The following is a 57,671-nucleotide window of genomic DNA, read 5'->3' as shown; positions in this document are numbered from 1 at the left end:
ATCTATTTTAGTATAAAAAAATTTTTTACTTAATGATTTATTAATGTAATAATTAATTAATGGTTTTGTTTTTTTAACATATTCGTTTAAACGATTGATAATCGTTTTTTTATTATCATCTGTTCTCATAATTAAATTTTCTCCTGTTATATCATCTTTTCCTGATATTTTAGGTGGATTAAATATTATATGATATGTTCTTCCTGAAGATTCATGAATTCTACGACCAATTATTCTTTCTACAATTTTATTTTCTGGAATATGTAATTCTATTACTTTATCTATATTTATATTTTCTTTTTGTAATATATTAGCTTGTAGAATATTTCTTGGATAACCATCTAATAAAAATCCTTTTTTACAGTTTGAACTTAATATTTTTTTTTTAATAATTTCAATTATTATGTCATCAGGAAGCATTAATCCACAATTAATAAATTTTTTTATTTTTTTAGATAAAATAGAATTATTATTTATAATATAGTTACGTAATATATTACCTATACAAATATTTGATAAATTATATTTTTCTGATATAAATTTAGCATAAGTCCCTTTACCTGATCCTGGTGGACCTAATAAAATTATACGCATTATAAAGATTCTCAAATTTTTTTAAAAGAAATTAAAATAATTTTCTTCGAATATAGTTATTTGATTAATATATTTCATAGTTAAATCTATTTGATCTAAATCACTTATGATATAATCTTTTAAAGATTTATTAATTTTAAAATTAAAAGATTTTATACCAGAAATAATTTTTTTATACTGTAAATCTATAATAAAAGTCATACCAGGTTGCTTTTGTATTATAAAAAATAATTCATTAATAATATTAATATCTAATATTATTAATAATAATTTATTATTTATTGCATTATTATAAAATATATCTGCATAACTTGATGCAATAATTGTGCGAAACCCAAAATCTATTAATGACCATGGAGCATGTTCACGTGATGAACCACAACCAAAATTATCTCGAGTTAGTAAAATTGTAGCATTTCGAAATTGTTTTTTATTTAAAATAAAATTTGGATTAGGAATATTACCATCATTGTCCATATATCTCCAATTATGAAATAAATGATTTCCAAATCCTACTTTTTCGTTTTTTTGTAAAAATTGTTTTGGTATAATTACATCTGTATCAATATTTGACATATTAAATGGAGCAACAATACCACTATATTGTAAAGAATGATTTTTCATTTTAAAAATATCTTATATCTATAAAATGTCCACATATAGCTGCTGCTGCAGCCATAGTAGGACTGACTAAATGAGTGCGACTATTTCTACCTTGACGACCTTCAAAATTTCTATTACTTGTAGAAGCACAACGTTCTCCAGGAAATAAAATATCACCATTCATTCCTAAACACATAGAACATCCAGGAAATCTCCATTCGAATCCAGAGTTTATAAATATTTTATCTAATCCTTCTAATTCTGCTTGTTTTTTAACCATATTAGATCCTGGAACTACTATTGCTTCAACATTATTTGATACTTTATATCCATTGATTATCTGCGAAGCAGATCTTAAATCTTCAATTCTAGAATTTGTACAAGAACCAATAAATACTTTATTAATATAAACATTAGTTAATTTCATACCTTCTTGTAAATCCATATATTTTAAAGCTTTTTTTGCTGTTTTTTGTTTAGATAATTCTTTAAATGAATCAATTAAAGGAATAGATTTATTTATATCTATAGATTGTTCTGGATTAATACCCCAAGTAATTTGAGGAGCAATATTAGAAATATCAATAGTAACAATTTTATTAAAAATTGCATCATGATCACTATATAATGTTTTCCAAAAATTTATAGCTTCTTTCCATAAAATTCCTTTAGGAGCCAAATTTTTATTTTTTAAATAATCAAAAGTAATATTATCTGGAGCAATTAAACCTGATTTAGCACCCATTTCAATAGTCATATTACATATTGTCATTCTACTTTCCATACTTAATTTTTTTATAACATTACCTGAAAATTCTACAATATATCCATTACAACCACTAATTCCTATTTTTTTAATTACAAATAAAATAATATCTTTTGCAGTAATTTTTGTAGGTATTTTACCAATAATTTTTATTAACATACTATTAAAACGTTTTTGTTTTAAAGTTTGTGTCGCTAAAACATGTTCAACTTCTGATGTACCTATTCCAAAAGATAATGCACCAAATGCACCATGTGTTGAAGTATGTGAATCTCCACAAACAATAGTCATTCCTGGTAATGTAATACCTTGTTCTGGACCAATAACGTGAACTATTCCTTGAAAAGGATGATTTATGTCATATAATTCAATATTAAATTCTTGACAATTTTTGACTAATATTTCCATTTGTTTTTTTGCTATAATTCCAGAACCATTAATATCTTTTATTTTTGTAGATACATTATGATCCATTGTTGCAAATGTTTTATTAGGTCTATAAACTATTCTTTTTTTATCACGTAATGCTTGAAAAGCTTGTGGAGAAGTTACTTCATGAATGTAGTGTCTATCAATATATAATATTTTTATATTATCTTTTAATTTACAAATAACATGACGATCATATATTTTATCGTATAATGTTTTTCCCATAAAATTTCCTATAATATTATAGATTCAGTAATTAATGTTCCCATATCTTCTGTTGTTACTATTTTTTCATGTAATTGATTAGTACATAAATCTTTTGTTCTATATCCTTCATTTAAAACTTTTTTAATTGCATTTTCTATTGTTTTTGAAATCTGTTTGTTTTTTAAACTATATTCTATCATCATTGATAATGATAAGATTTGAGCAATAGGATTAGCAATATTTTTTCCTGCAATATCAGGAGCAGAACCACCAGCTGGTTCGTATAAACCAAAAAATTTATTATTTAAACTAGCAGAAGGCAAATTACCAATGGATCCCGTAATCATAGCACATTGATCAGAAATAATATCTCCAAATAAATTATTAGATAAAATTACATCAAATTGTGATGGATTTTTCATTAATTGCATTACAGCATTATCAATATACATAAATTTTAATTTAACTTTTGAATATTGGTAGGATATATTTTTTAAAATTTCACGCCACATAATAGATGTATTTAATATATTAGCTTTGTCAAAACAACATATCATCTTGTTTCTTTGTAAAGCAATATTAAAAGCCATATGAGCTATTCTTTCTATTTCAAATCTATAATATATTTCTGTATCAAATGAATATTCATTAATACCATGTCCTTTTCTTCCATTAGGTTGCCCAAAATATATACCTCCAGTTAGTTCTCTTATACAAAGTATATTAAATCCTTTATTAATAATATGATTTTTTAAAGGACTTAACATATGTAAATTATTATAAATATATGCAGGACGTAAATTAATAAAAAGATTAAAATATTTTCTCAATTTTAATAAAGAATTTTTTTCTGGTCTTTTATTTAATGGTAAATAATCCCATTTAGGTCCTCCAACTGATCCAAATAATATTGCATTAGATTTTTCACAACCTAATAATGTTTTTTTAGGTAAAGCATCTCCATATTTATCAATAGCAGATCCACCTACTAAATATTTATTAGTAATAATTTCTATATTTAAAAAATTTTTTATTTTATTCAATACTTTAATTGCTTGCTTCATTATTTCTGGACCAATACCATCTCCAGGTAAAATTGCAATTCTAAATATGTTAGACATAATAATTTTATCCAAAAAAATAACAAATTTATTTATATTTTTTAATATGTTTCTTTTTTATTTGATTGAATCTCCATATACTATTAATGATTTTAATCATAGCAGCAACTGAAGCTTCTATTATATTTTTAGAAAATTCTATTCCATTAAAAACTTTTCCTTTATATAATATTTTTATATTAACTTGATTAGTAATTTTTTTATTATAATGTTGAGTATTAAATTTATATTTAATTATATTAAAATTATAATTTGTAATTTTATTTATAACTTTACATGTTGCATTTATATGATTAGTATCTTTTGCTGATTCTAATTTTATTAAATTACCACATTTTAATTTTAGGTTTATAGTTGTAATAAAATTATGTTGAGATTGAATGTTAAAGTCTTGTAAAGAGTAATATTCAGTTGTATTTTCAAATTTATCATTAAATGCTAAAGATTCTAAATCATAATCAAATATTTGTCCTTTTTTTTCTGCTAATTTAACAAAATCATTATATAATTTATTTATATCGTAATTATTATCTTTATATCCCATTAATTGCATATGATATTTTATAGCAGCTCTTCCTGATTTAGAAGTTAAATTAAGTTCTGTTTTATTTAAACCTATTATTTTAGGATTTAGAATTTCATAGGTATATTTATTTTTTATTATTCCGTCTTGATGAATTCCTGAAGAGTGTGAAAAAGCATTTTTTCCTACAATAGCTTTATTAAAAGCTATTGGAATATTACATATTTTGCTAACAATTTTACTTGTATTATATATATTATGATAATTAATATTAGTAAAAAAATTTATATCTTTTTTATGAGTATATAATGCCATTATTACTTCTTCTAAAGAACAATTGCCAGCCCTTTCTCCTATTCCATTTATAGTACCTTCTATTTGTCTAGCTCCAGAATTAATAGCAGTAATAGCATTTCCCACAGCCATACCTAAATCATTATGTGTATGTACAGATATAATACATTGATCAATATTTGAAACATTATTTTTTAAATTATAAATTAAATTACTATATTCATTAGGAAAAGTATATCCAACTGTATCAGGTATATTAATTGTCGTTGCACCTGCTTTTATAGCGGATTTAACAACTAAACATAAATCTTTTATCGGAGTTCTTCCTGCATCTTCACAAGAAAATTCAATATCATTAGTATATTTTTTAGCATATTTTATCATAAAAACAATACGTTCTATTACTTTTTCCAAAGTACTTTTTAATTTTGTAATAATATGTATTGGTGAAGTTGCTAAAAAAATATGTATTCTAAAATTAGAGGATATTTTTAAAGCTTCATAAGCTACATCAATATCTTTTTCTTTACATCTAGCTAAACCACATATTTTACTATTTTTTATAATTTTTGCTATTGTTTGAAAAGATTTAAAATCTTCAGGAGAAGAAATAGGAAAACCAACTTCTATTATATCAATACCCATTGATTCTAATGCTAAAGCTATCTCTATTTTTTCTTGAGTATTCAAGCTTTTTTTTAAAGATTGTTCCCCATCTCTTAATGTTGTATCAAAAATAATAATTTTTTCTTTCATAAAAATATAAATCTCTTTTAAAAATTTTAGTTAAATATTTTATAAATTTATATTAATATTATTAATATAAATTAATTAACAATTTTAATTGTTTATTAATTATTAAAAATATTTTATATTAAATATATAAATTATATGATTTGTAATCATAAAGATATTTGATTTTATAAAATATGTATATTTATAAGTTATAAATTAAATAAATATATAATTAAATTTATTTTAAGCATATTTTTGATAAATTTAATAAATTTTTTTTCAAATTTATTAAATAATTTAAATATTTATAAAAGTTTTTTTAAATTTTTTTTAAGATATTAAATTTTATTATATAAATATTTTGTAAAGTGAATATTATAATGATAGATAAATTTTATATGAAATACGCAATTAAATTAGCAAAGTTAGGTATTTTTACAACTACTCCTAATCCTAATGTAGGTTGTGTAATAGTTAATAACAATAAGATTGTTGGTACTGGATATCATTTAAAATCAGGTCAACATCATGCAGAAATTCATGCATTAAATATGGCAGGAAAATATGCAAAAAATTCTACTGTTTATATAACATTAGAACCATGTAATTATTTTAATTTAACTCCTCCTTGTTGTACTGCTTTAATAAAAGCTAAAGTTAATCGTGTCGTAATAGCAACTAAAGATCCTAATCCTAAAATAAATGGTTATGGATTAAAATTATTAAAAAAATTCGGAATAAAAATTAAATACAATTTTATGTCTAAAGAAGCTGAAAAATTAAATTTAGGTTTTTTTAAAAGAATGCGTACAGGTTTTCCTTGGATACAATTAAAATTAGCAACATCTTTAGATGGTAAAATAGGTCTTTATAATGGAATAAGTAAATGGATCTCTTCTAGAGAATCCAGAATGGATGTTCAGAAACTTAGAGCACAAAGTTCTGCAATTTTAAGTACAAGTAGTACAGTTTTAAAAGATAATTCTACTTTATTAGTTCGTTGGAATGAATTAAATAATCATATAAAAAAAATATATCCAAAAAATTTATTACGACAACCAATAAGAATTATTTTAGATAGATGTAATCTAATAAAACCTACTGATAAATTTATATTATTTCCAGGAAAAATATTTTTAATAAGATTAAAATATACATTTGAAAAATGGCCTTATTATGTTAAACAAATAATTATTCCAGAAAAAAATGGTTTTTTAAATTTAAAATATTTATTTAAACAATTAGGAAACAAAGGAATAAATAATATTCTTATAGAGGCTGGAAGTATATTAGCAGGATCTTTACTAAAAAATAAACTAGTAGATGAATTAATAATTTATTTGTCACCTAAATTACTAGGAAATATTGCGTTGAACTTTTGTAATCTTGATGAATTTTATCATATGTATGATGTTTTAAAATTTGATTTTACTAATATAAAAAAAATAGGTAAGGATTTAAGATTAAAATTAAAACCTTTATAAATTTAATGTTATTTTTAGAGATCTTTTATGAAAATAATTAATGAAACATTAATAGTTTCAGAAAAAATATCTGTAGCAATTATTATTGCTAGATTTAATGACTTTATCAATAAAAATTTGTTATATGCTGCTATTGATACATTACAAAGAATAGGGATGATAAAAAAAAACAATATAACTGTTATATGGGTTCCTGGATCATATGAATTACCATTAATAACTAAATTAATAATAAAAAAAAATTTTTATGATGGTATTCTAACTATAGGAACAATTATTAAAGGAGATACTTTACATTTTAAATATTTATCTCAATCTGTATGTTCTCAATTATTACATTTATCTATAAAATATCAAATACCTATTTCATATGGGGTACTAACTACTAATAATATAGAACAAGCAATAGAAAGATCTGGTAGTAAAATAGGAAATCGAGGAACTGAATCAGCTTTAACATTATTAGAAATGATAAATATATCTAAAAAAATTAAATCTCTAAGTATAAAAAAGGAATTATAGTGAAATTTACAGATAGATATCAAGCTCGTAGATATGCTTTACAAGCAATTTATTCTTGGCAAATATCTAAAAATACTTTTAGTGATATTCAATATTATTTTTTGAATGAATCTATAAAAGATCTTGGAAATATTGATATTAATTATTTTAATGAGTTGATAAATGGAGTTATAGTAAATAGTGTATATTTAGATAATTTAATGAAACCTTTTTTATCACGTCAATTATTTGAATTAGGTCAAATTGAAAAAGCTATTTTAAGAATTTCTTTATATGAACTAATTAATCGTTTAGATGTTCCTTATAAAGTGATTATTAATGAAGGTATTTGTTTAGCAAAATGTTTTGGAGGAGTAGATAATAGTTATAAATTTATAAATGGTGTTTTAGATAAAATAGTCACTAAAATAAGAATTTAAATATTGATTTAATATAGATTTTTTATATATTAAAAAAATTTTATGTAAAAAATATTTAATAATTTTTATTAAAAAATTTTAAATATTTTATTAATAATAAAATTATTCTATAATTTAGAAGAAATATTTTTTGAAATATTTTCACCTAAAATAATACTAATTAATTTTAAATTAAATTCAATAGAATATTTAACACTCTGTGCTGTTAACAATTTATATTTATTATCCCAACATACTGGATCATTTGACCATTGTTCAGATGGAATTAAATTTTTAAATCCTAAGTATCCGGTCATTTTTGCTTTGGGAAAAATATTATTTGATACTATTGTAATAGCAGGAGTAGCACAAATTGCACCTATAATTTTTTGATCATCTTTAAATTTATAAATGTATTTTAATAATAAATTATTAGATTGAAAATGTTTGGCTGCTTGTAAACCTCCAGGAATAACCATAGCGATACAATCATCGTTGTTTTTTAAATCTTTTAAAAGAACATCACAAATTAAATTTGTACCATGAGCACAAGCAATATGATAATTATTAGTTGTGCTTACTACAGTGACATTCATATTACTTCTATTTAAAATATCAATAGATGAAACAGTTTCTATTTCTTCTACACCATCAGTAATACAAATTAAAACAGAATAACATTTTGACATTTATATTATATCCTTTTTAAAAAATTTTTTTTAATTTTATATACGGGAAAATTCATACATATTTCTAATATTTTTTCTTTAATATATAAAATATTTTCGTTCTGTTTATCAAGAATATCAGCAATAATATTTGATATTAATGATACTTCATATTCTTTAAAACCTCTTCTGGTAATTGCGGGAGTACCTATTCTTATACCTGATGTAATAAAAGGAGGTTCTAAATCATCTGGTATGCTATTTTTATTTACAATAATATTATACTTTGCTAATAATTTTTCAGCTTTAATTCCAGTCATATTTGTAATAGATAAATCTATTAAAAATAAATGATTATATGTATGATTTGAAATAATTTTATAGTTACGTTTTTTAAAAATTGAAACCATTAATTTAGCATTTTTTAAAACTTGTTTTTGATATATCAAAAATTCTGGTTTGGAAGCTTCTTTAAATGCTACAGCTTTAGCTGCAATAATATGCATTAAAGGTCCACCTTGAGTTCCTGGAAATACAGAAGAATCTAATTTATTAAAAAGGTTATTGATATTTTTTGAAGCTAAAATTAATCCACCTCTCGGTCCTGCTAAAGTTTTATGTGTTGTAGTAGTTACTACATGAGCGTATGGTATTGGATTAGGATATAATCCAGTTGCTACTAAACCTGCTACATGTGCCATATCAATAAGCAAATATGCTTTCACAAGATCAGCTATTTCTCTCATTTTTTTCCAATCACATATTCCAGAATAAGATGAAAAACCACCAATTATCATTTTAGGTTTATGTATTTTTGCTAATTTTAATAAATTATTATAGTCAATAATGCCTTTATTATTAACTTTATAAGATATATTTTTATAAATTTTTCCTGAAAAATTAACTGTGGATCCATGAGTTAAATGACCACCATGAGAACTTTCCAAACCCATTATTTTATCACCAGGATTTAATAATGCAGAATATACAGCAAAATTAGCTTGTGATCCTGAATGAGGTTGCACATTAGCATAACTTGCATTAAATAATTTTTTAGCTCTATTTATAGCTATTTTTTCTATTTTATCAATATATTTACATCCACCATAATATCTTTTATTAGGATATCCTTCTGCATATTTATTAGTTAATTGAGAACCTTGAACATACATTACATAAGGTGAAGCATAATTTTCAGAAGCAATTAATTCTATATGTTCTTCTTGACGTTTAATTTCTTTTTGAATTAATTTCCATATTTTAATATCATAATTTGAATAATCTATAATTTGATTCAAAATCAAATACCTCCCTCTAACTTCTAAAATTCATTATATTAATGTATTTTATTTTTTCTTTTTAAAGAAAAAAATTTTTTAATGGTATTAGTGCATTCATTAACTAATACTCCAGAATTAATTTTTATACAATAATTTATATTATAAATACTTAATAAGTCTATAAAAGATCCTATATTAGAATATTTATTATTACTAATACTATATACTAAACGATTAATTCTACTAATAATAATTGCACCAGAACACATTAAACATGGTTCTAATGTTACATACATAGTTGTATTTAATAATCTATAATTTTTTAAAAATTTACCGGCTTTTCTTAATGCTATAATTTCAGCATGTCCTGTAGGATCATTTTTTTTAATAGAATTATTTTTACCTTCTGATATAATTTTATTATTTTGTATGATTACAGCACCAACTGGTATTTCACCAGATTTAATTGCTAATTTTGCTAAATTTAAAGCATAATTCATCCAATAAATATCATTTTTCATTCAGAATTATAACCTTTTTATTAATATATTTGTTAAATATAAAAATAAATAAAACATGAAATTAAATAAAATTATATAACATATTTTAATTAATAAATCAATTTTAGTTAATTTTTTAAGTAAAAAAATACATATTAGGTATATATAAAAATATAGGATTAAGATTATTAATTTGTCAATATTATTAAAATTTTATTTATAATAAATTTATCTTATTATAAATAAATATTTATATATTATATAAATAATAAAAAATATAATGTAATTATTACTAATAAGAGATATTTAAATGATTAAAAATATTACTGCAGTTCATGGTATGCATGACTATTTTTTTCCAGATACTAAATTATGGGAATATATTGAAAATGTTATTAAACGTATATTAATTAATTATGGTTATAAAGAAATCAAAATTCCTATTTTAGAAAAAAGTATTTTATTTAAACAAGTAATAGGTGAAATGACAGATATTGTAGAAAAAGAAATGTATAATTTAAATGATAGAAATGGAGAAAGCCTTACCTTGAGACCAGAAGGTACTGCTGGTTGTATTAGAGCAGTAATAGAGCATAATGCTTTTAATTTCTTAAATCAAAGATTATGGTATAATGGTCCTATGTTTCGTTATGAAAGGCCACAAAGAGGAAGATACAGACAATTTAATCAAATAGGTATTGAAGTATTAGGGTTAGAATCCCCTTATATAGATTCTGAAATTATTATAATGACATATTATATTTGGAAAGAACTAAATATTATAAATAATGTTTTTTTAGAAATTAATTCTATTGGATCTATTGAAGATAGAGAAAAATATATTAAAAAACTTATAGCATATTTAGAAAAATATTTTCATTTACTAGATGAAGATTGTAAGAGAAGAATGTATAAAAATCCTTTAAGAATATTAGATAGTAAAAATCCTGATATTCAGGAATTATTAAATAATGCTCCTAAATTAAAAAATTTTCTTAGTAAAAATTGCATAATAAAATTAAATAAATTATGTGATATACTAAATATGATAAAAATCAATTTTTCTATAAATTATCGTTTGGTTAGAGGATTAGATTATTATAATGATATTGTATTTGAATGGACTACTAATCAATTAGGATCTCATAAAACTATTTGTGGTGGTGGTAGATATGATAAATTAATTACTAAATTAAGTAAAAAAAATAATATTAATGGTATGGGTTGTGCTATTGGAATAGAACGTTTAATATTATTAGTTAAAAAAATTAATGCAATAAAATTACAAATAAATTATTTAATAGATATTTATCTTGTTCCAATGGATGTTGATTTAACTTTACGTAAAGCTATTTTTATTCGTGAAATAATTAGAAAAAAATTTCCTCTGTTAAAAATAGTTATTAGTTATTATTTTAGTAATTTAAAAAAACAAATTATTCAAGCAATTAAGCAAAAAGTTCACTTTCTTTTAATTATTGGAAAAAAAGAAATAAATAATAATCAATTAACAATAAAAGATTTATTTTTAAAAAAACAAATAACTTTTCTTGAAAAAGAACTAATAATAACATTAATAAAAATTTTTAATTATTAAAAGAATCTGTTTATATATTTTACTATATTTTTAATAAAAATTAATATTCTTTATTATTTATATATTTGTTAATAAAAATTAAAAAATTTATTTATAATATTATAAATACAAAAGATAATTTTTTATTTTTAAAATATTTTATATGATTAACTTAAAGAGAGAGTCATGAAATTGCAAAAATTAATATTAATATTTTTTATATTTTGTTCTTTAATATTAACTGGATGTTCAAATAACAATAATTATTGTTCTCCAGATTACAAAAATATACTGAAATATTATAAAAATAATCTAAAAATTTTTAAAAAAAATCAAATAAATCCTAGATTAATTTGGTTTAATAAAATTATTAAAAAATCAGATAATAGTTTTTCAAAACTACATTTAGCGTATAAACATGGATTAATATATATTGCGAATAAAAATGGTATAGTAAAATGTGTTAATATGAAAAATGGTAAAATAATATGGAATATAAATCTTGCTAAAAAAAATTTTTGTATATTTTCATATTGTTTATCTGAAGAATTATCAAGTGGTCCTGTTGTATCAAATAATTATTTATATTTAGGAAGTGAAAAAGGTAAAATTATTGCTTTAAACAATAAAAATGGTAATAAAATATGGGAAACATTTGTTTTTAGTGAAGTATTATCCGACCCAGTTATTTCAAAAAATATTTTAATTGTACATAATGATAATAATATTTTACAAGGATTAGATAAAAATAACGGTCATATTTTATGGACAATAAGTTTAGGTCCTTTAGAACCATATTCATTTAGAGGTACATCAAAACCAGCAGTATTTTTTGATAATATTATAACTGGTAGTGATAATGGTATTGTTAGTTCTTGCATATTAAATAATGGTTTCATAATTTGGCAAAGAGATTTAACAAAAATTCCTAATTCATTTAATTCTTTAAATTTTAATGATATTGATGCTCAACCAATAATTGCAAATGGAATAGTTTATGTAGTTTCATATAATGGAAATTTTAATGCTTTAGATCTTTCTAATGGTAATATTATTTGGAAAAAATTATATAAAGTATCTGGTGATTTTATCATTAATAATAATAGTATTTATTTTTTTGATATAAACAATAATCTTTTATCATTAAATATTGATACAGGAAATATTATTTGGTCACAAAAAAAATTTGCATATAAAAAAACCATAACCCCAATTTATTATAAAAATAATATTATAATTATAGACAAACAAGGTAAAATTTATTTTTTAAATGCTAATAATGGAAATATTATCAGTCATAAATTTATTAAAAAATTTAATGATTATATACAATCATCATTATTAGTTCATGATAAATTAATTTTGCAAACTTATAATGGTATAATATATATGTTTAAATTATAAATTATTAATTATGTAATATAGTGAGAGTAAATAATGTTAAATTATCCTATAGTTACTATAGTAGGATCACCAAATTCAGGAAAATCTACTTTATATAATTTATTAACTAAAACTAATAAAGCATTAGTTAATGATATCCCTGGATTTACAAGAGATAGAAATTATGGATATGTAAAAATAAATAAATATCGATTTATTTGTATTGATACAGGTAGCATAATTAATAATGTTAAAAAAGAAAAAATAAAATTAATTAATTCTTTAGTAAACAAACAAACTTTTCAAGCTATTAAAGAATCAGACTTAATTTTATTTATAATAAAAGGATTATATCTAACAAATACAGATTATGAAATTATAAATATAATAAGAGTACATAAAAAAAATGTTATAATTATTTTAAATAGAAAACATAATGATTTTTATGAAAAAGAATTTTATTCTTTAGGATATAAATTATATCCTATTAATATTATTAATATTAACTGTATTAATAAATTATTAATATTATTATTACCTTATATCAAAAATATTTACTTTAAAAAAAAATTAATTAAAAACCAAAACTATAAATATTTAAATAACATTAAAAATAATAATATAATATTATCAATTATAGGTATTCCTAATGTTGGTAAATCTACTTTAATTAATACAATTCTTAAAGAAGAAAGAATGATTGTAAATCATTCGGCTGGAACCACTAGAGATAGTATTACTATACCAATAACAAATATCAATCAAATAGTAACAAAATATTTTAAAAATTTAATTATTATTGATACTGCAGGTATTAAAAAAAAAAATAAAGTACAAAATAAAGAAAAAAATATAATTAAAAATTCTTTTAAATCTATAAAAAAATCAAATATAATTTTATTTATTATTGATGGTTCTAAAGAAATATTTTCTAATCAAGAAACTATTATAATAAATTATATTATTAATCAAGGAAAACCTATTATTATAGCAATTAATAAATATGATTTAATTCATATACAGAAAATAAAACAAATAAAAAAGGTAATTAGAATTAAATTTCCGTTTATCCCTATAATATTTATATCAGCTAAATATGGTATAGGATTAAAAAATTTATTTAAATTTTTATTTAAAACATATAATTTAACTAATCAAAAAATTAAGACTTCACAATTAATGAAAATTATGTATTTAGCAATTAACAATTTTCCACCTCCTATAATTAAAAAACATCGTATAAAGTTAAAATATATACATGTAGGTAAATATAATCCATTAACTTTAATTATTCATGGAAATCAAATAACAAAATTAGAAAATAATTATAAACGTTATTTATTAAATTTTTTATATAAAAATTTAAAATTTTTTGGTATTCCTATTTTTTTAAAATTTAAAGAAAATAAAAATCCTTATAATAAAAATTATATTAATTAATTAATATAATTAATTTAAATAATATTTATTACTTAATTTATTAAATTTACAAATGAATAAAATTCCTTATTACAGATTTTCAGTTGCACCTATGTTTAAAAAAACTGATAAATATTGTCGTTATTTTTATAGAAAATTAACAAAATATGCTCTTTTATATACTGAAATGATACATTCTAATGCCATTATTAATAATAAATTGCTTTTATTTGATAATTGTGGAGATAATATTGCATTACAGTTAGCAGGAAATAATCCTAAAATATTATCTTTATGTTCAAAAAAAGCAGAAAAATTAGGATATAAAGAAATTAATTTAAATGTAGGTTGTCCATCTATTAGATCTCAAAAAGGTAATTTTGGTGCATGTTTAATGACACAATATAATATTTTATCTGATTGTATTAAATCAATGAGTGATAGTGTTTCAATACCTATTACAATTAAAACTCGTATTGGTATTAATAATGATGATAGTTATACATTTTTATGTAATTTTATAGAGATATTATCTAATAGTGGTTGTAATATGTTTATTATACATGCACGTAAAGCATTTCTTTTTAACAAATTAAAAACTAATATTAATTTTAATATTCCTAGTTTAAATTATAAAGTTGTATATAAAATTAAAAAAACATTTCCAAATATTAAAATATCAATAAATGGAGATATACAATCTTTAGAAGAAGTAAAAAATCATTTAAAATATGTAGATGGAGTTATGATGGGTAGAAAAATTTTTAATGATCCTAAATTTTTAATGAAAATTGATCAAGAAATTTTTTACCAAAAATATATTACGCAATCTCCTTTAATTATTATTAGATCCATGTCTTTTTATATTGAAGAAGAATTAAAAAAAGGTACTAATTTAAAGAAAATAATTTCTTCTATATTAAATTTTTTTAATGGTATAAATGGTTCTGTAAATTTTAAAAAATTTATTAATAATAAAAATAATTATTTACATAATAGTAGTATTCAAGTATTAAATAAAGCATTATCTTATATAAAAGATATATAAAATTATAATAATTTTAAAAGTATAATTTTATATAATTAAATATTATATCAATATTTATAGCTTATAAATGTTAATTTATGATAGTAAATAATTTAATAAAAAAATCTAAATTTAGAAAAGATTTTGATATAGAAGGCATTAAATTACCTCCTCATTCATTGGAAGCAGAACAATCAATATTAGGAGGATTAATGTTAGATAATAATCGTTGGGAAAATGTTATAGAAAAAATTATTGTACAAGATTTTTTTACATTTGCTCATAGAATTATTTTTAATGAAATGCAATTATTAACAGATATTGGAAAACCAATTGATTTAATTACTCTATCAGAATCTTTAGAAAATAAAAGAAAGTTAAATGATGTAGGAGGTTTTGCATATTTAGCTGAGTTATCAAAAAATATTCCTAGTATATCTAATATTTATGCATATATTGATATTGTCCGAGAAAGAGCAATTATTAGAGAAATGATATTAGCTGCAAATGAAATTGCTGAAGCAGGATACTTTCCTAATGGAAGAAATAGTGAAGATTTAATAAATTTAGCTGAATCTCGTATTTTTCAAATAGCAGAAAAACGTACAAATAAGGATACAAAACCTAAAGGAGTTGATGAAATTTTAGAAGTAACAATTTCTAAAATTGAATCTTTCTATAAATCAACAAAACATGGCGTTACAGGAGTAGATACTGGATATCATGCATTAAATAAAAAAACAGCCGGATTACAAAAGTCAGATTTAATAATTATTGCTTCTAGACCATCAATGGGTAAAACAACTTTTGCAATGAATATTTGTGAAAATGCAGCTATATCACAAGAAAAACCAGTATTAATATTTAGTTTAGAAATGCCTTGTGAACAAATTATGATGCGTATGTTAGCTTCTCTTTCCAGAGTTGACCAGACACGTATTCGAACAGGACAATTAAATGATAATGATTGGGAAAAAATTTCAAATACAATGGCTCTTTTATTAAAAAAAAAAAATATATATATTGATGATTCTTCTGAACTTACTCCTACTGAAGTAAGATTAAGATCACGTAGAATATTTAGAGAATATAATGGATTAAGTTTAATTATGGTTGATTATTTGCAGTTAATGAGAGTACCTTCATTATCTTTTAATAGGACATTAGAAATAGCTGAAATATCACGTTCATTAAAAGCATTAGCAAAAGAATTACATGTTCCTGTTTTAGCTTTATCGCAATTAAATAGATCTTTAGAACAAAGATCTGATAAACGTCCAATGAATTCTGATTTAAGAGAATCTGGATCTATAGAGCAAGATGCAGATTTAATAATGTTTATTTATAGAGATGAAGTATATAATGAACATAGTAATTTACAAGGTATTGCAGAAATTATTATAGGAAAACAACGTAATGGTCCAATCGGTACTATAAGATTAACTTTTAATAATAAAATAGCTCGATTTGATAATTATTCTAATTATTATAATAATTCTAATATTGATTATTAATACATGTTTTAATTAAATAATTAATTTTATTATTTTAAATAATAGATTATAATTAATTTACATAAATTTATAGTGAAATTATTAATGTTAAAAATTTTTAATACTTTAAGTAAAAAAAAAGAAATATTCAAACCAATTTATCATAATGAAGTTAAAATTTATGTATGTGGTGTAACAACATATGATTTATGTCATATTGGACATGGAAGAACTTTTGTTATATTTGATTTAATTATCAGATATTTAAAAAAATTAGGGTATAAAGTAGAATATATAAGAAATATTACAGATATTGACGATAAAATTATAGATATAGCTAAGAAAAAAAAACAAAATATTAAATATATTACAAATAAAATGATTGCTGAAATGCAATTAGATTTTCAAAATCTTAATCTTTTAAGTCCAAATATAGAACCAAAAGTCACTAATAATATTAATGAAATTATTATAATAATTAAACATTTAATTAAAAGTAATAATGCATATATTGCTAAAAATGGTGATGTAATGTTTTCTATTCAAAGTTATTTACATTATGGTAAATTATCTAGACAAAACTTAAATAAGTTAAAAAAAAAACAAATATGTTCAATTTTTAAAAAAGATCATGTTGATTTTGTTTTATGGAAAACATCTAAAGATAAACAAATTGGATGGCTATCTCCTTGGGGATATGGAAGACCTGGATGGCATATAGAATGTTCAGCTATACATCATAAGTATTTTGGTAATTATTTTGATATACATGGTGGTGGTAATGATTTAATTTTTCCTCATCATGAAAATGAAATAGCTCAATCATATTGTTTAGATAAATCATTTCATGTAAATTATTGGATTCATAGTGGTATGATTATGATAGATAATAAAAAAATGTCTAAGTCATTACATAATTCTTTAAAATTAAGAGATATTTTATCTAAATATAATAATGAAATTATTCGATATTTTTTTATTTCAACTCATTACAGAAGTCCGATTATTTATAATGAAAATATGTTAAAACAATCTGAAGCTTCTATAAACAAATTATATACATCAATTTATTATATAAAAAATATTTTTTCTAAAGTAGATATAAACAATCAAAATTATAAAAGAGATAAAACAAATATTTTTTTTGAAAAAAAATTTTATGATGCAATGGATGATGATTTTAATACCCCTAAAGCTTTTAGTATATTATTTGATATGTCATGTCAAATTAATATTTTAAAAAATAAAAAAAATTTTTTATATGCAAATAATTTAATATTAAAATTAAGAGATTTAGGAAATATATTAGGAATTCTTTTTTATAATCCTCAAAACTATTTTAAAAAAAAAAAATTACATTATTATGATAAATATCAAATTGAAAAATTAATTAAAATACGAAATAATGCTCGTAAAAATAAATGTTGGACAGAAGCAGATTCTATTAGAAAATTACTAAATGATAAAAATATTCTTTTAGAAGATTCACAATTTGGAACTATATGGAAAAAAAAATAAATAATATTTACTATAAATACATATTTTTATATAAATAATTTTATGAAAAAACCATTTAAAGAAGAAATTATAGATTTATGTAATAAGATAAAATATCATAATTATAAATATCATGTTTTACATGATCCAGAAATACTGGATCATGAGTATGATAAATTATTATATAAATTAAAACAATTAGAAAATTCATTTCCTGATTTAATAACTAATAATACTCCAACTAAATTTGTAGGAGGTATTCCTTTACAAAATTTTAAAAAAATAAATCATATGATACCTATGTTATCATTAAATAATGTTTTTAATGAAAATGATTTATTTTTAAAATTTTTTAAACCTATTAAAAATTATTTTAATAAAGATAAAAATTATTTTTGTTGTGAATTAAAATTTGATGGAATAGCAGTAAATTTACTATATAAAAATGGTCAATTAAAACAAGCCTCTACTAGAGGTAATGGAGTAACAGGAGAAAATATCACTGATAATATATTATATGTAAATGATATTCCTCATAAACTTCAAGGAAATAATTTTCCTTCTATATTAGAAGTAAGAGGAGAAATATTTATGACAAAAAACAATTTAAATATTTTAAATAAAAAAAATTTTTTAAATAAAAAGTTTTCTAATACTCGTAGTGCAGTAGTAAGTGCTTTATTATTAAAAAATATTCGTAATAATATTCATAAAAATATGAATAATAAATTATTAAATTTTTTTAGTTATGGTGTAGGTTTTATAAACAATGAAAAAAAATTATATAGTCAAATACAAACATTAAAAAAATTAAAAGAATTTGGATTACCAATCTCTAAAGATACAATAATTTGTACTTCTTTAAAAGAAATTATATTTTTTTATAAAAAAATTAAAAAAAACAGAAATAATCTACCATATCATATTGATGGTATAGTTATTAAAATAGATAATTTTACAATACAAAATATCTTAGGTTGTACTTCTCATGCTCCAAAATGGGCTATTGCATATAAATTTCCACCACAAGAAAAAACAACAATTTTAAAAAATGTTATTTTCCAAATAGGAAGAACAGGATTGATTACTCCTGTAGGAAAGTTTAAAACTGTTAAAATAAATGGAGTAAATATTAGTAATGCTAGTTTATATAATATTAATGAAATAAAAAAAATAGATTTAAAAATAGGTGATGTAATAGTTGTACAACGTTGTGGTGATGTTATACCAAAGATAATAAATAGTATAAAAAAAGAAAGAATTAATAATACTACAACTAGTATTATATTTCCTAAAATATGTCCAGATTGTAAATCTATCTTAAAGGAAAAAAATCATAATAAATTATTATATTGTCCATCTGGTTTAAATTGTAAATCTCAATTAAAAGGTTATTTAAAACATTTTATATCACGTAATGCAATGAATATTAATTATATAGGCGATAAACTAATTAATAAATTAGTAGATTCTAATTATGTAAAAAATTCTATAGATTTATTTAATTTAAATATGAATATTTTGAATAAAATTTCTTATTTAGGTAAAAAATCTATTTGTAAAATATTAAAATCATTAGAAATATCAAAAAAAACTACTTTTACTAAATTTTTATTCTCTTTAGGTATTAATGAAGTAGGTTTAATTACTGCAAACAATTTAAATAATTATTTTCAAAATTTAAATAATTTGTTAAATGCAGAGTTAAAAGATTTTTACTGTATACCTGGAATAGGGAAAAAAATTGCATATAATATATATAATTTTATTAAAAATAAAAATAATTTATATATAATTAATAATTTAATTAATAAAGTTGGTATTAATTGGATTAATTATCATATAAATGATAATTTTTTTTATAAAAAAAAAATAGTATTAACGGGAAAATTAAATTCAATTAAAAGAATCAATATAATAGAAAAATTAATAAATTTGGGTGCTATAATTTATTATCATATATCTAAAAATATAGATATTATTATTATAGGAAAAAATCCTAGTTCTAAAATATTTAAAGCAAAAAAGTTTAATATAATAATTATAAATGAACAACAATTAATAAAATTAATTAATAAATATTCATTTTAATTATATATATAAATTGTTTATTTATATGATAAATGATATCTTAAATATATTTAATAAAATATTATTTATTAATAAATAAATTATTATGATAAAATATAAAGAAATAATAGAATATTATTTTTCTAAACAAATAAATAATACAAAATTTTTACAAAATAAAGAATTAATGAATTCAGTTCATAAAATTATTGAAATGTTAGATAAAGGAAAATTAAGAGTATCAGAAAAAATAAAAAATAATTGGATAACACATCAATGGATAAAAAAAGCAATCTTATTATATTTTAAAATTAGTAATAATTTTTTTATTAAAGGTGAATATAATTATTATTATGATAAAATTCCTTCAAAATTTAATAATATGAGTAAAAATGATTTTAATAAATCAAACTATCGTATTATTCCTCCGGCTACTGTAAGATATGGATCTTTTTTAGATAAAAATGTTATTTTAATGCCTTCTTTTATAAATATAGGTTCTTTTATAGGTAATGGTACTATGATAGATACTTGGTCTACTATTGGGTCATGTGCTCAAATTGGTAAAAATGTTCATATATCTGGTGGTGTTGGAATAGGTGGAGTTTTAGAACCTATTCAATCTAATCCTACAATTATAGAAGATAATTGTTTTATTGGAGCTAGATCTGAAATAGTTGAAGGAGTTATTATTGAGAGTGGTTCAGTAATTTCTATGGGTGTATATATTGGTCAAAGTACTAAAATATATGATAGAGAAACAGGATTAATTTTTTTTGGTAAAGTTCCTAGTGGTTCAGTTGTAGTACCTGGTAGTTTACCTGCTAAAAATAATAAATATAGTTTGTATTGTGCCATAATAGTTAAAAAAGTAGATTATAAAACTCTAAGCAAAATTGAAATTAATAATATTTTACGTGAAAATAATTAAATTATTTAAATATTTTAGAAATTTAGATATTTGTAATTATAAGTGAAAAATTTTTTTTAATTAAATCTTATACTTATAAATATAATATATATATTTATATAAGTTATAACTTTAAATAGGTATTTCATAAATATGAAAGTATTAAGTCATACATTAGGTTTTCCTAGAATTGGTCCCTATCGTGAATTAAAAAAAGCTCAAGAAAAATACTGGAATAATCAAATTACAAAAAAAAACTTATTTAATGTTGGTTATAATATTAGAAAATTTAATTTAAATAAACAAAGAGATAATAATATTGATTTATTACCTATAGGTGATTTTGCATGGTATGATCATATACTTAATACCAGTTTAATGTTGGGAAATATTCCTATAAGATTTCGAGAAAAAATTAATGATATTGTAAATATAGATACAATGTTTTATATTGCAAGAGGTTCTATTTATAATAAAAAATCATTAAATGCTAGTAAAATGACAAAATGGTTTAATACTAATTACCATTATATAGTTCCTGAATTTTATAAAAATCAATCTTTTCATTTTTCTTCGAAAGAATTATTAAATGAATTAGATGAAGCTATAAAAATGAAGTTTAATAATATTAAACCTATATTAATAGGTCCTATTACATATCTTTGGTTAGGTAGTAAAATACAAAACAATAATTTTAGTCGTTTAGAATTATTAAAAAATATTTTACCAGTTTATATTGAAATATTATTAGAAATTAAAAAAAGAAATATTCAATGGGTTCAAATAGATGAACCTATTTTAGCGTTAGAATTACCGAAAAAATGGTTACAATCATTTAAAAAAACTTATGATATTTTAAAAGATAATATTAATAATATTAATATATTATTAACTACATATTTTGGTGGTATTAGTCATAATATTGAATTAATTAAAATATTACCCGTACATGGAATACATATAGATTTTATTAATGGAAAAGATAATATTGAATATATTAATAATAATATTTCTAAAAAATGGATTATATCTTTTGGAATTGTTAGTGGTAAAAATGTTTGGAAAACTAATTTAAAAAAATGGTATGATGTTTTATTGTCTATAAAAAAAAATAGACAATTATGGATTGGTAGTTCTTGTTCATTAATACATAGTCCAGTAGATTTGAATTTAGAATTTAAATTAAATAAAAAAATTAAAGATTGGTTTTCTTTTTCAATACAAAAATGTAAAGAATTATCTTTAATAACTAAAGCTATTAATAATAATGATTCTAGTGAATTAACTCAATGGAGTAAATTTATACATACTAGAAAATTTTTTAAAGATATAATTAATACAGAAGTACAAAAAAAAATATTGTTAATTGGTGACCATATTATTAATAATCGTAAAAATTATAATATAAGATCACTTTTACAAAAAAAAAAATTACAATTACCATTTCTTCCAACTACTACAATCGGTTCTTTTCCACAAACTTTAGATGTTAGAAGATTAAGATCTGATTTTAAATCAGGATTTATTAGTTATGATAATTATAGAAAAAATATGAAAAAACATATTAAAAATATAATTAATGTTCAAGAAAAATTAGATTTAGATGTATTAGTACATGGTGAACCTGAAAGAAATGATATGGTTGAATATTTTGGAGAAAATCTTAATGGATTTGTTATAACTGAAAATGGTTGGGTTCAAAGTTATGGTTCTCGTTGTGTGAAACCTCCTATTATTATTGGAGATATTAGTAGAAAAAAACCTATAACAGTATATTGGACACAATATGCACAATCATTGACAAACAAAATTGTTAAAGGAATGTTAACTGGACCTATAACAATGTTACTTTGGTCATTTCCTAGAGAAGATATTTCTCCGATAGAAATTACTAAACAAATTGCATTAGCTCTAAAAGAAGAAATATATGATTTAGAAAAAGCTAATATTAAAATTATACAAATAGATGAACCAGCTTTAAGAGAAGGATTACCATTAAAACAATCTGAATGGAATTCATATTTAAAATGGGCAAAAGAATCTTTTCATTTAACAATATCATCTACAAAAAATATAACACAAATTCATACTCATATGTGTTACTCTGAATTTAAAGATATTATACATGATATAATAGCTTTAGATGCTGATGTAATTAGTATTGAAACATCTCGTTCTGGTGGTGATAAATTAATAAAATTATTTAAAAATTTAAATTATCCTAATGAATTAGGATTAGGAGTATATGATATACACTCACCTAATATACCATCTATAAATAAAATTCAAAAATTTTTAATTAAAGCATTAAAAAATATTTCTTTTAAAAATTTTTGGGTCAATCCTGATTGTGGATTAAAAACAAGAACTTGGGAAGAAGTAAAACAAAGTTTATATAATATGGTTAAAGCAGCAAAAATTTTAAGAAAAAAATATAATAATTTTTACACTAAATAATTTAATTAAATTATTATTTAAAATTTTAGTTATATAAAGAACAATTTTAAAAAAAATTAACTAATTCTTACATCCGGGAGGATTCGAACCTCCGACCGCTCGGTTCGTAGCCGAGTGCTCTATTCCACTGAGCTACGGATGCTCTTTAAAATTCGGTGAGAGAGAGATTCGAACCCTCGATGTAATAGGTCATACCACATACACCCTTAGCAGGGGTGCGCCTTCAACCACTCGGCCATCTCACCATATAAAAATTATACTATATTTTATAAAAACATAAGTCAAATTAATTGTTTAAGATTTTTATATAAAATTATTTAATTTATTTAGCAAGTCGTTTGCTGATTTTTTTCTGCTTGAATGCGTTGATAAATTTCTTCACGATGAACAGCTATTTCTCTAGGAGCATTAACACCAATTCGCACTTGATTTCCTTTAATTCCTAATACTGTTACCATTACTTCATCACCTATCATAAGTGTTTCGCCTACTCGGCGAGTAAGAATAAGCATTCTTTTCTCCTTGAAAAAAAATAAAACACAAAAATTAAAATTAAGTATATTTAATAATAAATTATTAAATAAAATATTTACAAAAAAATTTGTAAATTAAAATAGTTTTTAAACTTATTATTAATAAAAAATATTTTAATATTAAATTTTAATTTTATTAATATAATTTAAAAAAAATGATTTAATTTTAGTTACAAATAAATTAAATTGTATTTTATTAAAATTACAATTTATCTGTGCTATAGTAACACATCCTCCAGTTTTACAATGATTTTTATCACAGAGTTTATTAATAATTTTAATAACATTAATATTTTTTGATAAATTATTAGAAATTTTTATTATTAAATAATAGTTATTTTCCCATTTAGTAGATAATATTATTATAAATTTATTTATTTTACTAATTAAATTTTTTAAAAATAAATTAAATAATTTAGGATGAAAAGTATAAATTTTACTTATTATGAAATTAATATTTTGTGAAAAAATATTATTTGATAATAATATTTTAATTTCATTATCAATAAAGTATTGTTCTAAATTTTTTAATGATTTTTTTAAAATGTTTTTTTTATTTCTATATATTAAAATTTTTTCAATTAACTGAGTTCTATTAGTTTTAAAAATATCAATAATTAATTTTAATTTTTCATTTTGTTTTTGTATATATTGTAATGAATAATTATGAGTTATAGCGTGTATTCTTTTAATTCCATGAGATATATTACTAAATTTTTTAATTATAAAAAAACCAATTTGATGAGTATTTAATATATGAGTACCTCCACAATATTCTTTAGAAATTTTTTCTATTTCTACAATTCTAACAATATCACCATATTTTTTTTCAAAAAATGACATTATATTTTCATCTTTTTTAGCTATATATTTATTCATTGTATATATTGTAATAGGAATATTATCAAATATATAATTATTTATTATTTTTTCTATTTTTAATAAAAGTGATAAATCAAAATTTTTAAAATAAGAAAAATCAAAACGTAAATAAGTATCTGTAATATAAGATCCTTTTTGTTGCACATAATTTCCTAATAATTTACGTAAACAAGCATGTAATAAATGTGTTACAGAATGATTTCTACTAATATTTAACCTAAAATCAATGTTTATTTTAGCTTGTAAATTATCATTTACAGATAATGTACCTGAAACCATTTTTCCTATATGAAGGATTAAGTCTTTGTTAATTTTAGTGTTATAAACTTTGAATAAATTATCTTGATCTTTTTCTAAATATCCTATATCACCTATTTGTCCTCCTGATTCTCCATAAAATGGAGTAATATTTAATATTATTACTCCTTTTTCTCCTTTGCTAATTTTATTTGTTAATTTATTATTTACATATATATCTAATATATGACTATTAGTTTGAAATTTATCATATCCTTCAAATTTTGATTTTTTATTTATATAATATGAATTTTGATTATTTTTAAAAAAACTATTTTTTCTAGCAAGATTACGTTGTATATCCATACATTTATTAAATTCTTTTTGATTGATATCAATATTTTTTTTTTTACATATATTTTTTATTAAATCTATTGATACACCAAAAGTATCATATAAATAAAATAATTTTTTACCACTTAAAATATTTGTTTTTAATTTTTTAATTTCTTTATTTAATAAAATTGTTCCATTATTTAAAATTTTTTCAAAATTTTCTTCTTCATTTTTTATAATATTTTCAATAAAATTACATTTTTTACTTAATTTTTCTATTTCAGAATTAATATTTATATTTTTTATAAATATTTTAACTAATTTATAAAAAAAAGGTTTTTTATGACCTAACATTTTTCCATGATTTATAGCTCTTCTTATAATTTTTCGTAATGCATAACCTCTATATTCATTGCTAGGTAATATTCCTTCATATATTAAATATACAGTAGATCTAATATGATCTGCTATTACTTTTAAAGAATTATTTTCTAAATTAGTTATATTAGTAATCTTAGCTATATAATTAATTAATTTTTCAAATATATTTAATTGATAATTAGAATTAAATCCTTGTAAAATAGAACTAATACGTTCTAGTCCCATACCTGTATCTACTGATTTTATATTTAATGGAATTAATTCACCATATGAAGTTTTATTAAATTGTATAAATACAATATTCCATATTTCAATAAAACGATTTCCAGTATTATTAATAATATCACCAGATAAGTGATCACCTAAATCATAAAAAATTTCAGTTGAAGGACCACAAGGTCCGGTATTGTCCATTTGCCAAAAGTTATCAGAATTGTAAAGAATATTGTTTTTATCGCCGATTAAAATAATATTTTTTTTTAAAATTCCTATATATTTATACCAAATATTATAAGTTTCTTTATCTGTATAATATACAGTAACAAGTATTTTGTTTTTATTTAAATTAAACCATTTTGAACTAGTTAATAATTCCCATGCATAATAAATAGCTTCTTTTTTAAAATAATCTCCAAAACTAAAATTACCTAACATTTCAAAAAATGTATGATGTCTATTTGTAAATCCTACATTTTCTAAATCATTATGTTTACCTCCAATACGTATACATTTTTGTATTGTAACTATACGTGATTGATTAGATTGTTTATCTCCTAAAAAAAATTCTTTAAACTGATTCATACCAGCATTTGTAAATAATAATGATGAATCATTTTGTGGTATTAAGGAACTACCTTTCATTATAATATGTTTTTTATTATAAAAGTAATTTAGAAAAATTTTACTAATTTCATTAGTTGTCTTTACCATAGATAAAAAAACCTTTAATTTATTTGTTCATTTTTTAAAAAATTTTAATTTATTAAAAAATAATTTTTAAAATATATTTTTATTTAATAAAATTTCTCTTAATTTTAATTCAATTTCATCTGATTTTTTTTTATTTTGTTTTAAAAAATTTATAGAATTTAATTTACCTTGTCCTATTTTTTCATTTTTATAACTATACCATGAACCACATTTTTCTATTAATTTTTGTGTAACACCTAAATCTAATAATTCTCCATAAATATTTATTCCTTCTCCATATATAATTTGGAATTCAGCTTGTTTAAAAGGTACAGCAACTTTATTTTTTACTACTTTTACTCTTGTTTCACTACCTATAATATTATCTCCATTTTTAACATTGCCAATTTTACGAATATCTAATCTTATAGAAGAATAAAATTTTAAAGCATTACCACCAGTTGTAACTTCAGGATTACCAAATAGTACACCTATTTTCATACGTATTTGATTTATAAAAATTAATAATGTATTAGATTGTTTTAAATTACTAGCTAATTTACGCATTGCTTGACTCATCATCCTAGCAGCCAATCCTATATGGGAATCTCCTATTTCTCCTTCAATTTCTGCTTTAGGTGTTAATGCTGCTACAGAATCTACAATAATAACATCTACTATACCTGATTTAGCTAATGCATCACATAATTCTAATGCTTGTTCTCCTGTATCAGGCTGAGAACATAATAAACGATTAATATCAACATGAAGTTTTTTAGCATAAATAGGATCTAAAGCATGTTCTGCATCAATAAAAGCACATATTTTCCCTGCTTTTTGAGCTTCAGCTATAACTTGTAATGTTAATGTTGTTTTTCCTGAAGATTCTGGACCATATATTTCTACAATACGACCTATAGGTAATCCACCTATACCTAAAGCTATATCTAAAGATATAGATCCTGTTGATATAGATTCTATATCCATAGTTCTATTATCACCTAATCTCATAATAGAACCTTTTCCAAATTGTTTTTCTATTTGAGAAATAGCATCATCAAGTATTTTTTGTTTTTCTTTTGTTAACTTCACAAGTATTCCTTATAAATATAATTTTTTTATGTTGTATATTAATATGAAATATATTATTAATATATAACTAATCTTAGTCTAAAAGAATAATATAATTAATATGTTGGAATTAAAAAAATTTTATAGTAATCCTACTTATATTTTAAATATAAAAGGTTTACATTGTCCTGAAACATTAATAATGATTAAAAAAAGTACTTATAATATGATTAAAAATCAAACTTTACTTATTATAGCTGATAATAACTTAGTTTATTTAGATATAAAACAATTTTGTTTATTTATGAAATATAAAATTATTAAAAAAAAAATGAATTCAATTCCTTATTTATTCGTAATAAAAAATTATAACAAATAATTTTATTAAATATAATTTCTTTTATATAATTCATAATTCACAATACTTAATTTTTTTTTACGATATAAAAACCAATTTTTTGGTAATATAATTTTTGTACTATCTTTTTTATATTCAAGATAAATTAATGCATTATTTTTTAACCAATGATTATTTTCTAATAAAAAACAAGTTTTTTTAATTAATATGTTATTTTTAGAAAATGGGGGATCTATAAAAACTAAATCATATTGATTCCCATGTTTAGATAAATAATTTAAAGTATTTTTATAAATTAATATTACTTTTTTAGTTTGCAATAGAATAGAATTTTTTTTTAATTGTTGAAAAATTTTAAAATTATTTTCTATTAAGGTAGAAGATAAAGCATTTCTTGATAAAGCTTCAAAACTAAGTGCACCAGTTCCAGCATAACAATCTAAACATTTTAACATATATATATTTTTAGATAACCAATTAAATAAATTTTCACGAATAAAATTCATTGTAGGTCTTAAATTTTTATCTTGAATTACATATATTTTTTTACCTTTCCATTTTCCTGAAATTATATTTATTTTGTTCATATCAGTAATATTAATTTTTTTATAATGTTTAAATTTATTAATAAATAATGTTTATTAATAAATTTATATCATTATTTTGTATATATTAATTGAATAATATTTATTATACTTAATATTAAATATCTTTTATAAAAATAAAATTATAAAATTATCAATTTAATAATTATATATTATATATACAATAAAATATTATGACACAAAATAAAATATCTATTTCTTCTATAAAAATTAAAAAAAAACAAGGATTTTTTAGTTATTTAAAAAATAGTTTATTAAAAACTAGTCGAAATATAAGTAAGGAAATTATTAATATTTTTAGTAATAAAAATATTATAGATGAAAAATTATTTAATTCTTTAACAAAAACTTTAATTACTGCTGATGTAGGATTAAAAACAACTAAAAAAATTATTAATTTAGTATCTAAATACGCAAAGAAAAAAAACTTAAAAAGTTCTTTTTTATTATATGATTATATAAAACAAGAAATGTTAAATATATTAATTCCTGTAGAACGTCCATTAATTATTAAAAATAAAAAACCATTTATAATTTTAATTATTGGTGTAAATGGTGTTGGTAAAACAACTACTATAGGGAAATTGGCTTATTATTTTTATAAAAAAAATAAGTCAGTTCTTTTAGCATCCGGAGATACTTTTCGAGCTGGTGCTGATAAACAATTAACTTTTTGGAGTAATAAAAGTCATAGTTGTATTATAAGTAACTGTAAAAATAAAGATAGTGCATCTGTAATTTTTGATGCTTTTTATAAAGCTAAAAATAAAAATATTGATATATTAATAGCAGATACAGCAGGTAGATTACATAATAATTTAAATTTAATAGAAGAATTAAAAAAAATTATTCGTGTAATTAAAAAAATAAATAATCAATCTCCTGATGAAATTATGTTAATATTAGATGCTAATATTGGACAAAATTCTATTAATCAATTAAAAGTATTTCATGATAGTATTGGAGTTACAGGTATTACTATTACTAAAATTGATGGAACAGCTAAAGGAGGAATTATTTTTTCTTTAGCTAATGAATTTGGTATTCCGATAAGATATATTGGTTCTGGAGAAAAAATTACTAATTTACATTCATTTAATGCTAAAGATTTTATTAATGCTATTTTTTATAAAAATTAAAATTTATTAAAAAAAATCTAAATTATGTTAAAAATTTTAAGAGGATATGATGATTAAAGATATGATGTTAACATCATCTATAACTCCGTTAGGAACTTTAGAGTCATATATATATATAACTAATATATGGCCTATGCTGACTTCTAAAGAAGAAAAAGAATTATCAAATAAATTATTTTATAAAGGTGATATTATATCAGCAAAAAAATTAATTTTATCTCATTTACGTTTTGTTGTTCATGTAGCTAAAAAATATTCTGGTTATGGATTACAATTAGCTGATCTTATACAAGAAGGTAATATTGGTTTAATGAAAGCTGTTCGAAGATTTAATCCTGAAATAGGAGTTCGTTTAGTTTCTTTTGCTGTTCATTGGATAAAAGCAGAAATACATGAGTATGTATTAAAAAATTGGCGTATAGTAAAAGTAGCAACAACTAAAGCACAAAGAAAATTATTTTTTAATTTACGTAAAGCTAAACAAAGATTAGGTTGGTTTAATATAGAAGAAATTAATATGGTAGCTCAAGCATTAGGAGTATCAATTAAAGATGTAAAAGAGATGGAATCAAGAATGTCGGCACAAGATATGACATTTGATTTTCCGATTAAAAATAGTATTAAAAATAGTAAAAATACTAATTCTACATATTATCTTCAAGATAAACAATCTAATTTTGCTTATGATATTGAACAAAATAATTGGAAAGATCATATTTCACATAAATTATCAAATGCTATATTAAAATTAGATCAACGTAGTAGAAATATAATATATTCTCGTTGGTTAAATAAAAATAAAAATAAAACTACATTACAAGAATTAGCTAATTATTATGGTATTTCTGCTGAAAGAATTCGTCAATTAGAAAAAAATGCTATGAAAAAATTACGTTTATCGATAGAACATTATTAATTTAATTAATTTTAAATAAATTTTTTAAAACTATATAAATATATTAATAATTAATTATTTATCTATAAATTAAAAAGGAATATATTATGTCTAGTAAAAGAGGTATTAATAAAGTTATTTTAATAGGTAATTTAGGAAAAGATCCTGAAATTCGTTATATGCCAAATGGTAATGCTGTTGTTAATATTATAATGGCTACGTCAGAAAATTGGAAAGATAAACAAACTAAGGAAAATAAAGAAAAAACAGAATGGCATAGAATTGTCATTTTTGGAAAGTTAGCAGAAATTGCTAATGAGTATTTACGAAAAGGATCTCAAATATATATAGAAGGATCTTTACAAACAAGAAAATGGCAAGATCAAAACGGACAAAATCACTATATTACTGAAATTATAGTTAGTGTAGGTGGTACTATGCAAATGTTAGGTAATAATCGTCAAAATGAAAATATAATTAATAAAAAACCAACTAACAATGAAAATAATAAATTAGAGCATAATCATTGGGATTCAAAAACAGATATTAATTTAATAAATAAAGAAAATAACCAATCATTATTATCTGATAAAAATGAAAATATTATTGATTTTGAAGATGATATTCCATTTTAATTATAAAAATGTATTTAATAATAAAATTATTTTTATATTATTAAAATAATTAAAAGATTTTATCTTATGCTACATAATAATAAATTATTATTTTTGCTAAAAAAAAACTTTTCTAATAAATCTTTTTTAGTTAAAGGAATTATTAAAATTTTTAATAAAAATTCTGGTATTTTAGAAACAGAATCAAATCAAATATATGAGATATCTAATTTATATATAAAACATGTAATTCATGAAGATTATGTAATTGCTAATATTAAATATATTAATGATAAATTAGTGGCTATTCCTATTAAGTTGATAAAATCCTCAATAAATTTTTTTATAGGTAATATACAAATAAATAACAATAAATTATTTATTATACCAGAAAATAAAATTTTACATAATATAATTATAAAATGTTATCCTAAAAAAAATGTTAAACATATTTTTCAATGTAAAGAAAAAGTAATTGCAACTATAGTTAATCATCCTTTAAAAACACAAAAAAATATTTTTATTGCAGAAATTTTAGAATATATAACTAAAAATAATAATTATTTAATTCCATGGTGGTCAATACTTTCTAAATATAATCTTGAAATTAATCCACCAAGTGATGATTTATGTAAAAATATACATATAGATAAAAATTTATATAGAGAAAATCTTACAGATTTATGTTTTATTACAATAGATAATAATGATACTAAAGAAATAGATGATGCTATCTTTATAAAAGAAATATCTGAAAAAAAATTAATTATTTATGTAGCAATTGCTGATCCTACATCTTATATATCAGAAAATAGTGAATTAGATAAAATTGCATTAAAACGTATGTTTACTAATTATTTACCTGGTTTTACTGTTCCTTTATTACCTAAATTTTTATCAGAAAATTTATGTTCTTTAAATCCTAATCAAACTAGATCAGCATTAATATGTAAAATGCAAATTAATAATCATGGCATTTTATCAGAAAAAATAAATTTTTCTGTAGCTTGGATACAATCAAAATCTAAATTAAATTATTATAATGTATCTAATTGGTTAGAAAATATAGGAAATTGGAATCCAATAAATAATGATGTTAAACAACAAATATTATTATTATATAAATTTTATAAATACCGTATTAAATGGAAGCATAAAAATGCATTATTATTTAATAATATAGATTATAAATTTATATTTAATAATAAAGGAAAAATATTAGATATAATAATGGAAGAAAAACGTATTGCACATAAAATTATTGAAGAAACAATGATAGCAGCTAATATATGTGCAGCAAAAATTTTAAAAAAACAATTAGGTTTTGGAGTTTATAATATAAATAATGGTTTTAATTATAATAAAATAAATAAAGTAATATCTTTATTAAAAAAATATAATATTGAATGTAATGCATCATTTTTAATAAATTTAAAAGGATTTAAAGAAATAAATGATAAATTACAAAATTTAAATTTACAATTATTAAAACAACGTTTAAAAAAATATCAATTAATAACGATGTTTCATGTAAATCCTGCACCACATTTTTATTTAGGAGTTAAATGTTATGCTACTTGGACTTCTCCTATTCGTAAATTTGGAGATATAATTAATCATAGATTATTAAAGTCTATAATTAAAAAAGAAAAAGTAAATAAACCTCCGAATAAAATATTTTTTTTAATGAATAAAATGAAATATTTAAATAAACAAGCTTCAAAAGATTTATCTTCTTGGTTATATTATAAATATTTAAAAAATAGTATTTGTACAAAAGAAATTTTTATTTCTAAAATAATTGATATATTATATATTGGAATACGTGTTCGTTTAATGAAAAATGGTGCATATGCTTTTATACCTAAAAAATTTTTATATCCAATTATTAATGAAATTAATATTAATTCAGAAAAAGGTTTAATTTATATCAAAAATAAATTAACATATAAATTATATGATATAATTAAAGTCATTATCAAAGAAATAAATATTGATACATATAATATAATTGTTAAATTAGCAAAATAGAATAAGTTAATTTTAGGATATTTAAATGAAATTTAAAGGACATATAATTTTTGCTATATCTAGTAGTATTTTAGTTCAACATTTTATTTTACATAGGTATATCATACAATATGATTGGTGGCATATAATTCCTGCATCAATAATTACATGTTTATTACCAGATATTGATCATCCTAAATCTATTTTAGGAAACAAAATAAAAATATTTTCAAATATAATATCTAAATTATTTGGTCATCGAGGATTTACTCATAGTTTATTATCTTTAATTATTATTATATTTATTTTAAATAATTATAGTTTGAATATTATTCCTATTGATATAAAAATAGGATTTATAATAGGTTATTTAAGTCATATATTGTCCGATATGTTAACTCCATATGGAGTTCCATTATTATGGCCGTACAAAAAAAAATTTTCGTTACCAATTATACAAAATAATTTTTTTAAAGAAGAAATTTTTTGTTATTTATTATTAATAATATCTTTATATTTATTATTTCCTATAGGAAATAATTTTATTATAAAATTATATAATAATGTATCTCATTAATTTAATTTAATTTTAAACAAATTTATTATTTACTTACTATATTTTATAAAAATAAAATGATATTATTTTAAGTTAAGATGTGAAAATTTTTTATTTTATTTATAAAATTATGATGAAATATAAAAAAAAAATATTAGTTACTTGTGCTTTACCATATGCTAATGGTCCTATTCATTTAGGACATATGTTAGAACACATCCAAGCAGATATTTGGGTAAGATATAATAAATTATATTATTCTAATGAAGAAATATATTTTATATGTGCAGATGATGCGCATGGTACTGCTATTATGTTAAAATCTAAAGAATTAAATATTACTCCAGAAAAAATGATTACTCAGATATATAAACAACATATATCAGATTTTAAAAATTTTAATATTAGTTATGATAACTATCATACTACTCATAGTGATGAAAATCGTTTAATATCTAATTTTATTTATTTACGTTTAAAAAAAAATTTTTTTATAAAAAAAAAAATAATTAGTCAATTATTTGATAATAATTATCATTTATTTTTACCAGATAGGTTTGTAAAAGGTACATGTCCAGAATGTAAATCTTTAAACCAATATGGTGATAATTGTGAAGTTTGTGGATCAACTTATAATAGTGTCGATTTAATCGATCCTATTTCTATTTTATCTAATACAATCCCAAAATTACGTACTACCGAACATTATTTTTTTGATTTACCTCAATTTACTAATAAAATAAAAAAATGGATTAGTTCAGGAGTTTTACAAAAATCAGTAGAACATAAAGTTAAAGAATGGTTTTTATCTGGACTAAAGTTATGGGATATAACTAGAGATGCACCATATTTTGGTTTTAAAATACCAGATACAATAAATAAATATTTTTATGTGTGGTTAGATGCTCCTATTGGATACATTAGTACTTTTAAAAATTTATGTAACAAAAATAAAAAATTAAATTTTAATGAGTGGTGGAATATTAATTCCACAACAGAATTATATCATTTTATAGGAAAAGATATAGTTTATTTTCATAGTTTATTTTGGCCTGCTATTTTAGAAGGAAGTAATTTTAGAAAACCTACAAAATTATTTGTCCATGGTCATGTAACATTAAATGGTAACAAAATGTCTAAATCAAAGAGTACATTTATTACTGCAAAAAATTGGTTAAAATATGTAGATTCTGATAGTTTACGTTTTTATTATGCTTCAAAATTATCTTTAAATACAAATGATATTGATCTCAATTTAGATGATTTTATAATTAAAATTAATAATAGTATTGTTAATAAAATAGTAAATTTAGCATCTCGCACATCATATTTTATAAATAATTTTTTTAATAATAAATTATCAGATCATATTGATAATAAATTATATTTAAATTTTATTAAACAATCAGATATTATCCATAATTATTTTATAAATTTACAATTTAGTCATGTAGTAAAAGAAATTTTAAAATTAGCAGATATTGCTAATCGTTATATTGATGATAAAAAACCTTGGTTATTAGCTAAAAAAGATATTAAAGATTTAAAGATACAAAATATTTGTTCTATGGGTATTAATATGTTTCGTGTAATTATGACTTATATAAAACCAATTATGCCTACACTATCTAAAAATAGTGAAATTTTCCTAAAAAAAAAATTAAATTTTTATGATTTACATCATCCACTTATAGGTAGTGAAATAAAACAATTTAAAATTTTATTTAAAAGAATTGATATTAATGATTTAAAAAAATTAATAAAATCATCTAAATAATAAATTAATATTTTTTATTTAAATTTATAAAAAGTTTAATATTATCACTTATAATATTAAACGATAAAACAGTTATAAATATAGCTAAGCTAGGAAAAATAATTAAATGTGGTGCTGTTAGTATTTCAAATCTAGATTCATTTATCATTGAACCCCATTCAGGAGTTGGTGGGTGTATACCTAAACCTAAAAAAGATAAACTCGAAACGGTAATAATAGCAGTTCCTATTCTCATAGTAGAATATATTATAATAGAATTAATGACAAGAGGAAAAATTTGATAAAAAATTATTTTAGCATTAGATAATCCAATACATCGGGATGCTAAAATAAAATCTTGATTTTTTATCATTAAAGTATTACTTCTTACTAATCTAATAAAAATTGGAATATTCATAATGGATAAAGAACAAATTATATTTAAAATTCCATTTTTAATAAATGTTGATATTGTTATAGCTAATAATATACTAGGTAATGCAAGTAATATATCACATATTCTCATAATTAAAATATCAAAATTATTTTGGTAATATCCAGTGAATAATCCTAAAAAAGATCCAATTATAGCTCCTATAATTACAGAAATTATACTAGTTAAAAGTGTAATATGAGTTCCGAATAATATTCTGCTAAATATATCTCTTCCTAAAGAATCTAATCCAAACCAATGTAATTTACTAGGACCTTGATTAAAATGTGCAGCATCTAAATAAGTTTGAGGATCAAAAGGTGTAATTAATGAATGGAATATAGATATAAAAATAAGTAATATAACAAATAGAATAGACATGATAAAACTAAAATTGAATTTTTTCATTAATAAAAAAACCTGAATATATTAATTAAATTTATATATATTATTATATAATAAATCTATTATTAAGTTTAGGATTAATTAGTTTATAGATAAAATCTAAAATTAGATTAATAATAACAAATTCTATTGTAAATAATATTATTGAAGCTTGTATTATAGGATAATCTCTCATTTCTACTGCATCTAATAATAATTTACCCATTCCTGGTAAATTAAAAATTATTTCTATTGTAATAGATCCATTCAATAAAAATCCAAATTGTAAACCAATCATTGTAATTATTGGAATCATAGCATTACGTAATGCATACTTTGTAAAAATTGTCCATTCACTAATACCATTAGCTCTAGCACTATAAATATAATTTTCTTGAATAATATTCATTAAAGATATTTTAGTAATTCTAATAATAATTGATATAACAATAATACTAAGAGTAATAGAAGGTAAAATATATGCACAATAATTATTATTATAAATTGAAATAAAATTATGTTTTATGGAAAAAAATTCTATTAATAATAATCCAATTATAAAAGAAGGTAATGATATTCCTGCAATACTAAACATATTTATTATATTATCAATATAACTATTATTTTTTATACAACTCAATATTCCTAAGAAAATACCAATAATAGATCCTATCATAATACTTACTATTGTTAAAAAAAATGTATTTAAAAATTTTTGTGAAATTTCTTCTAACACGGGCTTTTTAGAAACAAATGAATAACCTAAATTTCCATGTATAATATTTTTTAAAAAACATATAAATTGTTTAATTAAACTTTGATCTAATCCTAATTCGTTACGAATATTTTTAATAGTAATATTACTAACTTCAGTATTACTCATTAGACTAACTGGATCACCTGGCAATATATGGGATATTATAAATACAATAGAAATAATTATAAATATTAAAATAATTGTTTCTATAAATTTTTTAAGTATAAATATTAACATAAATTTTAATATTTTAATTAATATATTTTATCAGCTTCATTAAAATCAAAACCTCCATCAGGTTGTATAAAAAAATTAATTATATTTTTTTTATAAGCACAAATTAATTTTTCTACTACTAATGGAGCCCATGGTTTATCATACCAAATAATATCTTGTATTTTTTTATATAGTTTCTTTTTAATCTTTGTATTACTAATTTTATTAGCATTTATTAATGTTGTATCCACAATTCTATTACTATAAAAAGATGTGTTAAATAATTCTGGAGGAAAAGATGATGTTGCAAATAATGGACTTAAAGCCCAATTAACTTCTCCTGTAGAAGGTGACCATCCTGTATATAACATTAATAATTCACTATTTTTTTTATTTTTAGATTCAACTTGTGTAACTCTTTGTTCTGTATTTAAAGCAAATATTTTTACATGAATACCAACTAATAATAATTGTTGTTGAATAATTTGTAATACTTTTAATGACGTAATATTATTATGTGATGCCCATAATATAGTATTAAAACCGTTAGGATATCCAGCTTGTTTTAAAAGTTTTTTTGATTTTTTAATATTATATTTTATAGCTGGATAACTTATTGAATATTTTATTAAAGGAGAAATAATACCATAAGATGGTATAGCATGTCCAGAAAAAGCTACTTTAACTAAAGTATCACGATTAATAGCATAATTAATTGCTTTTCTAACTTTTAAATTATTAAAAGGGGGTTTAGTAATATTGAAACTAATATATCTTTGCATAATTGAAGTAATTATGGATATTTTAATGTTATAAGATTTATTTTTTAAGAATTTGATGTGTTCATAAGAGATAGGAAAAGCAAAATCTACTTCACCATTTTTTAACATTATTACTCTACTATTATTATCCAATATTGATAACCAAGTAATACTATCTAATTTAGGATAATTTTTTTTCCAAAATTTATTCCATTTTTTAACTTTTAAATATTCTTTTTGAGACCATTCTATAAAAATGTATGGTCCTGTTCCAACAGGATGAAATTTAATATTTTTACCATATTTATTGATAGCACTAGGTGATACTATTACTGAAGCTGGATGTGCTAAAATATTAATAAATGAAGAAATTGGTTGTTTTAAAAAAAATTTTACTGTTAAATTATTTAAAACTACAATATGATCAATAATATTAAATAAACTATATCTTTTAAAATTATTTTTTTTATTTTTAAAACGATCAAAATTAATTTTTACTGAATTAGCATTAAAATTAGTATTATCATGAAATTTAATACCAGATTTTAAATAAATAATCCAAATATATCCAGATTTTTCCATTTTATAATTTTTTGCTAATACATTTTTTATATTCATATTTTTATCAAATTCAAATAATCCTTGATAAAATGATTTAGCAATATTTTGTGATAATGTATCATTTGCATCATATGGTTCTAAAGTAGTTATATCTGAACCAATTGCTATTATTATATTTTTTGTTTTAGCAAATACTGTATTACTAAATATAAAAAAAATAAAAAATAATATATATTTAATATTATGATTTAAAATCATTATTTATTTACCTTAATTTAAAATATTATTAGATTCTTGCATTATATAATGATCTTTACCTACTTGAATGAATTTTTTTTTTGGTAATATAGTTCCGATAGGAAAAATATTATTTTTTATAATATTATCAGAAGATAATAATATATTAGAATATTGTTTTTTTTTAATATTCATATTAAATGTAGATAATATTAATTTTTTAGTATAATTATGTTGTGGGTTTTCAAAAATTAATTTTGAAGGACCAATTTCTATAATTTGACCTAAATACATTATTGCTATGCGATGACTAATACGCTTTATCATTGTAATATCATGAGATATTATTATAAATGATATATTAAATTTTTTTTGTAATTCAAGTATTAAATTAAATATTTTAGATTGTAATATAATATCTAAAGATGAAAATGATTCATCTGCTATTATAATTTTTGGTTTAATAGCTAATGCTCTAGCTATACAAATTCTTTGACGCTGTCCACCAGAAAGTTCTTTAGGATAATAATTTATATAATCAGAATTTAATCCTACACTTTTAAGTAAATATTTTACATATTTTATTAGTTTATTATATGTTAGTAATGTGTTATGTACTAATAATGGTTCCATTATAGAATAGCCAATAGTTTTTGTTGGATTAAGAGATGTATACGAATTTTGAAAAATACATTGTATATTTTTTTTAATATATAATAAGTCTTTTTGATTAGATAAATTTATTTTTTTATTATTAAGTAAAAATAATTTAATTTTACTTTTAACTAAATTAAAAATAGATTTTATTATTGTAGATTTACCACATCCAGATTCACCAATAATAGATAATGTTTCTCCTGTATATAAATGTAAAGAAACTTTTTCTACAGCATATATTTGATGTGATGTTTTATTAAAAATATTTTTTTTTATATTAAAACGAGTAATAATATTTTTTATTTTTAAAAGTGGTATATTTTTCTTAATTATAGTTTTATTAGATGCATGTTTATTATATAATGAACTATATTTTATAGTATAAAAAAATTTTTTATTTTTATTTAAAATAAATTTAGGATAATTTTTTAATAAGTATTTTGTATAACTATGTTTAGGATTATTTAAAATTTTTTGTACAGAAGATTTTTCTACTATTTTACCTTGATACATAATAATAACTTTATCTGCTATTAAATTAATTAAACTTAAATTGTGTGTAATAAAAATTATTCCTATATTTTTTTCTTTTTTAATATCTTTTATTAATTTTAATAATTGTTTTTGTAATATTGTATCTAAAGCTGTAGTAGGTTCATCTGTAATTAAAATAGTTGGATTACATGATATAGCTATGGCAATACATATTCTTTGTAACATTCCTCCTGACAATTGATAAGGATAATAATTAATAATATTATTAATATTAGAAACTTGTACTAAATCTAACATTCTTTTAGCTTCTTTTAATGAACTAGTATAACTTTTACATTGATGTAATCTAATTACTTCTGTTATTTGTTCTCCTATTTTAAATAAAGGATTAAGACTGCTAAAAGGATCTTGAAATATCATAGAGATTTCTGATCCTCTAATTTTAGATAAATTAAATAATTTTAATTTAATTAAATCTATTTCTTTATTTTTTTTTGTATGTAAAATAATTTTACCATTAATAATTTTACCACCATAATATTCAATTAAACGTATTATAGATAATGAAGTAATAGATTTACCTGATCCTGATTCACCAATCATAGCTAATATTTCATTTGAATGAACCTTAAATGATATATCGTGAATTATTTGAATGAAATTATTCTTATTTAATAAACTAACACTAAGATTTTTTACTTCCAGTACACATTGATTTTTATATGCACTAATAATATTCATATGTCCTCTAAAATAGTACTAAAATGTTAATATAAAATATTTCTTATTAAAATATTTAAATAAAAAATTAATTTTTATTAACATATATTATAATAAAAAAATTAATTTTATTAAAAATTATCTATTTTATAATAAGAGGAACTCTTTTAGATAAAGAACACATTATTTCATAACCAATAGTATTTGCTGATTGAGCAATATCGTCTATTTTAATGTTTTCTCCCCATAATTCTACTTTACTTCCAATATTTGCATTTGGAATATTTATTAAATCTACTGCAATCATATCCATAGAAATATCACCTAAAATTTTTGTTATATGTCCATCTACTAGTATTGGAGTATTATTAGATATATTTCTTGGATATCCATCAGCATAACCACATGCTATAATTCCTATACGACGATGTTTATTAGTATAATATGAATTATTATATCCTACAGTATTTCCAGGTAATAATTTTTGTATACTAATTATTTCACTATTTAATGTCATTACAGGAATTATTTTACTATTTTTTATATCTTTCCAATGACCAGTAGGAGATGCTCCATATAATATTATTCCAGGTCTAACCCAATCATAATGTGTTTGTGGATGCCATAATATAGCAGCAGAATTAGCAAATGAACGTAAAAAATTATATTTATTTATATTATTATTTATATAATTAATAATATTATTAATTATTTTATAATCTTTATAAGATGTTTTAGCAAAATGTGCCATAAAAGTAATATTTATTATTTTAATAATTTTAATAATATTTATTATTTTAGAAATATTTTTAATATTAAATCCTAACCTATTCATTCCACTATTAATTTTTATATATATATTAATAGGATATTTTGGTTTATTTAAAATTAACATATTTAATTGCCAATAACTATGTATTGTAATTGTAAAATTATATTTATAGATTATATCTAAATCTTTTATTTTAAAAAAACCTTCTAATAATAAGATAGGTTTATTACAACCATATTTTCTTAATAATATAGCTTCATCTAAAGTTAATACTGCAAAACCATCTGTTTGTATTAAACTTTTCCAAACATTTTTAATACCATGTCCATATGCATCAGCTTTAATTACTGACCAAATTTTTGATTTAGATACTATCTTTTTAATTAATTGTAAATTATGTTTTAATGCATTAGTATTAATAACAGCAAAAATAGGTCTAGTCATTAATAATATCTCTAAAAATTTATTAAAATAATAAAATTATTATATTTATAATTTTAAATTTATCTAAATAACACAAATATATATGTTATATTAAAAGAAATTTGATTTCAAGATAGTTATAGTTTATTAGTTTAATAAAGTTATAATGAAATATTAAATAAACTTAAAAAAAATTTTTAATATATTTTAATAAATTTAATAACTATTTATTAGGAGTTAAAATGATGATTACCAGTAAATTTGGTATTGGTCAACAGGTTAGACATAAATTATTAGGTTTTTTAGGAGTAATAATTGATGTTGATCCTGAATATTCTCTAAGAGATCCTAAAATTGGTGAAGTGGCTGAAAGTATAACATTACGTAATAAACCATGGTACCATGTAGTAATGGAAGATGATACAGGTCAACCTATACATACATATTTAGCAGAAGCACAACTTTCAGGAGAACCATTAGAATATGAACATCCTGAACATTCATCATTAGATGAATTAGCAGCATCTATAAAAAAACAACTAATAACACCCAAATTAAGGAACTAATAAAAACTTAAATAGATAAGCGGAAAAATATACCGCCTATCATTTTTACAGTAAAAAAATTAATATTATTAGTTATTTATAATTTTATATTATTTAATGAAATAAAATTTATTGCGTTATTAATATATTTTAAAACTTTTTTTTGTCCCATTAAATATATTATATAATTAATAGGAGGACTATTAACCATTCCTGTTATAGCTAATCTTAATGGCATAGCTATATTAGAAAAATTTAAATTTAATTTTATAGATATTTCTTTTATAGAAGAACTAATGATTAATAATGACCAAACATTAATTAATGTAAATTTTTTTAATAACTTATTTAAAATTATTTTTGTATCTAAATTTAGATATTTATCTATTGAGTTAACTTTTGAATAATCAGGAGTCCTATAAAAAATAGAACATAAATTAGTTATTTCTTTTAGAGTATTACATCTATCATGAAATATATTATATAAATCATTTACTTTAGGACCATTATTTATATTAATATGATTTTTTTCAAAAAAATCAGTTAAATAATTAATCATGTATGTTTTTGATAATTTACTTAAATAATATTTATTTAACCAAATTAATTTATTGATATTTAATATACTAGGTGATTTACTAATATTTTTTAAATTAAATAATTTTTTCATATCATCTAATGAAAAAATTTCTTGATTACCATAAGACCATCCTAAACGTACAATGTAATTTAATAATGCCTCTGGTAAATAACCTGATTTTTTATATTGTAAAATATCCATATTATTAAATCTTTTTGAAATTTTTTCTCCTGATTTATTAACAATCATTGAAACATGTGCATATATTGGTATTGGAGCTCCTATAGCTTTAATGATATTAATTTGTCTAGGAGTATTATTTATATGTTCTTCTCCTCTGATAATATGTGTAATACCCATATCCCAATCATCAACAACTACACAAAAATTGTATGTTGGAATACCATCAGTTCTTTTTATAATTAAATCATCTAATTCATTATTATGAAATATAATAGTACCACGAATTTTATCGTTAAATTTTACTATACCATTATCAGGATTACGAAATCTTACTACAAATGATTTATTATCTTTATGAATAAAATTATTTAAATTCCTACATTTGCCATTATATTTAACTTTTTTCCCAATTAATATTTGTTCTATTTTATTTTTTTCTAATTCTTCTTTAGAACAATAACATTTATAGGCTAATTTTTGTTTAATCATATTATTAATAATATAATTATATCTATCAAGTCTTTTACTTTGAAAATAAGGACCTTCATCCCAATCAATATTTAACCATTTTAATCCATTTATAATATTTTCAATAGAATTTTTTTTATATCTTGTAATATCTGTGTCTTCTATCCTTAAAATAAAACTACCTAAATTATTTTTAGCAAATAACCAAGAATATAAAGCTGTACGAATATTTCCAATATGTAAATTACCTGTAGGACTTGGTGCAAAACGAGTTTTTATTATCATAAAAATCTTATTTTATAGTTACTATGATTATAATATTTAATTATTATATTATACAAATAAATAAAATTTGATTTTTTATTAAATTTTTATTAAAATATGTTTACTTGTTTTTATTATTAGTTAGAACATATAAATTTTATTTATCAGGGTGATTAGCTCAGTTGGTAGAGTCCCTCCCTTACAAGGAGGTTGTCGGCGGTTCGAGTCCGTCATCACCCATAATAAAAGGGTCGTTAGCTCAGTTGGTAGAGCAGTTGACTTTTAATCAATTGGTCGCAGGTTCAAATCCTGCACGACCCAATAATTAATAAAATAATAAATTATTTTAATTTTGTTAATTTTTTGTATAAATAAAAATATTTATTAAATATTTAAACTTCAAACATAAATAAGTTACATTTATTTATATTTAAATTTATGTTAGATTACAATTATTAATCATTAAACAATAATTATAGTTATTTATAAAAAAATTATGCATTATAATAAAAAAACTGTATCCATACATAATGGTTTAAATACAGATAAACAATATGGTTCTGTTATTCCTCCAATATATTTATCTACTACTTATAATTTTGATGGTTTTAATAATCCTAGAAAACATGATTATTCTAGAAAAAGTAATCCTACACGAGATATATTACAGAATGTTATTTCGTCTTTAGAAAATGGATCAGGATCAATTATTACTAATAGTGGTATGTCTGCAATTTATCTAATAATCACATCATTATTAAATCCAGGTGATTTATTGATTTGTCCTAATGATTGTTATGGTGGAAGTTATAGACTATTTAAAAGCTTTTTAAATAAAAGAATATATAAAGTTAAATTTATTACTATGTATGATAAAAATACATTATTATCCGCATTATTAAAAAAACCTAAAATGGTGTTTATAGAAAGTCCTAGTAATCCACTATTAAATGTAATTAATATTACTGATTATTGTAATGAAATACGTAATTCAGGTGCAATTAGTGTAATTGATAATACACTACTTAGTCCAGTTTTTCAAAATCCATTAAATTTAGGAGCTGATCTAGTAGTTCATTCATGTACAAAATATTTAAATGGACATTCTGATATAATTGCTGGTGCAATTATATCAAAAAAAATAAAATTTATAGAAACATTATCTTGGTGGAGTAATAATATAGGAGTAACTAGTTCAATTTTTGATAGTTATTTATTACTTAGAGGTATTAAAACATTATATCCTAGGTTAAAAATCGCAGAAAAAAATGCTTTAACAATTATTAAATATTTAAAAACTCAAAAATTAGTAAAAAAAATATATCATCCATCACTTAGTAGTAATATTGGACATAATATAGCAAAAGTTCAACAAAAGGGATTTGGAGCTATATTAAGTTTTGATTTTAATGGTTCTAAAAAAATGTTAAGTTTATTTTTAAATTCATTAAAATTATTTACTCTAGCAGAATCATTAGGTGGGGTAGAAAGTTTAATTTCCCATTCAGCAACTATGACACATGCATGTATTACAAAAGAAGAAATGTTACAAGCAAATATTTCTGATTCATTATTACGAATATCAGTAGGTATTGAAGATTCAAATGATTTGATATCTGATTTAGATAAAGCATTTTTTCATGCTAATAAACATCGTTAATATTTTTTTATATACATACAAAAAAATTAAATAAATAAAAATTTATGCGCTCTACAGGATTCGAACCTGTGACCAATAGCTTAGAAGGCTACTGCTCTATCCTACTGAGCTAAGAGCGCGAAAATTTAATATTAACATAATATTATATTTTTTAAAATAAATTTAAAAAATATAATAAAAAAATTTTTAAATGAGTTTTCTGTAAAATGCAAGCTAAAATTATTAATGGTAAAATAGTTGCTAAAAAAATATATACTAAAATAATAAACAAAATGAATAATAAATTATTTCAAGAATATAGACCGCCAGGATTAGGAGTGGTTTTAATCGGTAATAATATAGCATCTAAAATTTATATAAAAAACAAACGTAAAGTATGTAAAAATTTAGGTTTTATTTCTCATGATTATAATTTACCTGAAAATATAGACGAATATACTATAATAAAAATTATTGATTCATTAAATAATAATAATAATATAGATGGAATATTAATTCAATTACCATTACCTAGAAATTTAAATTTAAGTAAAATATTAGAGAGAATTTCTCCTAGTAAAGATGTAGATGGATTTCATCCATATAATATAGGTAGATTATGTCAACGTATACCTTTATTACGCCCATGTACTTCTCTAGGTATAATAAAATTATTAAAATATTATCAAATTAAAATTTCTGGTTTAAATGCTGTTATTGTAGGTGCATCTAATATAGTAGGTCGCCCTATGAGTATGGAATTATTATTATCAGGTTGTACAATTACTATTACTCATCGTCTTACTATAAATTTAAAATATTATATAAAAAATGCGGATTTATTAATAGTTGCTATAGGTAAACCTAACTTTATACCTGGTAAGTGGATTAAATTAGGTGCTATTGTAATAGATGTAGGAATTAATAGAGTAAATAATAAAATTATAGGTGATATACATTTTAATTCAGCAATAAAGAGAGCTTCTTATATTACTCCAGTTCCAGGAGGAGTAGGTCCAATGACTGTAGCTATATTAATGCAAAATACCTTACAAGCTTATGAAAAATTTTTAAAAAATAAAAATTTTAACATACTTAATAAAGTTGATCTATAAGCCGGATTCTGTCTTGAACAGTCATTTATCTATTATAATAATCACTTATTATTTTTAAGCAGCTCACCTAGGTTTTATAACAGTACGGATTAATACAAACCTTATTTAGCCTTGCTCCTGGTGGAGTTTACATTGTCATATATTATTACTAATATATCGGTATGCTTTTACCATACCTTTTCACCCTTACCATAATTTTTTATTATGGCGGTATTTTTTCTGTTGCACTTTTCGTAAGTTTACACTTCCCAGGTATTACCTGGCACCATAATCCTATGGAGTCCGGACTTTCCTCTTTTACATAACATATAAATAAAAGCGACTGCTCAATCAACTTCAAAATATTATATCTTTTATAAAAAAATAATCAATATTTATTTTTTAAAAAATAAGTATATAATATATTTCTTTTAATTTTATAAATATTAGCCGTAATATTAATAGCTTTTTTTAAAGGTAAATATTTTTTTAACATTAGTAATGTTGTAAAAGATTCTTTAGATATTTTTTCATCAATATTATTATGTAATCCATCAATAACTAAAACTATTTCTCCTTTTAATCTATTTTTATCTTTTTTAATCCATAAAATAATTTTTTCAACAGTATCTCCATAAATACATTCCCATTTTTTTGTTATTTCTCTTGCTAAAACTAAATATCTATTTTCTCCAAAAATATTTTTAATTTCATATAAACTATTTAATAGTTTATGTTTAGATTCATAAATAATTAAAGTTCTTTTTTCTAATTTTAATTCATTTAATCTAACTAATCTTTTATTTTTTTTTTTGGGTAAAAAACCTTCATAACAAAATTTATTTGATGGTAATCCAGAAGCAGATAATGCCAAAATAGCAGCACAAGGTCCAGGTATAGGTATAATTTTAATAGAATTATTTTCTAAACGACACAATTTTACTATTCTATAACCAGGATCATTAATTAATGGTGTTCCTGAGTCCGAAACTAATGCTATATTATAACCTTTTTTAATTTTATCAAGAATAATTGTAGATTTTTTTTTTTCATTATATTCATGATATGAGTATAATTTATTTTTAATGTTAAAATATTTTAACAAAATTCCTGTTTTTCTTTTATCTTCAGATAAAATTAAATTTACTTTTTTTAAAATTATTAATGATCGATAATTTATATCATTATAATTACCTATTGGAGTTGGTACTATATATAAATTTCCTAGTATTGTTTGATTTTTTTTCATTATATTTACACTGATTTATTTTTTTAAAAAACTTTACTTTTGATTTTAAAAAAATGTATAATTAGTCAATATTATTTTTTTCTTAAAATAGTATAAATGGGAGGAGTGGCCGAGTGGTTAAAGGCACCGGTCTTGAAAACCGGCAATAGGAAACTATTCGAGAGTTCGAATCTCTCTTCCTCCGTAAATAAATAATTATATACTATAAACAATATATTATAAGTAAAAATATTTAAATTATGTATAAAAAACAACAAAAATATTTCCTTTGGAATGAAACGTTAGCAGAAAAGATTGCATTTGAAGAAGGTATTATATTAACATCAAAACATTGGGAAATAATATATTTATTACGTATTTTATATAAAAAATTTAATGCTGTACCTAATGTACGCATGTTAATTATTACTTTAAATAAAAAATATGGTATTTCAAAAGTTGATAGTACTTATATTTTTAAATTATTTCCTAAAGGATCAATACAACAAGCAGCAAAAATAGCCGGGTTACCTAAAACTAATATATGTTTATGAAATTTTTTTAGTTCCTCCAACAGTCATTTTATTTATTTTTAAAGTTGGTTGACCTACACTTACTGGTATAGATTGACCGTTTTTTATAAATATTCCTATTCCATTATTAAAACTTAAATCATCTCCAATCATAGATATTTCTTTCATGATATTTTCCGAAGATCCTATTAATGTTGTATTTTTACAGGTTTTGTAATTTTACCTTTCTTAATTAAAAAAGCTTCAGTAGTTGAAAAAACAAAATTTCCAGAAGTTATATCTACTTCACCTCCATTCACTGAAGAAACATATAATCCATATTCAACACTATTAATTATATCAGTAGTTTTTGTTTTACCATTTAATAAATATGTATTTGTCATTCTAGGAATAGGTAAAAAAGCATAAGAAGATCTTCTTGCATTACCTGTTGATTTTATTTTTCCAACAAGAAAAGAATAATAATTATCATATATATATTTTTTTAATATACCATTTTCAACTAATATATTGTATCGGGTAGGTGTTCCTTCATCATCAACATTAAGTGAACCATTCATATTTTTTAATGTTCCATTATCTACTATAGTACATATATTTGAAGCAATTTTTTTTTTATTTTATTATTAAAAACAGAAGTTTTGTAATAATTATAATCTCCCTCTAATCCATGACCTATAGCTTCATGTAATAATATTCCAGGAGAACCATTTCCTAATATAACTGGAATTAATCCAGATGGCGCTTCAATTGCATTTAAATTATTTACTGCTGTTATTACAGTTTCATGTATGATATTGTCAATATATGTTTTTTGATTGTTATCATCAATAGATATAATAGAATTATAATCTATTCTACCACCTATTATTTGATAACCCACTTCTCTTTTATTATCATTTTCAACTATTATACGAATACTAATATTTACTAACGGTCTAATATCTATTGATATTTTATTTTTATTATTTATTACTAATATCAATTCATACAAATTATTCATTTTTATCTGAACATTTTGAACTCTTTTGTCTAATGTACGAGCCGTTGTATCTATATAATTTAAAAAAAATATTTTTTTTCATTAAAATTATTATTAATAGGATTAATTATAGAATAATAATTCTGATCATTTTTTAAAAAATTAAAAATATTTTTCGGATTAGCTAAATTTATTTGAGAATTATATTTCTTATTAAAAAGATTATTTATACATTTATTAATAGATTCTAATGTTATGTCATTAGTACAAGAAAAATAAATAATGTTATTTTTGATTACTCTAATTCCTATACCTTGTTTTTCTTTATAAAAACATTCTTTAATAATACTATTATCTAAAAACCAAGATTCATTTGAAATAGATTGTAAATACAAATCAGCAAAATAAACATTATTTAAAGAAATTTTATTTATTATATCATATAAATAATTATAAGAAATATTATTTTTTATTAAAAATTCATTAACTATAGTATTATGTATATTCATATTATGTTTTTATTTTAAATAAATTAAATATTAATTTAAATAAATACAATTTTATAATAAATTAAAATTTGATTTTTATCAATATAATATATTTATATATTATGATTTGTAAAAATAAAGATTATAATAATAAAATTCATGTTTTTTAAAAATTTTATAAATATGATTTTAAAATAAAATTTTAATATAATAAATTATTAAAGAATAATTTTATAAAAATTAAATAATGTAAAAATTAATTTTGATTATTTTTTTGAGAAGATATAAGTAATAAATATTTTAATTCTGATATTGTAAATAAAGGACTAACATTTACATAATTTAATCTTATATTTTTAAAATTTTTATTTGATGATGTTGTCACTATAGCAACAGGATATCCTTGTAATAAATTATCATATAATGCAGATATTACTAAAATATCTCCTTTATTTATATTTATGTTTTTTGGTAAAATTTCTGACATTAAACTATATTTGCAACCATTTCCTTTAATAGCAAATTTAATATGGGTATTAGTTGATTGTACTGATATAAAACTTTGTGTACTACATATTAAACGAACACGACTTGTTGACTCATTTGTAGAAATAACTTGACCAACAAGTCCACGATCATTAATTACTAATTGTCCTAAATGAACGTTATTTATACTACCTTTATTAATTAATATTTCATCAGTATCAAAATTAAAATAAATTGGTAATTTTTCTGCAAATATTTTTTGTATATTATTTTTATTTATAATTGGTAAAATTAATAATTTTCTTAACTCTGTATTGTCATATTTTAATTGTTTTAATTGTAAAATTTCATATTTATTTTTTAAAAGTTGATTAAATAAATATTTATTTTGTTTTTTTAAATTATTATTAATATTTTGATTTTCAATCATATTATTAAATATAAAATAAGATTTATTTAAAAATATATATACAGGATTTATAAATGTATTAAAATGAGACTTTAAATTAAAAAAATAATTTATTATTAATATAAAAAATAAAAATAGCATAGCACTAATTAATTTTAATTTTAATGATATTTTTTTATTAAATAGAATTTTCATAATTTTTTTTTTGATATAAATAAAATTTATTCTTCACTAAATAAATCTCCACCATGAATATCAATCATTTCTAGTGCTTTACCACCACCTCTAGCTACACAAGTTAATGGATCTTCAGCAATAGAAACAGGTATTCCTGTCTCTTCCATTAATAATTTATCAAAAGATTTTAATAATGCACCACCGCCAGTTAATACCATACCTCTTTCTGAAATGTCAGAAGCTAATTCTGGTGGACATTGTTCTAATGCAACCATAACAGAACTAACAATTCCTGTTAGTGGCTCTTGTAATGCTTCTAATATTTCAGTTGAATTTAATGTAAAACTTCTAGGTACTCCTTCAGCTAAATTACGACCTCTAACTTCAATTTTTAATACTTCATCATTATTTGTTGTATATGCAGATCCGATTTGATGTTTTATTCTTTCAGCAGTTGCTTCACCAATTAAAGATCCATAATTTCGACGTACATGATTAATAATTGCTTCATCAAATTTATCACCTCCTATTCTCACAGAAGAAGAATATACAACTCCATTTAAAGAAATAACAGCTACTTCAGTAGTTCCTCCACCTATATCTATAACCATTGACCCTGTAGCTTCAGAAACAGGAAGTCCTGCACCTATAGCAGCTGCCATAGGTTCATCTATTAAAAAAACTTTTCTAGCTCCTGCTCCTTGAGCAGACTCACTAATAGCTCTTCTTTCAACCTGTGTGGCACCTACAGGAACACATATAAGTACTCTAGGACTAGGACGCATAAAACTATTACTATGAACTTGCTTTATAAAATGTTGTAACATTTTTTCGGTAATAAAAAAATCTGCTATTACTCCATCTTTCATAGGTCTAATTGCAGCTATGTTACCTGGAGTTCTACCTAACATTTGTTTTGCACTGTATCCTACAGCAGCAACACTTTTGGATGTCCCTGATCTATCTTTTCTAATTGCAACTACTGAAGGTTCATTTAAAACTATTCCTTGTCCTTTAACATAAATTAAAGTATTTGCTGTTCCTAAATCAATAGATAAATCATTAGAAAACATTCCTCGAAATTTTTTTAACATATAAAAAAATCCTGATTTTAAATTTTTATTGTATAATTATAAAAAATTAATTATTAAGTTAATATACATTTATTTTAAGAATAAATATAGACATCTTTTATAAAGATATATAATAAATTATTCGTATAAATTTTATGAGCTAAAAAATGATAAAATATAAAAAACATATTTTAATATTAAATGGACCAAATTTAAATCTTTTAGGTAAAAGAGAACCTAAAAAATATGGATATTTATCTTTAAATCAAATTATTGATAATTTAATAAAAAAAGCTAATAATAATAATTGTGAATTAAATCATTTTCAATCTAATTCTGAACATTTGTTAATAGATTATTTAATAAATTTTACTAAAAAAATTAATTATATTATTTTAAATCCAGCAGCATTTACACATACAAGCATTGCATTACGTGATACTTTATTAGCAATAAATATTCCTTTTATAGAAATACATATAACTAATATTTTTGCTAGAGAATCTTTTAGAAAAAAATCTTATTTTTCTGATATTTCTAAAGGAATAATATCTGGTTTAGGAATAGATGGATATTTTTTAGCTTTAGATTTTATAATTAAAAGATTATGATCTTAATATTAAATTTATAATTTATTTATATAAATTTATTATTTATAATTAAAATATTTAATTTTTTTAATAATTATGAGTAAAAATATTTGATGGATTTATTTCACCTATTGATCCTATTAATCTTACTTCAGGTTCTAACCAAATGCCAAATTTATTTCCTACACTATTATATATTTTTATTGCTATATATAATATATCTTTACTTGTAGCTTTATATTTATTAATAATTATTAATGAATGTTTAAAATATATCATAGCTCCACCCTTAATGTATCCTTTTAAATCACATTGATCAATTAACCATGCTGCTGAAAATTTAAATATATTATTTTTTATAACATAAGGTATATTAGGAAATGTTTTTAATAATTTAACTCCTAATTTAAGAGAAACTAAAGGATTTTTAAAAAAACTTCCTGCATTACCATATATTTTAGGGTTTGGAATCTTTTTTTTTCTTATTTTACATATATAATTGAAAATTTCATGAGGAGTAACTGTATTTAAATTTAAGTGATTTAAATCTTTATAACTTATATTTGGTTTCCATTTTTTGGAAATAGTCATACCTAAAGCAATAATAATATAATTATGCATATAAAAATTTTTGAAAATACTATTTCTATATTGTAAATTACATTCTTTACTTGATAAACGTGTTATTTTTTTATTTGAAAGATTCATTATATCTACATATTTACAAAAATTTTTTAAACTTACACCATAAGCACCAATATTTTGTATAAGAGCAGAACCAACACAACCAGGAATTAATGCTAAATTTTCTAGTCCAAAAATACCTTTTTTTATAGTATATTTTACGAATTGATGCCAATATTCTCCAGAATATACATGTAAATTCCAACAATTTTTAGATTCATTAATATTAATACCTTTTAATCTATTTATTATTACAATACCTTTAAAATGATTTAAAAATAAAACATTACTTCCACCACCTAAAATAATATATGGTAAAGATTTGTAATAATATTTTTTACAAATATAATATAATTTATTAATATTTGTTATTTTTATAATTTTAAAAGCAGTAACATCTATACCAAAAGTATTAAAATTTTTTAAAGAATTTTTATAAATATTCATGAATTTACTTTATAAAATATTAATTAATCCTGGTATTTTCCTACTCTCACATGAGTAAATCTCATACTACCATCGGCACTACAATGTTTCACTTCTGAGTTCGGAATGGATTCAGGTGGTACCATTGCGTTATTGATACCAGGATTAAAATTATTAATAATAAATAATTATAATATTTAAAACGATTCTGGTGTTGTAAGGTTAAGACTCACGGGTGATTATTAGTACTGATTAGCTCAACATATTACTATGCTTACACATTCAGCCTATCAACGTTATAGTCTTTAACGTCCCTTTAGGGATATATCTAAATAACAAATATATCCTGGGAAGAATAATCTTAAGGTAAGTTTCGCGCTTAGATGCTTTCAGCACTTATCTTTTCCGCATTTAGCTACCGGGCAATACCATTGGCATGATAACCCGAACACCAGAGATGCGTTCACTCCGGTCCTCTCGTACTAGGAGCAACTCCTTTCAATCTTCCAACGCCCACGACAGATAGGGACCGAACTGTCTCACGACGTTCTAAACCCAGCTCGCGTACCACTTTAAATGGCGAACAGCCATACCCTTGGGACCTACTTCAGCCCCAGGATGTGATGAGCCGACATCGAGGTGCCAAACACCGCCGTCGATATGAACTCTTGGGCGGTATTAGCCTGTTATCCCCGGAGTACCTTTTATCCGTTGAGCGATGGCCCTGTCATATAGAACCACCGGATCACTAAGACCTGCTTTCGCATCTGTTCGAACCGTCATTCTTACAGTTAAGCCAGCTTATGCCTTTGCACTAACCTCACGATTTCCGACCGTGATTAGCTGACCTTAGTGCTCCTCCGTTACTCTTTAGGAGGAGACCGCCCCAGTCAAACTACCCACCAGACACTGTTCCTGATCCGGATAACGGACCTAGGTTAGAATAGTAAATGTTAAAGGGTGGTATTTCAAGGTTGACTCAATATTAACTAGCGTTAATATTTCATAGTCTCCCACCTATCCTATACATTAATATTCAATATCAAGCTATAGTAAAGGTTCACGGGGTCTTTCCGTCTTGCCGCGGGTACACTGCATCTTCACAGCGATTTCAATTTCACTGAGTCTCGGGTGGAGACAGTCTGACCATCATTACGCCATTCGTGCAGGTCGGAACTTACCCGACAAGGAATTTCGCTACCTTAGGACCGTTATAGTTACGGCCGCCGTTTACCGGGGCTTCGATCAAAAGCTTTTCGTAAAACGATAACTTCATCAATTAACCTTCCGGCACCGGGCAGGCGTCACACCGTATACGTCCACTTTCGTGTTTGCACAGTGCTGTGTTTTTAATAAACAGTTGCAGTCAGCTGTTATCTTAGACTGATTTCAGCTTTAAAAGTAAATTTTATTACTTACAATCAGTGTGCCTTCTTCCGAAGTTACGGCACTATTTTGCCTAGTTCCTTCACCCGAGTTCTCTCAAGCGCCTTAGTATTCTCTACCTGACTACCTGTGTCGGTTTGGAGTACGATTCTATGTTATCTAGAGCTTAGAGGATTTTCTTGTAAGTATGGTATTAATTACTTCAGTAAAATAAAGTACTTCGTCATCACGCCTTAATGTTTTGTATTAACTATCCGGATTTTCCTAGATAATTCATCTACACGTTTAAACCAAGATAACCATCACTTGGATAATCTAACCTTCTTCGTCCCCCCTTCGCAATAACATTGAGTACAGGAATATTAACCTGTTTTCCATCGACTACGCTTTTCAGCCTCATCTTAGGTGTCGACTTACCCTGCCTCGATTACCGTTGGACAGGAAACCTTAGTCTTTCGGCGAATAGGTTTTTCACCTATTTTATCGTTACTCATGTCAGCATTCGCACTTCTGATATCTCCAATAAACTTTACAATTTATCTTCAACGACTTACAGAACGCTCCCCTACCCAATAAATATAAAATTTATTGTCGCAGCTTCGGTGTATAATTTAGCCCCGTTACATCTTCCGCGCAGAAAAACTAGACCAGTGAGCTATTACGCTTTCTTTAAATGATGGCTGCTTCTAAGCCAACATCCTGGCTGTTTATGCTTTTCCACATCGTTTCCCACTTAATTATAACTTAGGGACCTTAGCTGGCGATCTGGGTTGTTTCCCTTTTCACAACGGACGTTAGCACCCGCTGTGTGTCTCCCGTGATAACATTATTCGGTATTTGAAGTTTGCATCGGATTGGTAAGTCTGGATGACTCCCTAACCGAAACAGAGCTCTACCCCCGAATATGAATAACACGAGGCGCTACCTAAATAGCTTTCGGGGAGAACCAGCTATCTCCCGGTTTGATTGGCCTTTCACCCCTAACCACAAGTCATCCGCTAATTTTTCAACATTAGTCGGTTCGGTCCTCCAGTTAGTATTACCTAACCTTCAACCTGCTCATGGCTAGATCACCGGGTTTCGGGTCTATACCTTGCAACTTAACGCCCTTTTAAGACTCGGTTTCCCTACGGCTCCCTTATACAGTTAACCTTGCTACAAAATATAACTCGCTGACCCATTATACAAAAGGTACGCAGTCACATTTTCAAATAATAAATGCTCCTACTGCTTGTACGTATATGGTTTCAGGTTCTATTTCACTCCCCTAACCGGGGTTCTTTTCACCTTTCCCTCACGGTACTAGTTCACTATCGGTCAGTCAGTAGTATTTAGCCTTAGAGGATGATCCCCCTATATTCAAACAAGATACCACGTGTCCCGTTCTACTCTTTGAGATCACAATTAATATATTTTAATATACGGGACTATCACCCTGTTTCGTATATCTTTCCAGACATTTTTATTAATATAATAATTGATTAAGTCTCTGGGCTTTTTCCTTTTCGCTCGCCGCTACTAAGAAAATCTCAGTTGATTTCTTTTCCTCAGGTTACTTAGATGTTTCAGTTCTCCTGGTTTGCTTCGTTATTCTATGAATTCAAACAACGATAATACATAAAATATGTATTGGGTTACCCCATTCGGATATCATCGACTAATAACGCTTCAAATCAGCTTATCGATGCTTTTCGCAGATTAGTACGTCCTTCATCGCCTCTGACTGCCAAGGCATCCACCATATACGCTTATTTACTTAACCTTACAACACCACAATCGTTT

At 21.8% G+C, this 57,671-nt stretch carries 46 protein-coding genes, 6 tRNA genes, 2 rRNA genes, 1 other RNA gene and 3 pseudogenes (1 of these 58 cut by a window edge); 27 read left to right on the top strand and 31 right to left on the bottom strand.

All coding sequences use genetic code 11. The annotated features are described in order from the left end of the window. The 5 genes in view from GJT80_RS00305 to leuA are tightly spaced (at most 28 nt apart) and all read right to left on the bottom strand, a layout consistent with a single transcriptional unit that may run on beyond the window. Positions 1 to 594: the 5' portion of an adenylate kinase family protein gene (locus tag GJT80_RS00305; RefSeq protein WP_168867418.1), read on the bottom strand. 60 nt of this gene lie to the left of the window's left edge; 594 of the gene's 654 nt are visible here — the first part of the coding sequence; it begins with the start codon at positions 592 to 594; the stop codon falls past the left edge of the window. Positions 595 to 615: 21 nt separating this feature from the next. Then, positions 616 to 1,218 carry a 3-isopropylmalate dehydratase small subunit gene (gene leuD / locus GJT80_RS00300; protein ID WP_168867417.1) on the bottom strand — a complete coding sequence of 201 codons (603 nt, stop codon included), beginning with the start codon at positions 1,216 to 1,218 and terminating at the stop codon, positions 616 to 618. Position 1,219: 1 nt separating this feature from the next. Continuing rightward, on the bottom strand, positions 1,220 to 2,617 hold the full coding sequence (gene leuC / locus GJT80_RS00295) for a 3-isopropylmalate dehydratase large subunit (RefSeq protein ID WP_168867416.1): 1,398 nt from the start codon (positions 2,615 to 2,617) through the stop codon (positions 1,220 to 1,222). Between the two features lie 8 nt (positions 2,618 to 2,625). Next, positions 2,626 to 3,720: a 3-isopropylmalate dehydrogenase gene (gene leuB / locus GJT80_RS00290; protein ID WP_168867415.1), complete on the bottom strand. Its 1,095-nt coding sequence runs from the start codon at positions 3,718 to 3,720 to the stop codon at positions 2,626 to 2,628. A gap of 28 nt (positions 3,721 to 3,748) precedes the next feature. After that, positions 3,749 to 5,293, bottom strand: a complete 1,545-nt coding sequence (gene leuA / locus GJT80_RS00285; RefSeq protein WP_168867414.1) for a 2-isopropylmalate synthase — start codon at positions 5,291 to 5,293, stop codon at positions 3,749 to 3,751. 359 nt (positions 5,294 to 5,652) lie between these two features. Here leuA and ribD point away from each other — a divergent pair, with 359 nt between their 5' ends. From ribD to nusB, 3 genes are read left to right on the top strand one after another with little or no spacing between them, the layout of a single operon-like run. Beyond that, complete coding sequence (ribD, locus tag GJT80_RS00280) at positions 5,653 to 6,756, top strand: bifunctional diaminohydroxyphosphoribosylaminopyrimidine deaminase/5-amino-6-(5-phosphoribosylamino)uracil reductase RibD (RefSeq protein ID WP_168867413.1); 1,104 nt, start codon at positions 5,653 to 5,655, stop codon at positions 6,754 to 6,756. 27 nt (positions 6,757 to 6,783) lie between these two features. Then, a complete protein-coding gene (gene ribH / locus GJT80_RS00275) occupies positions 6,784 to 7,278 on the top strand; it encodes a 6,7-dimethyl-8-ribityllumazine synthase (RefSeq protein WP_168867412.1) in 495 nt (164 codons plus the stop codon). Next, the gene (gene nusB / locus GJT80_RS00270) at positions 7,278 to 7,697 is read left to right on the top strand and encodes a transcription antitermination factor NusB (RefSeq protein WP_168867411.1); all 420 of its coding nucleotides are present in this window, start codon (positions 7,278 to 7,280) and stop codon (positions 7,695 to 7,697) included. Before ribH ends, nusB begins: the two co-directional genes overlap by 1 nt. A 107-nt stretch (positions 7,698 to 7,804) precedes the next feature. Here the strand turns inward: nusB and GJT80_RS00265 are convergent, their stop codons facing one another. Genes GJT80_RS00265 through tadA form a run of 3 tightly spaced genes read right to left on the bottom strand, consistent with a single transcriptional unit; the run spans position 7,805 to position 10,145 of the window. Next, a complete protein-coding gene (locus GJT80_RS00265; protein WP_168867410.1) occupies positions 7,805 to 8,365 on the bottom strand; it encodes a DJ-1 family glyoxalase III in 561 nt (186 codons plus the stop codon). A gap of 5 nt (positions 8,366 to 8,370) precedes the next feature. Continuing rightward, on the bottom strand, positions 8,371 to 9,645 hold the full coding sequence (gene glyA, locus GJT80_RS00260) for a serine hydroxymethyltransferase (RefSeq protein ID WP_168867799.1): 1,275 nt from the start codon (positions 9,643 to 9,645) through the stop codon (positions 8,371 to 8,373). Positions 9,646 to 9,680: 35 nt separating this feature from the next. Then, entirely contained in the window at positions 9,681 to 10,145 is a 465-nt protein-coding gene (gene tadA, locus GJT80_RS00255) for a tRNA adenosine(34) deaminase TadA (protein WP_168867409.1), read from the bottom strand. 289 nt (positions 10,146 to 10,434) lie between these two features. Here tadA and hisS point away from each other — a divergent pair, with 289 nt between their 5' ends. The 9 genes from hisS to metE all read left to right on the top strand — a co-directional run bounded on the left by hisS (position 10,435) and on the right by metE (position 23,956). Next, a complete protein-coding gene (hisS, locus tag GJT80_RS00250) occupies positions 10,435 to 11,721 on the top strand; it encodes a histidine--tRNA ligase (RefSeq protein WP_168867408.1) in 1,287 nt (428 codons plus the stop codon). 165 nt (positions 11,722 to 11,886) lie between these two features. Beyond that, positions 11,887 to 13,104, top strand: a complete 1,218-nt coding sequence (locus GJT80_RS00245) for an outer membrane protein assembly factor BamB family protein (RefSeq protein WP_168867407.1) — start codon at positions 11,887 to 11,889, stop codon at positions 13,102 to 13,104. A 33-nt stretch (positions 13,105 to 13,137) separates the two neighbouring features. Further along, positions 13,138 to 14,523 carry a ribosome biogenesis GTPase Der gene (der, locus tag GJT80_RS00240; protein WP_168867406.1) on the top strand — a complete coding sequence of 462 codons (1,386 nt, stop codon included), beginning with the start codon at positions 13,138 to 13,140 and terminating at the stop codon, positions 14,521 to 14,523. Between the two features lie 52 nt (positions 14,524 to 14,575). After that, complete coding sequence (dusA, locus tag GJT80_RS00235) at positions 14,576 to 15,550, top strand: tRNA dihydrouridine(20/20a) synthase DusA (protein WP_168867405.1); 975 nt, start codon at positions 14,576 to 14,578, stop codon at positions 15,548 to 15,550. 77 nt (positions 15,551 to 15,627) lie between these two features. Then, positions 15,628 to 17,043 carry a replicative DNA helicase gene (dnaB, locus tag GJT80_RS00230; protein WP_168867404.1) on the top strand — a complete coding sequence of 472 codons (1,416 nt, stop codon included), beginning with the start codon at positions 15,628 to 15,630 and terminating at the stop codon, positions 17,041 to 17,043. Between the two features lie 84 nt (positions 17,044 to 17,127). After that, positions 17,128 to 18,540 (top strand): cysteine--tRNA ligase, encoded by a 1,413-nt coding sequence (gene cysS, locus GJT80_RS00225; RefSeq protein ID WP_168867403.1) that lies wholly within the window; start codon positions 17,128 to 17,130, stop codon positions 18,538 to 18,540. A 42-nt stretch (positions 18,541 to 18,582) separates the two neighbouring features. Beyond that, positions 18,583 to 20,610 (top strand): NAD-dependent DNA ligase LigA, encoded by a 2,028-nt coding sequence (ligA, locus tag GJT80_RS00220; RefSeq protein WP_168867402.1) that lies wholly within the window; start codon positions 18,583 to 18,585, stop codon positions 20,608 to 20,610. Between the two features lie 85 nt (positions 20,611 to 20,695). Continuing rightward, the gene (gene dapD / locus GJT80_RS00215; protein WP_168867401.1) at positions 20,696 to 21,520 is read left to right on the top strand and encodes a 2,3,4,5-tetrahydropyridine-2,6-dicarboxylate N-succinyltransferase; all 825 of its coding nucleotides are present in this window, start codon (positions 20,696 to 20,698) and stop codon (positions 21,518 to 21,520) included. Positions 21,521 to 21,652: 132 nt separating this feature from the next. Then, a complete protein-coding gene (metE, locus tag GJT80_RS00210; RefSeq protein ID WP_168867400.1) occupies positions 21,653 to 23,956 on the top strand; it encodes a 5-methyltetrahydropteroyltriglutamate--homocysteine S-methyltransferase in 2,304 nt (767 codons plus the stop codon). 68 nt (positions 23,957 to 24,024) lie between these two features. On the opposite strand, the gene GJT80_RS00205 is transcribed toward metE, so the two are convergent. The 5 genes and pseudogenes from GJT80_RS00205 to recA all read right to left on the bottom strand — a co-directional run. Next, positions 24,025 to 24,098, bottom strand: a tRNA-Arg gene (locus GJT80_RS00205). Positions 24,099 to 24,109: 11 nt separating this feature from the next. Continuing rightward, positions 24,110 to 24,201 (bottom strand) — tRNA-Ser (locus GJT80_RS00200). A gap of 81 nt (positions 24,202 to 24,282) precedes the next feature. Beyond that, positions 24,283 to 24,468, bottom strand: a complete 186-nt coding sequence (gene csrA / locus GJT80_RS00195) for a carbon storage regulator CsrA (protein ID WP_168867399.1) — start codon at positions 24,466 to 24,468, stop codon at positions 24,283 to 24,285. Positions 24,469 to 24,609: 141 nt separating this feature from the next. Beyond that, positions 24,610 to 27,255, bottom strand: coding sequence for an alanine--tRNA ligase (gene alaS / locus GJT80_RS00190; protein WP_168867398.1), 2,646 nt, complete (start codon positions 27,253 to 27,255; stop codon positions 24,610 to 24,612). Positions 27,256 to 27,336: 81 nt separating this feature from the next. Beyond that, positions 27,337 to 28,326: pseudogene (gene recA / locus GJT80_RS00185) on the bottom strand (recombinase RecA); the annotation flags it as partial. Positions 28,327 to 28,426: 100 nt separating this feature from the next. On the opposite strand from recA, the gene GJT80_RS00180 reads away from it, so the two are divergent. Continuing rightward, positions 28,427 to 28,684 (top strand): sulfurtransferase TusA family protein, encoded by a 258-nt coding sequence (locus GJT80_RS00180; RefSeq protein WP_168867396.1) that lies wholly within the window; start codon positions 28,427 to 28,429, stop codon positions 28,682 to 28,684. A gap of 5 nt (positions 28,685 to 28,689) precedes the next feature. Here GJT80_RS00180 and rsmD read toward each other — a convergent pair whose 3' ends face one another. Next, the gene (gene rsmD, locus GJT80_RS00175; RefSeq protein WP_425482261.1) at positions 28,690 to 29,265 is read right to left on the bottom strand and encodes a 16S rRNA (guanine(966)-N(2))-methyltransferase RsmD; all 576 of its coding nucleotides are present in this window, start codon (positions 29,263 to 29,265) and stop codon (positions 28,690 to 28,692) included. A gap of 176 nt (positions 29,266 to 29,441) precedes the next feature. Here rsmD and ftsY point away from each other — a divergent pair, with 176 nt between their 5' ends. The 6 genes from ftsY (at position 29,442) to metG (ending at position 36,259) form a co-directional block, all read left to right on the top strand. Next, positions 29,442 to 30,407 (top strand): signal recognition particle-docking protein FtsY, encoded by a 966-nt coding sequence (gene ftsY, locus GJT80_RS00170; RefSeq protein ID WP_168867394.1) that lies wholly within the window; start codon positions 29,442 to 29,444, stop codon positions 30,405 to 30,407. A 49-nt stretch (positions 30,408 to 30,456) separates the two neighbouring features. Further along, a complete protein-coding gene (gene rpoH, locus GJT80_RS00165) occupies positions 30,457 to 31,323 on the top strand; it encodes an RNA polymerase sigma factor RpoH (RefSeq protein ID WP_168867798.1) in 867 nt (288 codons plus the stop codon). Between the two features lie 86 nt (positions 31,324 to 31,409). Continuing rightward, entirely contained in the window at positions 31,410 to 31,937 is a 528-nt protein-coding gene (ssb, locus tag GJT80_RS00160) for a single-stranded DNA-binding protein (RefSeq protein ID WP_168867393.1), read from the top strand. Positions 31,938 to 32,003: 66 nt separating this feature from the next. Next, complete coding sequence (locus GJT80_RS00155) at positions 32,004 to 33,947, top strand: exoribonuclease II (protein WP_281349001.1); 1,944 nt, start codon at positions 32,004 to 32,006, stop codon at positions 33,945 to 33,947. A gap of 25 nt (positions 33,948 to 33,972) precedes the next feature. Further along, complete coding sequence (locus GJT80_RS00150; RefSeq protein WP_168867391.1) at positions 33,973 to 34,503, top strand: metal-dependent hydrolase; 531 nt, start codon at positions 33,973 to 33,975, stop codon at positions 34,501 to 34,503. A gap of 112 nt (positions 34,504 to 34,615) precedes the next feature. Next, positions 34,616 to 36,259: a methionine--tRNA ligase gene (gene metG / locus GJT80_RS00145; RefSeq protein WP_246208514.1), complete on the top strand. Its 1,644-nt coding sequence runs from the start codon at positions 34,616 to 34,618 to the stop codon at positions 36,257 to 36,259. A 4-nt stretch (positions 36,260 to 36,263) separates the two neighbouring features. Here the strand turns inward: metG and GJT80_RS00140 are convergent, their stop codons facing one another. The 5 genes from GJT80_RS00140 to alr all read right to left on the bottom strand — a co-directional run bounded on the left by GJT80_RS00140 (position 36,264) and on the right by alr (position 42,675). Beyond that, positions 36,264 to 37,052 carry an ABC transporter permease subunit gene (locus GJT80_RS00140; RefSeq protein ID WP_168867389.1) on the bottom strand — a complete coding sequence of 263 codons (789 nt, stop codon included), beginning with the start codon at positions 37,050 to 37,052 and terminating at the stop codon, positions 36,264 to 36,266. A 70-nt stretch (positions 37,053 to 37,122) separates the two neighbouring features. Continuing rightward, on the bottom strand, positions 37,123 to 38,049 hold the full coding sequence (locus GJT80_RS00135; protein WP_168867388.1) for an ABC transporter permease subunit: 927 nt from the start codon (positions 38,047 to 38,049) through the stop codon (positions 37,123 to 37,125). A gap of 17 nt (positions 38,050 to 38,066) precedes the next feature. Then, positions 38,067 to 39,608, bottom strand: coding sequence for a glutathione ABC transporter substrate-binding protein GsiB (gsiB, locus tag GJT80_RS00130; protein WP_168867387.1), 1,542 nt, complete (start codon positions 39,606 to 39,608; stop codon positions 38,067 to 38,069). A gap of 12 nt (positions 39,609 to 39,620) precedes the next feature. Further along, positions 39,621 to 41,480: an ABC transporter ATP-binding protein gene (locus GJT80_RS00125; RefSeq protein ID WP_168867386.1), complete on the bottom strand. Its 1,860-nt coding sequence runs from the start codon at positions 41,478 to 41,480 to the stop codon at positions 39,621 to 39,623. Between the two features lie 121 nt (positions 41,481 to 41,601). Beyond that, positions 41,602 to 42,675, bottom strand: coding sequence for an alanine racemase (gene alr / locus GJT80_RS00120; RefSeq protein WP_168867385.1), 1,074 nt, complete (start codon positions 42,673 to 42,675; stop codon positions 41,602 to 41,604). A 224-nt stretch (positions 42,676 to 42,899) separates the two neighbouring features. On the opposite strand from alr, the gene hspQ reads away from it, so the two are divergent. Next, positions 42,900 to 43,220, top strand: coding sequence for a heat shock protein HspQ (gene hspQ / locus GJT80_RS00115; protein WP_168867797.1), 321 nt, complete (start codon positions 42,900 to 42,902; stop codon positions 43,218 to 43,220). A gap of 76 nt (positions 43,221 to 43,296) precedes the next feature. Here hspQ and gltX read toward each other — a convergent pair whose 3' ends face one another. Beyond that, on the bottom strand, positions 43,297 to 44,715 hold the full coding sequence (gene gltX / locus GJT80_RS00110) for a glutamate--tRNA ligase (protein WP_168867384.1): 1,419 nt from the start codon (positions 44,713 to 44,715) through the stop codon (positions 43,297 to 43,299). A gap of 146 nt (positions 44,716 to 44,861) precedes the next feature. On the opposite strand from gltX, the gene GJT80_RS00105 reads away from it, so the two are divergent. The 3 genes from GJT80_RS00105 (at position 44,862) to metB (ending at position 46,354) form a co-directional block, all read left to right on the top strand. Then, positions 44,862 to 44,934: transfer RNA gene (locus GJT80_RS00105), tRNA-Val, on the top strand. A gap of 8 nt (positions 44,935 to 44,942) precedes the next feature. Continuing rightward, positions 44,943 to 45,015: transfer RNA gene (locus GJT80_RS00100), tRNA-Lys, on the top strand. 175 nt (positions 45,016 to 45,190) lie between these two features. Next, complete coding sequence (gene metB / locus GJT80_RS00095) at positions 45,191 to 46,354, top strand: cystathionine gamma-synthase (protein ID WP_168867383.1); 1,164 nt, start codon at positions 45,191 to 45,193, stop codon at positions 46,352 to 46,354. Between the two features lie 45 nt (positions 46,355 to 46,399). On the opposite strand, the gene GJT80_RS00090 is transcribed toward metB, so the two are convergent. Then, positions 46,400 to 46,473: transfer RNA gene (locus GJT80_RS00090), tRNA-Arg, on the bottom strand. A gap of 87 nt (positions 46,474 to 46,560) precedes the next feature. Here GJT80_RS00090 and folD point away from each other — a divergent pair. Beyond that, positions 46,561 to 47,391, top strand: a pseudogene (gene folD, locus GJT80_RS00085) (bifunctional methylenetetrahydrofolate dehydrogenase/methenyltetrahydrofolate cyclohydrolase FolD); the annotation flags it as partial. Positions 47,392 to 47,429: 38 nt separating this feature from the next. On the opposite strand, the gene rnpB reads toward folD, so the two are convergent. Both rnpB and rsmI read right to left on the bottom strand, forming a co-directional pair. Continuing rightward, an RNA gene (gene rnpB / locus GJT80_RS00080) (RNase P RNA component class A) lies at positions 47,430 to 47,786 on the bottom strand. A 29-nt stretch (positions 47,787 to 47,815) separates the two neighbouring features. Further along, complete coding sequence (gene rsmI / locus GJT80_RS00075) at positions 47,816 to 48,676, bottom strand: 16S rRNA (cytidine(1402)-2'-O)-methyltransferase (protein WP_168867382.1); 861 nt, start codon at positions 48,674 to 48,676, stop codon at positions 47,816 to 47,818. A gap of 99 nt (positions 48,677 to 48,775) precedes the next feature. Here rsmI and GJT80_RS00070 point away from each other — a divergent pair. Next, positions 48,776 to 48,860, top strand: a tRNA-Ser gene (locus GJT80_RS00070). A 55-nt stretch (positions 48,861 to 48,915) separates the two neighbouring features. Further along, positions 48,916 to 49,209, top strand: coding sequence for a TusE/DsrC/DsvC family sulfur relay protein (locus GJT80_RS00065; protein WP_168867381.1), 294 nt, complete (start codon positions 48,916 to 48,918; stop codon positions 49,207 to 49,209). Here the strand turns inward: GJT80_RS00065 and GJT80_RS00055 are convergent. The 5 genes and pseudogenes from GJT80_RS00055 to GJT80_RS00035 form a co-directional block, all read right to left on the bottom strand. Continuing rightward, positions 49,204 to 49,748: pseudogene (locus GJT80_RS00055) on the bottom strand (metallopeptidase TldD-related protein). The gene GJT80_RS00065 and the pseudogene GJT80_RS00055 sit on opposite strands and share 6 nt — an antisense overlap. 23 nt (positions 49,749 to 49,771) lie before the next feature. After that, positions 49,772 to 50,245 (bottom strand): metalloprotease PmbA/TldD family protein, encoded by a 474-nt coding sequence (locus GJT80_RS00050; protein ID WP_343033601.1) that lies wholly within the window; start codon positions 50,243 to 50,245, stop codon positions 49,772 to 49,774. Between the two features lie 5 nt (positions 50,246 to 50,250). Next, on the bottom strand, positions 50,251 to 50,679 hold the full coding sequence (locus GJT80_RS00045) for a PmbA/TldA family metallopeptidase (RefSeq protein WP_168867379.1): 429 nt from the start codon (positions 50,677 to 50,679) through the stop codon (positions 50,251 to 50,253). Between the two features lie 235 nt (positions 50,680 to 50,914). Beyond that, positions 50,915 to 51,748, bottom strand: coding sequence for a rod shape-determining protein MreC (mreC, locus tag GJT80_RS00040; protein ID WP_168867378.1), 834 nt, complete (start codon positions 51,746 to 51,748; stop codon positions 50,915 to 50,917). A gap of 26 nt (positions 51,749 to 51,774) precedes the next feature. Continuing rightward, complete coding sequence (locus tag GJT80_RS00035) at positions 51,775 to 52,824, bottom strand: rod shape-determining protein (protein ID WP_168867377.1); 1,050 nt, start codon at positions 52,822 to 52,824, stop codon at positions 51,775 to 51,777. 149 nt (positions 52,825 to 52,973) lie between these two features. Here GJT80_RS00035 and aroQ point away from each other — a divergent pair, with 149 nt between their 5' ends. Then, complete coding sequence (gene aroQ, locus GJT80_RS00030; RefSeq protein ID WP_168867794.1) at positions 52,974 to 53,414, top strand: type II 3-dehydroquinate dehydratase; 441 nt, start codon at positions 52,974 to 52,976, stop codon at positions 53,412 to 53,414. 66 nt (positions 53,415 to 53,480) lie between these two features. On the opposite strand, the gene murB is transcribed toward aroQ, so the two are convergent. The 3 genes from murB to GJT80_RS00015 all read right to left on the bottom strand — a co-directional run bounded on the left by murB (position 53,481) and on the right by GJT80_RS00015 (position 57,651). After that, the gene (gene murB, locus GJT80_RS00025) at positions 53,481 to 54,524 is read right to left on the bottom strand and encodes a UDP-N-acetylmuramate dehydrogenase (protein WP_168867376.1); all 1,044 of its coding nucleotides are present in this window, start codon (positions 54,522 to 54,524) and stop codon (positions 53,481 to 53,483) included. 27 nt (positions 54,525 to 54,551) lie between these two features. Beyond that, positions 54,552 to 54,667 (bottom strand): 5S ribosomal RNA (rrf, locus tag GJT80_RS00020). 54 nt (positions 54,668 to 54,721) lie between these two features. Beyond that, positions 54,722 to 57,651 (bottom strand): 23S ribosomal RNA (locus tag GJT80_RS00015). Positions 57,652 to 57,671 lie beyond the last annotated feature (20 nt).

The organism is Enterobacteriaceae endosymbiont of Plateumaris braccata, assembly GCF_012563325.1.
GTDB lineage: Bacteria > Pseudomonadota > Gammaproteobacteria > Enterobacterales > Enterobacteriaceae.
Note: the sequence above shows the minus strand (reverse complement) of the source record. Positions and strands in the feature narration are given on the sequence as shown.

What these genes read in the sequence shown, in the direction of transcription:
- leuD (WP_168867417.1), bottom strand. Translation starts at nt 1,218, where the DNA reads ATGAAAAATCATTCTTTACAATATAGTGGTATTGTTGCTCCATTTAAT.
- leuC (WP_168867416.1), bottom strand. Translation starts at nt 2,617, where the DNA reads ATGGGAAAAACATTATACGATAAAATATATGATCGTCATGTTATTTGT.
- leuB (WP_168867415.1), bottom strand. Translation starts at nt 3,720, where the DNA reads ATGTCTAACATATTTAGAATTGCAATTTTACCTGGAGATGGTATTGGT.
- leuA (WP_168867414.1), bottom strand. Translation starts at nt 5,293, where the DNA reads ATGAAAGAAAAAATTATTATTTTTGATACAACATTAAGAGATGGGGAA.
- ribD (WP_168867413.1), top strand. Translation starts at nt 5,653, where the DNA reads ATGATAGATAAATTTTATATGAAATACGCAATTAAATTAGCAAAGTTA.
- ribH (WP_168867412.1), top strand. Translation starts at nt 6,784, where the DNA reads ATGAAAATAATTAATGAAACATTAATAGTTTCAGAAAAAATATCTGTA.
- GJT80_RS00265 (WP_168867410.1), bottom strand. Translation starts at nt 8,365, where the DNA reads ATGTCAAAATGTTATTCTGTTTTAATTTGTATTACTGATGGTGTAGAA.
- tadA (WP_168867409.1), bottom strand. Translation starts at nt 10,145, where the DNA reads ATGAAAAATGATATTTATTGGATGAATTATGCTTTAAATTTAGCAAAA.
- hisS (WP_168867408.1), top strand. Translation starts at nt 10,435, where the DNA reads ATGATTAAAAATATTACTGCAGTTCATGGTATGCATGACTATTTTTTT.
- GJT80_RS00245 (WP_168867407.1), top strand. Translation starts at nt 11,887, where the DNA reads ATGAAATTGCAAAAATTAATATTAATATTTTTTATATTTTGTTCTTTA.
- der (WP_168867406.1), top strand. Translation starts at nt 13,138, where the DNA reads ATGTTAAATTATCCTATAGTTACTATAGTAGGATCACCAAATTCAGGA.
- dusA (WP_168867405.1), top strand. Translation starts at nt 14,576, where the DNA reads ATGAATAAAATTCCTTATTACAGATTTTCAGTTGCACCTATGTTTAAA.
- dnaB (WP_168867404.1), top strand. Translation starts at nt 15,628, where the DNA reads ATGATAGTAAATAATTTAATAAAAAAATCTAAATTTAGAAAAGATTTT.
- cysS (WP_168867403.1), top strand. Translation starts at nt 17,128, where the DNA reads ATGTTAAAAATTTTTAATACTTTAAGTAAAAAAAAAGAAATATTCAAA.
- ligA (WP_168867402.1), top strand. Translation starts at nt 18,583, where the DNA reads ATGAAAAAACCATTTAAAGAAGAAATTATAGATTTATGTAATAAGATA.
- dapD (WP_168867401.1), top strand. Translation starts at nt 20,696, where the DNA reads ATGATAAAATATAAAGAAATAATAGAATATTATTTTTCTAAACAAATA.
- metE (WP_168867400.1), top strand. Translation starts at nt 21,653, where the DNA reads ATGAAAGTATTAAGTCATACATTAGGTTTTCCTAGAATTGGTCCCTAT.
- csrA (WP_168867399.1), bottom strand. Translation starts at nt 24,468, where the DNA reads ATGCTTATTCTTACTCGCCGAGTAGGCGAAACACTTATGATAGGTGAT.
- alaS (WP_168867398.1), bottom strand. Translation starts at nt 27,255, where the DNA reads ATGGTAAAGACAACTAATGAAATTAGTAAAATTTTTCTAAATTACTTT.
- GJT80_RS00180 (WP_168867396.1), top strand. Translation starts at nt 28,427, where the DNA reads ATGTTGGAATTAAAAAAATTTTATAGTAATCCTACTTATATTTTAAAT.
- ftsY (WP_168867394.1), top strand. Translation starts at nt 29,442, where the DNA reads ATGACACAAAATAAAATATCTATTTCTTCTATAAAAATTAAAAAAAAA.
- rpoH (WP_168867798.1), top strand. Translation starts at nt 30,457, where the DNA reads ATGATTAAAGATATGATGTTAACATCATCTATAACTCCGTTAGGAACT.
- ssb (WP_168867393.1), top strand. Translation starts at nt 31,410, where the DNA reads ATGTCTAGTAAAAGAGGTATTAATAAAGTTATTTTAATAGGTAATTTA.
- GJT80_RS00155 (WP_281349001.1), top strand. Translation starts at nt 32,004, where the DNA reads ATGCTACATAATAATAAATTATTATTTTTGCTAAAAAAAAACTTTTCT.
- GJT80_RS00150 (WP_168867391.1), top strand. Translation starts at nt 33,973, where the DNA reads ATGAAATTTAAAGGACATATAATTTTTGCTATATCTAGTAGTATTTTA.
- metG (WP_246208514.1), top strand. Translation starts at nt 34,616, where the DNA reads ATGAAATATAAAAAAAAAATATTAGTTACTTGTGCTTTACCATATGCT.
- GJT80_RS00140 (WP_168867389.1), bottom strand. Translation starts at nt 37,052, where the DNA reads ATGTCTATTCTATTTGTTATATTACTTATTTTTATATCTATATTCCAT.
- GJT80_RS00135 (WP_168867388.1), bottom strand. Translation starts at nt 38,049, where the DNA reads ATGTTAATATTTATACTTAAAAAATTTATAGAAACAATTATTTTAATA.
- gsiB (WP_168867387.1), bottom strand. Translation starts at nt 39,608, where the DNA reads ATGATTTTAAATCATAATATTAAATATATATTATTTTTTATTTTTTTT.
- GJT80_RS00125 (WP_168867386.1), bottom strand. Translation starts at nt 41,480, where the DNA reads ATGAATATTATTAGTGCATATAAAAATCAATGTGTACTGGAAGTAAAA.
- alr (WP_168867385.1), bottom strand. Translation starts at nt 42,675, where the DNA reads ATGACTAGACCTATTTTTGCTGTTATTAATACTAATGCATTAAAACAT.
- hspQ (WP_168867797.1), top strand. Translation starts at nt 42,900, where the DNA reads ATGATTACCAGTAAATTTGGTATTGGTCAACAGGTTAGACATAAATTA.
- gltX (WP_168867384.1), bottom strand. Translation starts at nt 44,715, where the DNA reads ATGATAATAAAAACTCGTTTTGCACCAAGTCCTACAGGTAATTTACAT.
- metB (WP_168867383.1), top strand. Translation starts at nt 45,191, where the DNA reads ATGCATTATAATAAAAAAACTGTATCCATACATAATGGTTTAAATACA.
- rsmI (WP_168867382.1), bottom strand. Translation starts at nt 48,676, where the DNA reads ATGAAAAAAAATCAAACAATACTAGGAAATTTATATATAGTACCAACT.
- GJT80_RS00065 (WP_168867381.1), top strand. Translation starts at nt 48,916, where the DNA reads ATGTATAAAAAACAACAAAAATATTTCCTTTGGAATGAAACGTTAGCA.
- GJT80_RS00045 (WP_168867379.1), bottom strand. Translation starts at nt 50,679, where the DNA reads ATGAATATACATAATACTATAGTTAATGAATTTTTAATAAAAAATAAT.
- mreC (WP_168867378.1), bottom strand. Translation starts at nt 51,748, where the DNA reads ATGAAAATTCTATTTAATAAAAAAATATCATTAAAATTAAAATTAATT.
- GJT80_RS00035 (WP_168867377.1), bottom strand. Translation starts at nt 52,824, where the DNA reads ATGTTAAAAAAATTTCGAGGAATGTTTTCTAATGATTTATCTATTGAT.
- murB (WP_168867376.1), bottom strand. Translation starts at nt 54,524, where the DNA reads ATGAATATTTATAAAAATTCTTTAAAAAATTTTAATACTTTTGGTATA.